Below are 56,195 nucleotides of genomic sequence, written 5' to 3' on the forward strand. Positions count from 1 at the left end.
CCGATCAGGGAGGTCCGCAGGACCCTGCGCAGGTGGGCCTGCAACTCGGCGTTGACCTTGGCGCACTGGTTGACGCTCGGCAGAACGTCGTCGATGGCGTCGCCCTCGCGCAGTTGGCGCAGCGCCTCGGGGAGCTGCTCGTCGGCGAGCCGGGCGACGGCGGCCAGCTGGTGGGCCAGCTGTTCCTGCCAGACCTCGGCCTGGTCGGCGAGCTGGGCTTCGTAGGACTGGGCCTGGGCGGCCATCCGCTCCTCGTAGGAGGCGCTGTCCTCGGCGAGTCGTTCCTCGTACGCCCGGACCTGCTCGGCCAGTTGGGCCTCATAGGCACCGGACTGTTCGGCGAGGCGGCTCTCCAGGGCGGCGCGGTCGGCGCTGAACTTCCGCTCCAGACCTGCCACATGCTGCTGCCACTGCTGCGAGTGCTCGGCCTGCGAGGTGCGGAACTCGCCCTCGGACCTGGTCAACTGCGCCCGGGTACGCAGCAGGAGGCGTACACACACGGCGCTGGCCGCGGTCGCCGCGACACCCGCGACGCCGGCGGTTATTCGGTCGGAGCTCATGAACGTGGCGGCAACCGTCCCACCTCCTAAAGCCAGCGGCATGAGCCACCAGCTGTACCAGGCGACAGGGGGCCGCGCCGCCGGCGGCGGAGTGGCGAGTTCCATCAGCATCCTTCGAGGCAACGATCGATCAAGGGGGGTGTGCAAAGCGATCGCACTCATGAGTACGCACCACGAGACGACCGATCAGGACCGAATCCCGACCGAGTCAACTCGCAGCGCCGAACGGGAGCTTATCGGGTTTGAACACCAAAGGATCAACCGCACGGGTTGACGGAAGTGAGGGTTCCGTCACTGTCCGCCAAGGGAACGTACGTCGACAAATGCCCTTACTGACCTGCACAGTCGGAGAAACCGACGCGGTCGGAGGACCCCTCGGGCATGGGTACGTCGCCGCCGTACGCGGCGTTCAGCCTGCGGGGGTCGAGACGCTGTCCGCAGCCTGGAACGTGCGCCGGTACGCCTGCGGTGAGACGCCGATCGCGGCGTGCAGGTGCTGGCGCAGGGAGGCGCCCGTGGCGAAGCCGACCCGGCCGGCGATCTGGTCGACCGGCAGATCGCTGGACTCCAGCAGATGCCGGGCCCGGCCGACGCGCTGCTGGATGAGCCAGCGGCCGGGGCTGAGGCCGACCTCGTCGTTGAAGCGGCGCGCGAAGGTACGCAGGCTCATGCGGGCGTGGGCGGCGAGGTCGGTCAGGGTGAGGGGCTCGTCCAGGCGCTCCAGGGCCCAGGCGCGGGTGGCGGCGGTGCTCGCGGCTCCGCTCTCCGGCACCGGCTGCTCGATGTACTGGGCCTGGCCGCCGTCCCGGAAGGGGGGCACGACGCAGCGTCGGGCCACCGTGTTGGCCAGCTCGCCGCCGTGGTCGGTGCGGACGATGTGCAGGCAGACGTCGACGCCTGAGGCGGCGCCGGCCGACGTGAGGATCCGTCCGTCGTGGACGAAGAGGACGTCCGGGTCCAGGTCGACGTGCGGGTAGCGGCGCCGGAACAGATCGGTCACCTGCCAGTGCGTGGTGGCCTTCCGGCCGTCGAGGAGGCTCGCCGCGGCGAGGACGAAAGCGGCGGTGCAGATGGACACGATGCGGGCGTCCGGGCGGATCCGCGCGAGTGCGTCGGCGACCTCGGAGGGCAGCTCCGTGGGGATGTACGGGACGGCCACGGAGGCGACCACCACGGTGTCGGCCGTGGCGAGGATCTCCGGGCCGTGCTGGACGCCGATCGTGAAGTCCGCGTTGCTGCGCACCGGGCGGCCGTCGACGCTGCAGGTCAGCACCTCGTACCGGCCGTCGGCCGCGCCGAAGATCCGGCTGGGGATGCCCAGCTCGAAGGGGTAGACACCGTCGAGGGCCAGCACCACGACCCGTTCCACCGGTCGCCCGCCCTGTCGTTGACCTTGTCTCTCACCTTGTCGCTCACCACGCATGGCACGATTCTATCGAAGGTTGGCAATCGTGCCATTTTCCTGTCCGGCGTCGCCGGGCAGGCTGGTTCACCATGAGCACTGTGAACACGATGCGAGCCATCAGCCAGGACGTCCTCGGCGGTCCCGAGGTCCTCAAGGAAGTGGAGCTGGAGCGCCCGACCCCGCGCCCCAACGAGGTACTGGTCCGCGTCCGCGCCGCCGGCGTCAACCCGACCGACTGGAAGCACCGCGCGACCGGCGGTTTCCTGGGCGAGCCGCCCTTCGTCCTGGGCTGGGACGTCTCCGGCGTGGTCGAGGCGGTCGGTATCGGCGTGGCCCGGTTCCAGCCCGGCGACGAGGTCTTCGGGATGCTGTCCTACCCCTTCGGCCACGGCTCGCACGCCGAGTACGTCACCGCGCCGGCCCGCGTCTTCACCCACAAGCCGGCCTCGATCGATCATGTGCAGGCGGGCGCGCTGCCGCTGGTCTCCCTCACCGCCTGGCAGGCCCTGGTCGAGTACGCGGACGTGCAGCCGGGCCATCGGGTGCTGATCCACGCCGCCGCCGGCGGGGTGGGGCACGTGGCCGTGCAGATCGCCAAGGCACGGGGCGCGTATGTGATCGGGACGGCGAGCGCGGGCAAGCACGACTTCCTGCGGGGCATCGGCGTGGACGAGGCGATCGACTACCGGGAGACCGACTTCGCCGAGGCCGTGAAGGACGTGGACGTCGTCCTGGACACGCTCGGCGGCGACACCTCGACGCGTTCGCTGCGCGTGCTGCGCCCCGGCGGGCTCGTCGTGTCGATCCTGCCGGTCGGTTCGGGCGAGTTCCACGAGGAGGCCGAGCGGCTGGGCGTCCGGTCGCTGCGGATGCTCGTCGACGCCTCGCACAGCGGTATGAAGGCGATCGCGGCGCTGGCGGAGGCGGGGAAGCTGCGCGCCACGATCGCCGGTACCTTCCCGTTGGCCGATGCCGCCGAGGCACACGCGCTCGGCGACACCGGCCGGACCACGGGGAAGCTGGTCCTGACGGTCGACTGAGTCAGAACGTCAGCACGGGCTTGATCGCCTTGCCCGCGCCCATGTCCCGTACCGCCTGGTCGATGTCCGCGAACGGATAGGTGCTGATCAGGCGGTCCAGCGGGAGCCGCCCCTCCTTCACCAGCCGGACCAGGGCGGGGATGAACGTCTGGGTCTCGGCGTCGCCGAGGGTGAGGCCGACGACCTGCTTGCCGCCGAGCAGCCCGTTGACGTCCAGGGCGACCTCGGTGCCGAACGGCGGGGCGCCCACGACGACCAGGGTGCCGCGGGCGGCGAGCGCGTCGACGCCCTGGCGCAGGACGCCGACGTTGCCCGTGGTCTCGACGACGCCGTCGGCGCCCTGGCCTCCGGTGATCCCGGCGAGCGCCTCACCGAGGTCGGCCTCGGCGGCGTTGACGGTGTGGGTGGCGCCCAACTCCTTTGCCAGTGACAGGCGTTCGCCGACCCGGTCGACGGCGACGATGTTGGTGGCGGGGGTGAGGGCGGCGGCCATGACCGCGGAGAGGCCGACGGCTCCGGCGCCGAGGACGACGACCGTGCTGCCGGTGACCGGCTTCAGTACGTTCCAGACAGCGCCGACGCCTGTCTGTACCCCGCAGCCCAGCGGGGCGATCGACTCCAGCGGGACGTCGGGGTCGACCTTGACGAGGCTGCGCTCGTCCACGAGCGCCCGCTCGGCGAAGGAGGACTGCCCGAAGAAGTGACCGCCGAGGGCCTCGCCGCCCCGGCTGATCGTGCCGGTGCCGTCGGCGCGGCGCCCGCCGATGAGGTTCAGCGGCAGCCAGGTCGCGCAGTACGCGGGGTGTCCGCCCAGGCAGTTGCGGCAGTCGCCGCACGAGGTGAAGGACAGCACGACGTGGTCGCCCGGCGCGATGCCGGTCACGGCCGAGCCGACGGCCTCCACGACACCCGCGCCTTCGTGGCCGAGGACGCCGGGGAGGGGGAAGGGCAGTCCGCCGCTCGCCACGCCGAGGTCCGTGTGACACAGGCCGGTCGCGACCATGCGGACGACGGCCTCGTGCGGTCCGGGCTCGTCGAGCTCGACGTCGGAGAGGGTGAAGGGTGCTCCGCCGGACTCGACGACGGCGGCACGGGTGGGGATGGTCATGGAACGGGTCTCCTTGGCGGTGCGCTCAGTCGAGCGAGACGACGACGGACTTGGTGGTGGTGTAGGCGTCGAGCGCCTCGGGGCCGTACTCCCGGCCGAACCCGGAGTCCTTGACGCCACCGAAGGGGACCGCGGGGTCGAGCATCGCCCAGTCGTTGACCCAGACGATCCCGGCCGCCAGCCGGTCGGCAACGCGGTGCGCGCGGGCCAGGTTGCCCGTCTGGACACCCGAAGCCAGGCCGTACGGCGTGGAGTTGGCGAGCTCGATCGCCTCGTCCTCGGAGTCGAAGGGCTGGACGGTGAGGACCGGGCCGAAGATCTCCTCCTGGATCACCCGGGAGTCGTTCGGCAGGTCGGCGATCACGGTCGGCTTGTAGTAGTAGCCGCCGTCGAGGTCGAGCCGCTCACCGCCGCAAACGATGCGGCCGCCCTCCTTGCGGGCCAGGTCGACGTACTCCTCGACCTTGCGCAGGTGCCGCTCCCCCGCCATCGGGCCGACGACGGTCTCGGGCTTGCGCGGGTCGCCGAGCGGCACGCCGGGTACGGCGTCGGCGAGGATACCGAGCAGCGTGCCGTAGACCTGGCGCGCGACCAGCAGCCGCGGTCCGCCCATGCAGAACTGCCCGGTGTTGAAGACGAACCCCTTGATGATCGCGCCGACGGCCTTCTCCAGGTCGGCGTCCTCGAAGACGAGGTGGGCCGCGTTGCCGCCGAGCTCCATGGTGACGGGCTTGAGCGACTCACCGGCGATGCCCGCGACCTTCCGGCCGACCGTGGTCGAGCCGGTGAAGGCGACCTTGTCGACACCGGAGTTCCGCAGCAGCGCCTCGCCGGCCGCGGGTCCGCCGGTGACGACGTTGACCACGCCGTCCGGGACACCGGCCCGCTTGAACAGCTCGGCCATGTACAGGGCGCTGAGCGGGGTCTCCTCGGCGGGCTTGTGCACCACCGTGTTGCCCGCCGCCAGCGCCGGGGCGATCTTCGAACCGGCCAGAATGAGCGGGAAGTTGTACGGCGTGATCGCCGCGACCACGCCGAGCGGCCGGCGCCGGACGTAGGCGAGGGCGTTCATGGGTGTGTCCCGGACGGAGCCGTCCAGGGCGTGCGCGAGGGCGGCGAAGTGCTCGTAGTCGTTGGCCGCGTTGGTGACATCCACGGCGTGGGCGAGCGTGATCGGCTTGCCGACGTCGCGGCTCTCCAACTCGGCGATGGTGTCGGCGTTCTCCCGGATGAGCGCGGCGACCCGGTGCAGCACCCGGCCGCGCTCACGGCCGCTCAGCCCGGACCAGGCACCGTCGTCGAAGGCGTCCCGCGCGGCGCGCACCGCCGCGTCCACGTCGGCGGCACCCGCGTCCGCGACGGTCGTGACGACCGCACCCCGCGAGGGGTCGACCACCTCGGTGCGCGCTCCGTCGGCGGCCTCGCGCCACTGGCCCCCGATGAACAACCGACCGGGTTCGATCTCGAAGGTGGTCATCACCACTCCTCAGCCTCATCGCCAAGATTTCAACCAACAGGAATCCTGTGTGTTCCGCAGTCTCATTACAGACAGGTTTCCTGTCAATGCTCTAGGCTGAACTCATGCTCGACACCCAGGCAACCAAGGCACCTCCGTCGCTTCTCTACATGGTGAAGCAGGTGGAGCTGGTCGTGCGCTCCCACCTGGACGAGCTGGTCAAGCCGTCCGGGATCACCGCGCTGCAGTACACCGCGCTCACCGTGCTGCAGCGACACGACGGGCTGTCGGCCGCCCAGCTGGCACGCGACTCGTTCGTCACCGCGCAGTCGATCGCCGACCTGGTGCGCAGCCTGGAGACCCGCGGCCTCGTCCGCCGGGAGCGCAACCCGCGCAATCGCCGGGAGCTGCTGATCCTGCTGACCGACGAAGGCCGCGAACTGCTCGCGCGGCACGAGGGATCCGTACGGGAGCTGGAGGAGCGGATGGCGCGAGACCTCACGCCCCATCAGACCGAGCAGTTCCGCCAGGCACTCTCCAAGGCTTGGCACGCGCTGTCGTAGCCGCGCCCCACACGTCGTCCCTCACGTCTGGCGAAACCTCTGCTGCAATTCGAAGACATATGTCAATCGAACATGCTCAGATTCGCTCGATCGAGGGTAACTTGCAGTGCGGGGACTGGATTTGAGCAGCCGCCGTAAGTGAGCAGGTTGGAGGCGATGTCGTCGTGCAGCAGGTTCCTGCGCCGTTCAGCCGGCATCTGCGTGTCCACCGGCACCAGGACCACACGGTGCTGGAGTTCCTCGGTGAGATCGACATCGCGGCGGCAGTGGAGATAGCCCCGTACCTGGACCGGGTGACGACGCACCCCGACGCCCGGATCGTGATCGACCTCAGGAGCGTCGAGTTCTTCGACTGCTCCGGGCTGCGTCTGCTGTACCGGGCCCGCAGCCGGGTGCTCGACCACGGCGGGCAGCTGCACCTGGTCTGCACCCACCCGCTCACCCTGCGCGTCCTGAGGATCACCGGTCTGTCCCGGCTGCTCCCTCCGCATCCGACGCCGGACGCGGCCCTGGGCCAGCCCGAGGCCACGTCCGGCACGTTATGAGGGCACCCAGTGAGAGCACCTACTTCACGATCTTGGTGACCTGACCGGCCCCCACCGTCCGGCCGCCCTCACGGATGGCGAATTTCAGCCCTTCTTCCATGGCGATGGGCTGGATCAGCTGGACATGCATGCCGGTGTTGTCGCCCGGCATGACCATCTCGGTGCCCTTGGGCAGCGTGACCACGCCCGTCACGTCCGTCGTACGGAAGTAGAACTGCGGGCGGTAGTTCTGGAAGAAGGGCGTGTGCCGGCCGCCCTCGTCCTTCGACAGGATGTACGCCTGCGCCTCGAACTCCGTGTGCGGGGTGACCGAGCCGGGCTTGATGACGACCTGCCCACGCTCGACGTCCTCCCGCTTCACGCCCCGCAGCAGCAGCCCGACGTTCTCCCCCGCCCGGCCCTCGTCGAGGAGTTTGCGGAACATCTCGATGCCGGTGACCGTGGTCTTCGTCTTCTGGTCGTGGATGCCGATGATCTCGACCTCGCTGTGTACGAGCAGCTTGCCGCGCTCGATCCGTCCGGTGACGACCGTGCCGCGCCCGGTGATCGTGAAGACGTCCTCGATCGGCATCAGGAACGGCCTGTCGACATCGCGCTCCGGCTCCGGAACGGCCGTGTCGACGGCGTCCAGCAGATCGAGCACCGACTGTGCCCACTCCGGGTCTCCCTCCAGGGCCTTGAGCGCGGAGACCTTGACCACCGGGACGTCGTCGCCCGGGAACTCGTACTCCGTGAGCAGCTCGCGCACCTCCAGCTCCACGAGCTCCAGGATCTCCTCGTCGTCGACCATGTCGGTCTTGTTGAGCGCCACGACGATGTACGGCACGCCCACCTGGCGCGCCAGCAGCACGTGCTCCTTGGTCTGCGGCATCGGCCCGTCCGTGGCGGCGACGACCAGGATCGCGCCGTCCATCTGGGCCGCGCCGGTGATCATGTTCTTGATGTAGTCCGCGTGCCCCGGGCAGTCGACGTGCGCGTAGTGCCGGCGCTCCGTCTGGTACTCGACGTGCGCGATCGAGATCGTGATGCCGCGCTGCCGCTCCTCGGGCGCCTTGTCGATCTGGTCGAACGGCGTGAACGGGTTCAGGTCGGGATACCGGTCGTGCAGCACCTTCGTGATGGCCGCGGTGAGCGTGGTCTTCCCGTGGTCGATGTGCCCGATGGTCCCGATGTTCACGTGCGGCTTGGTCCGTTCGAACTTCGCCTTCGCCATGGCGAGCCCTCCTGAGCATCCGGGTGATGCCGAGCGCCGAGCATCCGGGTGATGCCGGGCGTTGCTCCGCTCCCTCCTGTCTATTCGGTTCCCGGCGCGTCGAACAGGGCGCTCACGGACTCCCCGTTGTGAATGCGGCGCACGGCCTCGGCGAGCGCCGGGGCGATGGACAGGATCCGCAGCTTCTCGGTGCGCTCCTCCGCCGGGACCGGCACCGTGTTGGTGCACACGATCTCCAGTACGTCGGGCTGCTCGCCGATCCGCTTCAGCGCCCCGGACGCGAACAGACCGTGCGTACAGGCGACCCGGATCGACCGCGGCCCCAACTCCCGAAGCCGATCGAGGAGTTCGAGGACGGTGCTCCCCTTGGCGATCTCGTCGTCCAGGATGATGACGTCCCGCCCGGTCACCTCACCGATGACGGTGTTGATGCTGACCCGGTCGTCGGCGAACCGCTGCTTGGCACCGGCGGCCACCTGGGCGCCGATCAGCCGGGCGAACGCGGCGGCCTCCTTGGCGTTGCCGAGGTCCGGCGAGACGACGGTCGTACGCGAGAGGTCGTACTGCCGGAAGTGCGCGGCGAGCTCCCGCAGCGCGTGCAGGTGGTCGACCGGCACCGTGAAGAAGCCGTGCACCTGAGGCGAGTGGAGGGTCATCGCGAGGACGCGGCTCGCGCCGGCCGCCACCATCAGGTCGGCGACGAGCCGGCCGCCGAGGGAGATGCGGGGTGCGTCCTTCTTGTCGGAGCGGGCGTAGGAGTAGTGCGGCATGACGACGGTGATCCGGCGGGCGGACGCCCCGCGCGCGGCGTCGCACATCAGGAGCAGCTCGACGAGGTGTTCCTGGACCGGGCGGACCAGCGGCTGGATCAGGAAGACGTCCCGTTCCCGGCAGTTCGCCTGGAGCTGCACCTCCAGGCAGTCGTTGGCGAACCGGCTGACCCGGCTGGGACTGAGCGGTACCCCCAGATGAGCGCAGACCTCCGCCGCCAGTTCGGGGTGGGCACTACCGCTGAACACGGCGATCTCGCGCACGCTCGACTCCTCGCATGATCGTTTCTGCTGGCGGGCTCATGCTACGGGGCCCCGAAAATCAGTTGCCGCCCACCTGCGGGGCCGCGCCATGATGACGGCGTCCGTGTCCCCTCACGTCAGGACCCCTCGCATGCGCCGACTCCTCGAAATCACCCAGTGCCCCCACCGGCCCACGGTCTTCGAGGACTCGACCACCCATGCACACCCCGAACATCCCGACCGTCCTGAACATCGGCATCCTGGCGCACGTCGACGCCGGTAAGACCAGCCTCACCGAGCGGCTCCTGTTCGACCACGGAGCCATCGACCGGCTCGGCAGCGTCGACGGCGGCGACACCCGCACGGACGACGGCGAGATCGAGCGGCAGCGCGGCATCACCGTCCGCTCCGCCGTCGCCGCGTTCACCGTCGGCGACACCCACGTCAACCTCATCGACACCCCGGGACACTCCGACTTCATCGCCGAGGTCGAGCGTGCCCTGGAGGTCCTCGACGGCGCGGTGCTGCTGCTCTCCGCCGTGGAAGGCGTACAGGCACAGACACGGGTGCTGATGCGCACGCTGCGGCGTCTGCGGCTGCCCACGGTCGTCTTCGTCAACAAGATCGACCGGGCGGGCGCCCGCTCCGACGACCTGCTCACCGACATCCGCCGCAGACTGACACCGTACGTCGCACCCCTGAACGGTGTGACGGGACTCGGCACCGCCGACGCCCGCGTGCGGCCGAACTCGCTGGACGACCCTCTGGTCCGTGCCGCCGTGGCCGAGGCGCTGGCCGAGGTCGACCCCGACATCCTGGCGGCGGTCGTCGACGGCCCCGAACCCACCGCGGACGACGTGCGCAGGTCCCTCGCCGCCCGAACGGCCGACGGCTCCTTCCACCCGGTCCTCTTCGGCTCGGCCCTCGGCGGCCAGGGCGTACCGGAGCTGACCGAGGGCATCGCCCGGCTCATCCCCCCGGCACCGGCGTCCGGGGGCGGCACGCCGCGCGGCACGGTGTTCGCCGTTCGGCCCGGACCCGGCGGTGAGCGCACGGCGTATCTGCGCCTGTACGACGGTGAGGTGGCGCGGCGTCAACGGCTGACGTTCCTGCGCCGTGAGCCCGACGGCCGTACCACCGAGGTCCCCGGCCGGGCGACGCACCTCGACGTGATCGGCGGAGCCGAACCCCTCACCGCCGGGAACATCGCCGCGCTGACCGGCGTCCCGGGCATCCGTGTCGGCGACCGGCTCGGCGAACTCAGCGACCGCGCGCCGCAGTTCGCGCCACCGACGCTGGAGACTCTGGTCCGGGCCCGCCACCCCGAGCAGGCGGCGCACCTGCGCACGGCCCTGCTGACCCTGGCCGACCAGGACCCGCTGATCCACGCCCGCCCCACGTCCACCGGCGCCACCGCGCTCCTCCTCTACGGCGAGGTCCAGATGGAGGTGCTCGCGGCGACCCTCAGGCAGGACTTCGGTGTGGAGGCCGACTTCGAGCCGGGCCGGGTGCGGTACCTGGAGCGCCCGCGCGGCATCGGCGAGGCCTGCTTCGAGATGCCGTGGCACGACCACACCAAGTACTGGGCGACGATCGGGCTGCGCGTCGAACCGGGACCGCGCGACTCGGGCGGGGCGTTCTCGTACGAGACGGAACTCGGCGCCCTCCCCCGGGCCTTCCACCAGGCCATCGAGGACACGGTCCACGCGACGATGCGGACAGGACTGTCGGGCGCGCCGGTGACCGACTACCGAGTGACACTGATCCGGTCCGGCTACTGCGCGCCGATCAGCACGGCCGCGGACTTCCGGGGGCTCACCCCGATCGTGCTGCACCGTGCGCTGGAGGGGGCGCGGACGCGGTTGTACGAGCCGTACCACGCGTTCGAAGCGGAGGTCCCGCTCGACGCCCTGTCCCCCGTGACGGCCCAACTCGCCTCGTGTGGCGCTGAATTCACCGGCACGACGGGCGGGTCGACTTCATGGCTGATCACCGGCGAGCTGCCGGCCCGGCGGGTACGGGAGGTCGAGCTGCGACTGCCGGGGCTCACGCGCGGCGAGGGGGTGTGGTGGTCTCGGGTGTCGGGGGATCGGGAGCTGAGGGGGCACTGACGGAGCCGCTCCTCGCCGGCGCCGCCGCGCCTCACCACGACACGGGCAACCGGAGTGGGCTCCGCGTCATCTGGCCCTCCCGCCACTCGATCGTCTCGGGGGTGAACTCGGCGCGCAGGTGAGGGAAGCGGGCGGCGAGGCGGTGGAGGGCGAGTTCCAGTTCCAGGCGGGCGAGCCAGGCGCCCAGGCAGTGGTGGGGGCCGGCGCCGAAGGCGATGCCGGGCGAGGTCAGGGGGGCGAAGAGGTCGGGCTCGCCGGGTGGGAAGACGTCGGGGTCGCGGCCGGCGGAGTTGGTCTGGACGGCGACCACGCTGCCCGCCGGGATCGTCACTCCACCGACCTCGGTGTCCTCGACGGCGCGGCGGATCAGGCCGGGCAGGACGCGGCCCTCGCTGAGCGGGATCGTGCGCAGCAGTTGCTCGGCCGCGGTGGTCGCCGCGTCCCCGTCCTCGGCGAGCCCCTTCCAGGCGGCGTGCCCGTCGGTGAGGAGGTAGACGACGGCGTTGCCGAGGGCCGTCATGGTGGTCTCGTGTCCGGCGACGACCAGTCCGCAGACCAGGGTGACCAGCCGGCGCTCTTCGATCCCGAGGTCGTCGCCCGCCTCGACCAGCCCGCTCACCAGGTCGTCGCCGGGTGACCTCCGTCGCTCGGCGACGAGTTCACCGGCGAACTCCCCGAACTCCCGCATGGCCAGGCCGACCTCCTCGGCCGTGTGGGCGCCGCCGGACAGGGCGTGGTCGGCCCAGTGCCGGATGCGCTCGCGGTCCACGTGCTCCAGCCCCATCAGACGGCAGATCACCGAGACGGGCAGGGGACGTGTGTACGCCTCGACGATGTCGGCCGGCCGGTCCTGTGCGGCGAGGTCGTCGAGGAGCGCTTCGACCACCGAGGCCACCCAGGGCCGCCAGCGGGCGACGGCCCGGGGCGTGAACGCCCGCTGCACCGTGCCGCGCAGCCGCTGGTGGGCGGCGCCGTCCTGGTTGAGGAGCCCGTCGGGGGCGTCCAGCAGGTTCGGTACGACCAGCAGGGGCGGGGCGTCCGGGGCGTGCAGCGAACTCCTGTTGAAACGGGGGTCCATGAGCACCTGTCGCGCCTCGCTGTACCGGGTCACGATCCACACCGGGGTGCCCGTGGCGAGGGTGCCGAGCCGGGGCGGTCCGGGCTCGGGAAGGCTGATGCGGTGCATGGGGCGAAGCGGCCGGGACGTGCTGTCTGCGCTCATCCGGGTCTCCAGAAGCGCCGGTACGGACAGTCCCTCACGCTAGTGCGCCGCCCCTGCTCCAGTCAGGGGCGGCAATCGGCCAACGGACAGGTCTGGCAAGGGATTTGGGGGTACTTCGTTGAATAGGGAAGGAGGAACGTCGACATGACGACCCCCATCAAGCGCGTCAACAAGAGCATGCCCGGCTGGGCGAAGGCGGTGAGCGCCCTCGTCCTGGTGCTCGTCGTCTTCTTCGCCGGGATCCGGCTGAGCGTGATCCCCGGCCTCAAGGACCTGTTCGGCACCGAGACCAACGACCGCTCCGGTCCGGCGCTGCTGCAGTCCATCCAGGACATGAGCCGCTACGACGCCGCCACCGGCAACTTCCAGATCGTCGTCGATCTGGAGAAGGACGCCAAGTTCCTGCCCGACGCGATTCGCGGCACCCGCACGCTGTACGTCGGCGCGGGCACCGTGGACGCCTATGTCGACCTCGGAAAGGTCGGCGAGGACGACGTGACGGTCAACGACGACCGTACGTCCGCCACGCTCCGCCTCCCGCACGCCGCCCTCGGCAAACCGTCCCTCGACCCCGACCGCTCCTACGCCGTCTCCAAGGAGCGCGGTCTCCTCGACCGCCTGGGTGATCTCTTCTCGGACAACCCGAACAGCGAACAGGCCGTGCAGAAGCTGGCGGTGCGCCACATCGGCGACGCGGCCAAGCAGAGCGGACTGACGGCCCGCGCCGAGTCCAACACCACCGAGATGCTCGAAGGCCTGCTGCACTCCCTCGGCTTCAAGGAGGTGAAGGTCACGTACGGGGCCTGATCCCGTTACTCCCGCTACGGCAGCGGCGGCGCGGTGGGCATCCTGGCGCGGAACCGGGGTAATCCCTTTCCACAAAAGGAAGTTGAAGACTGGAGGAGATCGCATGGCTCGTGGAATTCCACGTTCGCGTGCCGCGTTACGCCCCGGCACTTCCAAGACCACAGGCGCCGCCAAGTCGGCACGGGGCGCAAAGCCCGCGGACGACACCAAGAAGTCCGAGCGCCGCGCCAAGCCCCAGCGCGGCGGCAAGCCCGGGCGTCGTACCAAGTCCGGGCGTGGGACCAAGCCGCAGCCCACCGCCAAAGCCCAGCGCACCCCGCGATCCGAGCTGCACCCCCTACGCTTCCTGGCCCGCCTCCTGGCGATGCTGTGCGCCTTCGCGCTCATGGTCGCCTTCGCCGTCGTACTGGCGAAGCTCACCCTGCAGCCGTCGCCCGCGTCGGAGGCCCTGACCCATACCAACCTGCACCCGGGCCGTTCCCTGCGGGCCTATCTGGACCAGCCCGAACTGCGTGACGCCGTCCGGCAGATCGGCGGGAATCTGCTGCTCGGCGTCCCGTTCGGAATCCTGGTCCCCGTCGTGGCACCACGGACGCGTGGTGTCCTGCGAGTGTTGCTGCTGACGGCGACCGTCATGCTTCTGGTCGAGTTCGCGCAGGGTGCGCTGGTGACGGGGCGCGCCTTCGACATCGACGACGTCATCCTCAACACCACCGGAGCGCTGATCGGCTACCTGCTGCTGGGGCGGCGACTGAGCCGGACGGTGCATGCCAAGGAGCAGCGTTCCTAGCGCGGAACCAACTGGACGATGGCCACCGTTCCGACCACCACGATGAGGGCACGCAGCACAGCCGGGCGCAACCGGCGGCCCGTCGTCGCTCCGAGATGGCCGCCGAGCGCGGACCCGACCGCGAGGAGGGCGACGGCCGTCCAGTCGAAGTCGGCGACGACGAGGAAGAGCAGCGCGGCGACGGAGTTGACCACGGCGACGAGCACGTTCTTGACGGCGGTGAGGCGTTGCAGGTCGTCGTCGAGGAGCATGCCCATCAAGGCGACGTAGATGATGCCCTGGGCTGCCGAGAAGTAGCCGCCGTAGACGCTGGCCAGGGTCAGTCCGGCGAGCAGCACGGGGCCGCCGTCGGGGCGTGCGGACCTTCCCTTCCGCGCGCGGCGGGCGCGCAGCCTCCTGCTGATCAGCGGCTGGAGGACGACGAGCACGAGGGCGAGCCCCACCAGGGCCGGCACGATCCGTTCGAACGCCGAGGCGGGCAGGGCCAGCAGCAGCGCGGCACCGGTGAGTCCGCCGAGCAGGGCGCCGGCTCCCCACTTCAGGATGCGCCGGCGCTGACCGCTCAGTTCCCGGCGGTACCCGATGGCGCCGCTGATCGAGCCGGGGATCAGGCCGAGCGCGTTGGAGACCGTGGCGGTGACGGGCGGCAGGCCGGTCGCCAGCAGGACCGGGAACGTGATGAGCGTCCCCGAGCCGACGACGGCGTTGACCGCCCCGGCGGCGATGCCCGCGCCCAGGACGGCGAGCAGCTCACCGATGTGTGCGGCGTTCATGGAGGGCAGCCTAGAAACCGAACACTTCGGCGGCGGACGAACCATGCCGGACTGCGCGAGGGGCCCGGTCTTCGAGAGGGCAGGCGCAGGCCCCCGCACCCGCACCCGCACCCGCACCCGCACCCGCACCCGCACCCGCACCCGCACCCGCACCCGGTCCGGTCAACTTCTGGTCCGTACCAAGGTATTGACGCCCCCTTATCTCACTCCTTAAATCAAGTGGCGACACCTTCACCCCCCACCTCGGTCGGCGCACCCGTCCATCGGGCCGCCGTACGGAAGGGAGCACGATGGCCTCCCCACGCCTGCTCCGCACGTGTCTGCTCGCCGCTCTGTCAGCCGCCCTGGTCGCGTCCGCCGCGATCGGCCCCGCGCAGGCGGAACCGCCGGACGTCGCGCCCGCGGCGGTGACGTTCTCCGACAGCTTCGACGGGCCCGCCGGTGCCGCGGTCGACTCGTCGAAGTGGCAGATCGAGACCGGCGACAACGTCAACAACCACGAGCGGCAGTACTACACCTCCGGCAACAAGAACGCGGCGCTGGACGGCCAGGGCCACCTGGTGATCACGGCCCGGCGCGAGAATCCGGCCAACTACCAGTGCTGGTACGGCACTTGTCAGTACACCTCGGCCCGGCTGAACACCGCGGGGAAGTTCACCGCCCAGTACGGGCACATCGAGGCGCGCCTGAAGGTGCCACGCGGGCAGGGCATGTGGCCCGCGTTCTGGATGCTGGGCACGCCGGTCAACTGGCCGGACTCGGGCGAGATCGACATCATGGAGAACGTCGGCTTCGAGCCCTCGACCGTGCACGGCACCCTCCACGGCCCCGGCTACTCCGGGTCGGGCGGCATCGGCGCCGCCTACTCCCTCCCGAACGGGCAGGCCTTCGCGGACGCCTTCCACACCTTCGCCATCGACTGGGCGCCCGACTCCATCACCTGGTCCGTCGACGGCAACGTCTACCAGCGGCGCACACCCGCCGACCTGGGCGGACGGACCTGGGTGTTCAACAAGCCGTTCTTCCTCATCCTGAACCTGGCGGTCGGCGGCTACTGGCCCGGCGACCCGGACGGCTCCACCGTCTTCCCGCAGCAGCTGGTCGTGGACCACGTCTCGGTGACCACCGGCGACTCGCCCGCCGGCGGCGCGGTCAGGGGGCTGGCCGGGAAGTGTGTCGACGTGGCCGGGGCGAACGCCGCCAACGGCACTCCCGTCCAGCTCTACGACTGCAACGGCACCGCCGCCCAGCAGTGGAGCGTGGGCTCGGACGGCACCCTCCGCGCGCTCGGCAAGTGCCTGGACGCCACCGGCAACGGAACCGCGGACGGCACGACCGTCCAGCTGTGGGACTGCACCGGCGGCCCCAACCAGAGATGGACCGTCACCGCGGCGCGCGACATCGTCAATCCGCAGGCCGACAAGTGCCTGGACGTGACCGGCAACAGCTCGGCCAACGGCACCCGGCTGCAGATCTGGACCTGCACGGGCGCGGCCAACCAGAAATGGACGGTCGGCTGACCCTAGTGGTGGTGCCAGGTGAACTTGTCGCCGCCCACCCAGCGGACCACTTCCGGGTCGTCCAGGTCGTGGACCGTGATGCCGAAGGCGGCGGCGGTCTCCAGGACGTCGGTGATGGCCCTCGCCATCCCGACGACCACACCGTCGATCTCCATGATGCGGAACGGAGGCGTGCCCGGCTGAACCCCGAGCACCATGATCCGCGGGTGTGACATGTGCGGGCTCGCGATTTCGGTCATGCATAGAGCGTAGAGCGCAACCCGCGTCAACGAATCCTTCAGGCCATCGACGAATTCTTCAGGCCATCCAGGATTCCCGCAGCCGGGCCGCGCGGACGGCGCCGTCCGCCGCCGTGCGGGGGCGGCGGCTCCGGGGAACCCTGGAGGAGGAGGTGGCGATGGAACCCGTCGACGCGCTGAACCGGATCGCCTTCCTGTTGGAGCGGTCCCTTGCGCCGACGTATCGCGTACGTGCCTTCCGTACGGCGGCCCGGGTACTGGCCGGGCTGCCCGAGGACGAGGTGCGGGCGCGGGCGGAGGCCGGGACGCTGGAGTCGCTGCGGGGCGTCGGCCCGAAGACGGCCCAGGTGGTGCGCGAGGCGCTGGCCGGTGAGGTGCCCGGCTATCTGACGGACCTGGAGGGCAGGCCCGCGGCCGCGCCGCCCGAGGGCGGACGCGAGTTGTGGGAGCTGCTGCGCGGGGACTGCCATCTGCACTCCGACTGGTCGGACGGCGGCAGCCCGATCGAGGAGATGGGCCGGACGGCGGCCGAGCTGGGGCATGAGTGGGCGGTGCTGACCGACCACTCGCCGCGGCTGACCGTCGCCCGCGGACTGTCCGCCGAGCGGCTGCGCGAGCAGCTGGAGGTGGTGGCGGAGCTGAACACGACCTGGGCGCCGTTCCGGCTGCTCACCGGCATCGAGTGCGACATCCTCGAGGACGGCACCCTCGACCAGGAGCCCGAGCTGCTGGAGCGGCTCGACGTCGTGGTGGTGTCCGTGCACTCCAAGCTGCGGATGGACGCGGCCGCGATGACCCGCCGAATGGTCGCCGCCGTACGCGACCCGCACGCGGACGTCCTCGGCCACTGCACCGGCAGGCTGGTCACCGGACGAGGCCGGCCGGAGTCCGAGTTCGACGCGGACGAGGTGTTCGCCGCGTGCGCCGAGTCCGGGACGGCGGTGGAGATCAACAGCCGGCCCGAGCGGCTGGACCCGCCCCGGCGGCTGCTGCGCCAGGCCCTGGCGGCGGGCGTGCTCTTCTCCGTCGACACCGACGCACACGCGCCCGGTCAGCTCGACTGGCAGCGGTACGGCTGCGCGCGGGCCGAGGAGTGCGGGGTGCCCGCCGAGCGGGTGATCACCACCTGGAGCGCCGACGAGCTACTGGCCTGGACGCACGAGCGGTGAGTTCCGGGCGTGACAGAGGTCACCGCGTATCGCGGCAATCCCAGGAACACCCACCGGTAGTTTCCCGTTGAACCAGCCGTGGGTGCGGATGGGACAGTGTCCCCGGGCCTCACCTTTTGCCCACAGGGACGATCGTTCGGCTGAAGCCCTGTGGAGCGTTTCGCCGAGAGGCGACCGCCATCCGCGCCCACGATTGACCGCCCCGATCGGAATCCCCCGTCCGGTCGGGGCTTTCCTTTTGCCCATGGCCTTGTTCGCCTTTGGCTTTGTTTGCCTTTGGCTTTGATCGAGGCGCCGCTTGACTTCGAGAGCGCTCCAATTCGTAGCGTTCCGGGACATGAGCACTGCACAGCACAAGATCGGCTCCGGCTTCGGGGCCACCAGCACCGCCGACGACGTCCTCGCCGGCACCGACCTGACCGGAAAGCTCGCGATCGTCACCGGCGGCTACTCGGGCATCGGCCTGGAGACCACCCGGGCCCTCACCAGGGCCGGCGCCCGCGTCGTCGTCCCCGCACGTCGCCCGGAGGATGCCCGGGAGGCACTGGAGGGCGTGCCGGGCGTCGAGGTGGACGAGCTGGACCTCGCCGACCTGGAGAGCGTCCGCGGCTTCGCGGACCGGTTCCTCACCTCCGGCCGCACCGTCGACTTCGTCATCAACAGCGCCGGTGTCATGGCGTGCCCCGAGACGCGGGTCGGGCCCGGCTGGGAGGCCCAGTTCGCCATCAACCACCTCGGTCACTTCGCCCTGGTCAACCGGCTGTGGCCGGCCCTCGAACCCGGCGGCGCGCGGGTCGTCGCGGTGTCCTCCGGCGGACACCATCTGACCGGCGTGCGCTGGGACGACGTCCACTGGCAGCAGGGATACGACAAGTGGGCGGCCTACGGGCAGGCCAAGACCGCGAACGTGCTGTTCGCCGTCCACCTGGACCGGCTCGCCGAGAGCGTCGGCGTCCGCGCCTTCGCTCTGCACCCCGGCGCCATCCTCACGCCGCTCCAGCGGCACATGGCCCAGGAGGAGATGGTGGAGCGCGGCTGGATCGACGAGAACGGCACCCCGCTCAACCCCGAGGGCTTCAAGAGCCCGCAGCAGGGCGCGGCCACGCAGGTCTGGGCGGCGACCTCGCCCCAGCTGGCCGGTCTCGGCGGCGTCTACCTGGAGGACTGCGAGGTGGCCGAGCCCGCCCCGGCCGACGGTGCGATGCGCGGGGTGAAGGACTGGGCCGTCGACCCCGAGCAGGCGGCGCGTCTGTGGGAGCTGTCGGCGGAGCTGACGGGCGTGAACGCGTTCACCTCGTAGCGCGCCGCGTCGGGAGCGTGCGGGCATCCCCGGACGGGTACTCGGAGGCTCCCGTCCCACCGCCGAGAGGAGCCGCAGGTGAGCAGCGAACCGGCGCACAGGGTCGTCGTCACCGGCGCCACGGGCAATGTCGGTACGAGCGTGGTGCGGCTCCTCTCGGAGGATCCCGAGGTCGGCTCCGTCCTGGGGCTGGCCCGCCGGATTCCCGACTGGTCGCCGCCGAAGACGGACTGGGCAGCGGTCGACCTGGCGCAAGAGCGGGCCGATCCAACGGACCTCTTCGAGGGTGCGACCGCCGTCGTCCATCTGGCCTGGGCGTTCCAGCCCACGCACGATCCGGCGGTGACCTGGCGGACGAACGTGCTGGGCAGCATCCGCGTGTTCGAGGCGGTGGCCGCGGCGCGGGTGCCTACCCTGGTGCACGCGTCGTCGGTCGGCGCGTACTCGCCGGGGCCGAAGGACCACGCCGTGGACGAGTCGTGGCCGACGCACGGCTGGCCCGACGCCGCGTACTGCCGGGAGAAGGCTTATCTGGAGCGGGCGCTGGACGCCTTCGACCGGGCCCACCCCAAGGTCCGGGTGGTGCGGATGCGGCCGGCCTTCCTGTTCAAGCGGGAGTCGGCGAGCGAGCAGCGCCGCATCTTCGGCGGCCGTTTCCTGCCGGGGCCGTCGGTGCGTCCCGACCTGCTGCCGTTCCTGCCTGACATCCCGGGACTGCGGGTACAGGCCCTGCACACCGACGACGCGGCCAGGGCGTATCAGCTCGCCGTGAAGTCCAACGTCCGTGGTGCCTTCAACCTCGCTGCGGAACCACCGGTCGACGCGGAGCTGCTGGGCGGCATGCTCGGCGCCCGCCCGGTCCGGCTGGCGCGCACGGCGGCCCGCTCGGCGATCGCCGCCGCGTGGGGGCTGCATCTGCTGCCCGCTTCTCCGCACCTGTTCGACGCGGTCCTCCGGCTGCCGCTGATGGACTGCACACGCGCCCGTACGGAACTGGGCTGGCGTCCGGACCGCACGGCGACCGAGGTGCTGGAGGAGTTCCTGGAGGGCCTCCGGCACGGCGCGGGCGCGTCGACCGAGCCCATGCGGGGCCGCAAGGTGGGCTGACCCCGCACCGAGCGGACTCTCACCGGGTGGACGTCGCTCAGCCGGACGGCTCCTGAGGTGCCGGATCTTCGGAAGGGGCCGTGCCCGACTGCTGCGGAGCGCCGTGCCGGCCCGTGCCCGCCTCGTCCGTGTCGGGGACGTCGTCGGCTTCGGTGGTGTCGTCCACCGGCTCGACGGGCACCTCCCACGGGTCCTCGCCCGTGTCCGCCTGCTGGTCCGGCAGGTCCCGCGGTACCGGCTCGCCGGTCCGGTCGGGCGCCTCGCGACCGTTGTCGGCCATGGTGCACCTCCCTGGCATCGTCCGAGCGTCCCGCGAGTACCGCCTGGCACACCGGCGAAACGTCAGGGCGCCACCCGCTCGGCGAGGGAGTCGTCCCGAGCGGAGGCCGGGTCCTCGGGCGCCGGCTCGGCACGTCGGCCGCCGCGCGCGAAGAAGTCGGCCAGCGGCAGGATCGCGGCGCCGACGGTGACCGCGTCCGGGCCGAGCCGGCCCAGGTCCACGGTGACCTTCCGGGCCGGATGCCGCAGGGCGTACGCGGCCGCGTGCCGGCGTACGGCGGGCAGGAACCGGGTGCCGAGCTGGAGACCCGCCCAGCCGCCGATCAGGATGCGCTCGGGCTGGAAGAGGTTGATCAGGTCGGACAGGCCGGCGCCCACGTACTCTGCCGTCTCCTCCAGTACGGCGAGCGCCCCCGAGTCGGCCGCCTCGCCCTCGGCCGGATACGCGCCGGCCAGCATCGCCGCCAGCGCGGTCTCCTCGTCGGCATCCTCCGGCACGCTCCCGCCGCCCTCCTCACGCCAGCGTTCCAGCAGCGCCTCCGCGCCCGCGTAGGCCTCCAGGCAGCCGAGCGCACCGCACCGGCAGCGGCGCCCCCTGACCCGTACCGTCAGATGGCCCCACTCGACTGCCCGCCCCTGCTCCACCTCGGGAGCGACCAGACAGGCGCCGACGCCGGAGCCGAAGAGCACGACGATCGCGCTGCGGGCGCCGCGTCCGCCCCCGAACCACATCTCGGCCTGGCCGAGGGTCCTGGCGCCGTTGTCGATGAAGTACGGGACGTCGTCCGGGAGTCGGGAACCGTCGCGCAGGAGCCGCTCCAGCGGCACCGCGTCCCAGCCGATCGTCTGCCCGTGCACCACGGCACCGGTCCGCGGCGTGTGTTCGACTATCCCGGGGACACCGATCCCGACGCCGAGAAGCCGCTCGGGTCCGATGCCGGCGCCCTCGAGGACCTCGGCGACGCCGTCGCGCACATGGCCGACGATGCCGTCCACCTCGTACCGCGCCTGCGCCAAGGGCCGTTCGGCGCGGGCGAGTTCGGTGAGCGTCAGGTCGAACAGCCCGATCCGCACCCGGGTCTCACCGACGTCGACGCCGACCATGTGGCCGCTGCCGGGAGCCACGCGCAGCAGGATGCGCGGGCGGCCGCCGTCGGAGTCGACGCTGCCGGCCTCCTCGACCAGGCCGTCGGCGATCAGCTCGGCGACGACGTTGCTGACGGAGCCGGAGCTGAGCCCGGTCGCCGGGCCGAGTTCGAAACGGCTGAGGGGGCCGTCGAAGTAGAGGCGCTGCAGCACGGCCGTGCGGTTGCCCCGTCTGAGGTCCCGTACCGTGCGCCCGTTCCGCCCCGCCATGCGGCTCCCTTCGGACCAGCCCTGTTCCACCCCGTTCGAACCGTCCCCATTGTGACCTACGACCTGAGGTCCTCGATCTCGGCCAGCCCCGCCACCAGCTGCGGCGCTACCGTCTCCTGCACCCGGCGCTCCTGTGCGGCGTCGGCCGCGCGCGGGACCGTCTCGGTGAGCATGATCAGGTAGAGGTAGCTGCGGTAGAGGGCCAGGCGCAGGCGGGCCGGTGCGTCGAAGTCGGTCCGCCCTCCGGCCTCCCGGTAGCCCGCCAGGAACGCCTCGTCCGTCTTGATGTCCCCGAGCAGCGCCAGGGAGACGAAGTCGGCCAGGGGGTCGCCCCAGAACATGCGCTCCCCGTCGATGAGGCCGCCGATCCGGGCCTGTCCCGACGCACGGTCCACCAGGATGTTGCCCTGCCACAGGTCGAAGTGGACCAGACGCGGAACGGTGACCTCGTCCAGCGCGTCGTAGCCGGTCCGGAGCGTGCGGGCGACGTCGTCCGCGGGGCGTGGCAGCCGGGCGCCGTAGCGGCGGGCGTCGTCCAGGACGGCGTCGAGCATTCCGGTGAACGCCGTGCGCCAGTCGGGGGCGAGCGGGCCGAGGGCGCCGGACGGATAGCCGAAGCCCGGCCCGGTGATGGTGTGCAGGCGGGCGACCTGGCGGCCCAGCTCCGTGCGCAGGGCCGTCTGTTCGCCGGCGGTGAGCGAGCCGTTCCAGGGTTCGCCCGGGCAGGCGGTCATCAGCAGGTGGCCGCCGATGGCCACGACGTGCGGGGTCCGTACGTCCGCCTGCGCAGCCGCGCGGTAGAACTCCGCCTCGGACACCAGGAGATCGCTCTCGTGGGTCAGGCCCGGGACGGTCGACGGGGGCGGCACCTTGAGCACGTACCGGCGGCCGTCGGTGAGGAGCAGTTCCTCGACCGTGTTGTAGGTGCCCCCGGACAGCGGGCGCAGGTGGGCGAGGTGTCCCGGCGCTATGCCCGCCGCGTCCAGGACCTGCCTGGCCCGTTCCCAGGAGTCCACCACCGTGCGCCCACCCCTCCCCTGTCGGTCAGCCGGCCGCGTACACGTCCTCGACGTAGCGCCCGTCCGCGATCAGCCCGTCGAGCCACCGCCCGGCCACCGCTTCGTCGGCGCCCGGCGTGCGCTCCCGGTACAGCGTACGGAACGCCTCCCGCACACCCGGCGCCATTCGCGAGCCGTCCCCGCAGACGTATACGCGGGCGCCCGCGCCGAGCAGTTCCCAGACCTCGTCGGCCTCGGCGGCGATGCGGTGCTGCACGAAGGTCACCCCGTCTTTCGGAGCGGCGCTGAAGGCCGGGCGGAGCGAGACGGCACCGGCGGCCTCGGCGGCGTGCAGTTCCTCGGCGTGCAGGAAGTCGGCGTCGGGGGCGTCGCAGCCGAAGTAGCAGAGGGCGGGGGCGAGTTCGGCGCCGGCCGCGAGGGCGGCCGTACGGTCGGCGATCGCGCCGCGGAAGGGGGCGAGGCCCGTGCCCGCCGCGACCATGACGACCGGGGTCGAGCCGTCGATCCGGAAGACCTCCCGGCACGGCTGGACGCGGGCGTACACCGTGTCGCCGGGCTCGACGGCGGTGAGGTATCCGGATCCGGTGCCCCGGTAGGTGCCCTTGCCGGAGCGTGCGGGGGCCTGGAGCAGGGAGATCATCAGGTCCGCGTGGCCGGGGTCGGCCGCCGGCGAGGAGGAGATCGAGTAGTGGCGGGGGCGCAGCGGGGTGAGCAGGTCGAGAAGCGTCGGCCAGTCCAGGGCGCCGCGCAGCGCCGGGAAGTCCTCGATCACCTCGACCAGGGTGCGCGGGTCGTCGGTCAGGTTCGCCAGCGCCATGCGCTCCGGCGGGCAGGGGTTGGCGGCTGCGAGGACGGAGAGCTGGGCCGCGCTCGGACGCTCCTGCAATTCGACGAGGTGCGTGAGGAGTTGACGTACCGTCAAGGGTCGGTCCACCGCGAGGCCGTCGCGGCGTGGGCGGGTGGCGCGGATGTCCAGGACGGTGTCGAGGTCCACGGCGAGTGCGGCGGCGGCACGGTCGACGAGGTCGGGGGCGTTGGCGGGCAGGACGGTGAGGTGGTCGGCGGTGCGGTAGGTGACGCCGTCGGGCAGGGCGACGCGGACGAGGCGTTTGCGGCGCGGGTAGCCGGGGGCGGTGAGGTCGTGCGCCTCGGCCACCGTCATGGGGACGTGCCCGTGCCGTTCGGCGAGGGCGTCCAGGGGGCCTCCGGTCAGGGTGCGGACCTCGTAGGCCGCCGTGGGCTCGTCGATCCCGTCGACGGCTCGCGCGTCCGGGTCGCCGTACCGCTCCAGGAGGGCCGTGCGGAGCCGGGCCGTGAAGTCCCGTACCGCGCCGGTCAGGTCGCCGGAGGCGTCGGCGGCGGCCCGGTCGAGTAGGCGGGTGGCGCCGAGTTCGGCGAGACGGTCGTCGAAGCGGGTCGGGACGTGCTGGTAGGTGGCGGCCCAGTTGCGGTCGCCGACGCCCAGGACGGCGTAGGTGACGTCCGTCGCGTCGTCCGCCTCCTCCAGCCAGGCGGCGAAGGCGGTGGCGTCGTCGGTGGGGCGGCCGTTGTAGGAGGCGGCGGTGATCACGACCGGGCGGTCGGTGGGCAGGCCGCCGACGTAGGCGTCGAGAGGCGCGACCTGTGTCTCGCAGCCGATCGCGGCGGCCTCGTGGGCGAGCTGGGCGGCGAAGTCGCGGCAGGTTCCGTAGTTGCTGCCGTGCAGGAACAGGGCGCTGGTGCCGGGGCGGACGCGGGCGGGCAGGGCGGCCGTGTCGGTCACGGCTTCCGTGGTCGCGGGGGCGGCGCCGGGCAGCGGGGTGTGCCGCCGGTCGGCGGGGGTGCGCGGGGCCAGGGTGAGGGTGAAGCCGTCGGGCTTGAGGGTGAGGGTCTCCTTGATGCTGAGGCGGTAGTCCGCGTGGTCGCGCAGCCGGTAGCGGTGGACCAGCATCGCCAGCAGCATGGTCGCCTCGTGCAGCGCGAACTGCCGCCCGATGCAGGCGCGTTCACCGGTACCGAAGGGCTTGAAGGCGTGCACCGAGCGGGCCGCCTCGGCCTCCGGCGTGAAGCGGGTGGGGTCGAACAGCTCGGGGTTGTCGCCCCAGACCGGCTGTCGGTGCAGCATCGGCGCGAGCACGGTGACGGACTGCCCGGCGCGCAGCGGGACACGCCCGCCCAGCATGGTGTCCTCCAGGGCGTGGCGGCTGAAGGCGGCGGCCGTGGGCCACAGCCGCAGTGCCTCGTTGAGGACCTGGCGGGTGTAGGTCAGCTTGCCGACCTCGTCGTACGTCGGCTCGGGGTCGGCCTGCTCGCCCCACAGCTCGTCGACCTCTCGCTGGACCAACTGGAGTGCGGTCGGGTGCTTGGCGAGGTAGTACAGCGCGAAGGACATCGCGCCGGAGGTCGTCTCGTGGCCGGCGATCAGGAAGGTGATGACCTGGTTGCGGATGTTGGCGGCGTCGAGGGTGGTGCCGTCGGCAGGGTGCTCGGCGCTGAGCATGAGCCCGAGCAGATCGTCGGCGTCGCGCTGGTCGGTGCCCGCCCGGGAGGCGATGACGTCGTCGACGACCTGGGCGAGGTAGGCGGAGTCGTCCCGGAAGGCCGAGTCGGCCGCCGAGTGGTCCTCGCCCGGGACACGGGCCAGGCGGTACATGCTCCACTCCAGGCAGCGGACCATCGCCTCGACGAAGGGGTGGGGCTCGGCCCGCTCGAAGGAGCCGAAGTCGTAGCCGAAGCCGGCGAGGCCGATGGTGTCGAGGGTCATGCGGGTCATGTCGTCGGGGACGTTGACCGGCTGTCCGGCGCGGGCGTCGCGGTCCCAGGACGCGATGAGCCGCCGGGCCACCTTCAGCATCACGGGGTGGTAGGTGCGCATCGAGCCGAGCGCGAAGGCGGGCATGAGGATGTCGTGCGCCTTGGCCCAGTTCGGTTCGTCGTTGTACGCCGTGAACAGGCCGTCGGCGGCGAACTCGCGCACGTTCTCCAGGGCGGGCCCGACGTGCTTGGCGAACCGCTTCTCGTCGGCGAGGTCGGCCACCAGGTCCAGGTCGGCGGTGAACAGGACGTCCCGCCCGTGCAGCCGCCGCACGAGTACCGGCCCGTGCTCCCGCATCAGCTCCATGACCTGCTGGATCGGGGTGCGGCCGGGGCCGACGGCGGTGATGTCGACGACGGGGACGTCGGGGCGGGTGTCGGTGGTCTGCGGGTGCGGCGCGGTGGGGGGCATGGCGCGACAACTGCCTTTCGCGGTACGGGAGAACTGCGATCCAGCGTGATCGACCTGCCCCGGCCGCCCGCACCCCGGCACTACATGATTGTGTAGTGCATGGAGGTACGTCGCTCTTGCGTCGAGTGACCGGAGGTGCTGGTGGACTGGTCCCGCCCGGAGGCCGTGGTGTGGCGCAACCGCGCCCTGCTGGTCTTCGACCGTGTCTCGGTGCCGGTCGCGGTCTGTGATGTGTACGGCGCGGTCCAGCTGGCCAATCCCGCGATGGCGGCGGAGTGCGGTACGACCCCGGGGCGGTTGCGCGGCCGGGACGTGCTGGAGCTGTTCCGGCCGCAGGAGGCGACCCAGGTGGAGCGGATCGCCGAGGCGCTGCGGCTGCGGCACCGCTCGCGGTACCAGGTGTCGGTGCGCTGGCAGGCGCCCGACGGTGCGGAGCGGTACGGGGAGCTGACGGCGGACCCGGTGAGCGACACCGTGGAGGAGACGCCGGCGCTGCTGGTGATGCTCCGGGTCCTGGGCGAGCGCGAGGCCCGGGAACGCAGGCCCGTGCAGGCCTCGCCGAAGGAGGCGCGCATCCTGGCCCTGCTCGCCGGGGGCGCCACCACCGCGCGGGCCGCCCATGAGGCCGGCCTCACGGTGGACGGCGTGAACTACCACCTGCGGCGCCTGTCGGCCCGGTGGGGCGCGGCGAACCGTACGGAACTGGTCGCCCGTGCCTATGCGCTGGGGGTGCTCGCCCCCGGGGTGTGGCCGCCGACGCCAACGGTTGCGGAAGCGGAGTAGGCCACTCCCTGGCCCACCGGCGCGCCGAACCGGAAGGCCCACGTGTGGCGTTCCCGGCGCCGCGCGGGTCGACAGGCCGGGCGAAGCGCACGCCGGTTCGGCAGCGCCCTGAAGGGGCGCGGGGAACCGCGCGACCAGCCACGATGGTGCCGCAGCCGAATGACGGCACAGGGCACCTCCAGCGCAGCGCCCTGCTCGTCCGCCTCGGCGGCCGCGACGAGACGTATGCCGGCGGCCGCTGGTGCGCGGCAGCGTCGTCGTACGCACCGCCGAAGATCCGGCTGGCCGCCCCTTCGGAAGAGGCCGCGACATGCCGCGGCGCCGCCCGGGCCCGCGGCGCCCCGGCAAGGCCGAAATTCGCTGGCTCCCCCTCAACTGGCTGCCTACCCTAGCTCTTAACCTAGTGCCTCTAGGTTTCACGGATCGACGCCCATCAGCCCCTGGAGACCCCCATGAAGTCGCTCACCGAGCAGGACATCCGCAACTCCTTCATCAACTGCTCGAAGGGGGAGGCCAAGCGCCTGTCCGTACCGCGTGATCTCGACGAACGCCCTTGGGACGACCTCGACTTCCTCGGCTGGCGGGATCCGGGCGCGCCCGACCGCAGCTATCTGGTCACCGAGCGGAAGGGGCGCCCGGTGGGCGTCACCCTCCGCTTCCCGTCCTCGCAGCGCGGCTTCCTGCACCGCAGCATGTGCTCCCTGTGTCTGACGACGCATCCTGGCGGCGGCGTTTCCCTGATGACGGCACGCAAGGCGGGCGTGGCGGGCCGCGAGGGCAACTCGGTCGGCGTGTACATGTGCACCGACCTCGCGTGTTCGCTGTATGTCCGCGGCAAGAAGTCCCTGGAGTCCGGGACCCGCTTCGAGGAGAGCCTGACGCTGGAGGAGCAGATCGCCCGGACCGCGGGCAATCTGGCCGCCTTCGTCGACAAGCTGTACGTCTGAGGGCGGGCGCCCCTCACAGGTCCCGCAGCCCGGACGCCTCCACCTGGTGCAGATGGATCAGGACGTCGTGGCTGCGGGCGAGCGCGATGTCGTGCGGGCCGTCCGGGTAGGCGGTGCCGATACTGCGCGTCGGCCGGGCCTGCCCGGTCATCCGGTCAAGGGGGCGCAGATCGCCGGTGCTGCCGCCCGGCTCGACGGACCGCAGCGGGTGGGCGGCGCGGTCGAGCGCCTCGACGACCGTGGTGGTGCCGGCCGGTGTCGCCGCTGCCGGGATGCTGGTCGTCAGGGCGGCGAGGATGATGAACAGGGTCAGGGCTAATACCGTCTATGCCGTTTCATGATCCAAGACTTGCGCTCCGAGGCGGGCGGGGGCCATCCGGCGGTCCTCCGTCCCCGGAGGCGGACAACCTCGGGGTGGCGGCGGGGGTTTTCCTCAGTCCGGGACCGATCCGACCCGCAGTCCCGGACCGATGAACCACCCGGCCTCGCGCGGGTGTCCACGATCACCAGCCCGCCCCCTTGCCGTACTCCGGCCGCTGCGATCACTCTGGGGTGCCTTGCGGACTGTTACGGTCCGCAAGCGGTGTGTCGGCAGCATCTGTGACAGTGGAAAGGGAACGGCCCGAGGATGCCAGACGTACGTGAGGGGACGGCGTTCCAGGAGCGGCTCGCGAAGCTGCGCCGGGATCCCGTGGTGGTCCAGACGCTGCGGTCGGCGGCCGCGGCGACGATCGCCTACGTCATCGCGCTGCGCCTGAGCCCGGAGGCCGCGCCGCTGACCGCGCCCCTGACCGCGCTGCTGGTCGTCCAGGTCACGCTGTACGCCACGCTCACCAACGGCATCCGCCGGGTGAACTCCGTGGTGGCCGGCGTGCTGGTCGCCATCGCCTTCAGCCTCCTGGTGGGTCTGACCTGGTGGAGCCTGGCGCTGCTGATCGTGGCCTCGCTGGTGGTCGGGCATCTGGTGCGGGTCGACGAGTACGTGCCCGAGGTGGCGATCAGCGCGATGCTGGTCCTCGGCGTCACGACCGTCGGGGACACGGCATGGGCGCGGATCCTGGAGACACTGATCGGCGCGGTGGTCGGGCTCGGCTTCAATCTGCTCCTCGCGCCGCCGGTGTGGGTGGAGGAGGCCGGTGAGTCGCTGGAGGGACTGGCCCGCCGGCTGCGGCAGTTGATGCTGCGTATCGGCGAGGAAGCCGCTGGACGCCAGCCCTTCGAGCAGGCCGCGGCACGGCTGCACGAGGCGCGCCGGCTCGACCACGACATCGTCGAGGTGGACGCGGCGCTCAAGCAGGCCGAGGACAGCCTGCGGCTCAATCCGCGCGTGCGCGACAGCCTGCTGCACCGGGTGGTGCTGCGCACCGGACTGGACACGCTGGAGATCTGCACGGTCGTCCTGCGGGTGCTCGCCCGCACCCTCACCGACCTCGCGAAGGAACGCGAGCCCGAGCCGCTGTTCGCGAAGGAGACGGGCGTCGTCGTGGAGCAGCTGCTGTCCGAGATCGCCGACGCGGTCGTCAGCTTCTCGGTGCTGGTCACCACGCACGTCAGCAGCAACGCCGACGCGGCCGAGTCCCGACTGTCCGCGGAGTTGCGCACGGCCGTGGGCACCCGCGACAAGCTCGCCCTGCTGCTGCGCGAGGAGGCCGAGCGCGAGAGTGGGCACTGGCAGTTGCACGGCGCATTCCTGACCGAGGTGAACCGCATCCTCGACGAGCTCGACACCGAGCACCGCTCGCGTCGCCTGCTGGAGGAGCTGGACCGGGTGTCGCAGGAGCAGCGGGTGCGGATGCCGCGCCTGACCCGGCTGCGCGAGCGCATGGGCGTTCAGGAGCAGCTGTGGCGGAACCGCACCGGCATCACCGAGCGTTCTCGGTAGGGACGCCGGGACGGGGCCGGCGCCTGATGCGAGGGAGCGCGCCGATGGCCGACACGACCGTACGGATCGACGGAAACACGCTGCGGCTGCCGGGCGGTGTGGCGGTGCGGTTCATCCGTACCCTGCGGCTGCCCGAGTCGGGCACGCATCCGCTGCCGCCGGGGCTCGGCGAGTTCCCGGTCCGGCGGGTCGCGGACTACGCGGACACGGTTCCCGAGGCGTGGCGGGCGCGCGGCGGTGTGATGCTGCCGGTGTATCTGCGCGAAGCGATGTGGCTCAGCTTCGGCGGGACCACGGAGCCCGCCGCACTCCAGGTCGGGGTGGGCAAGGTGTGCGCCGTCTCTGGGAAGCCGTGGAGCGACCGGCTGTCCCGCAAGCCGCAGAACTACGTCGTATTGCCCCGCCAGCCCTGGCTGGACGGCATCAACTCCGGGAAGGGCACGGTCCGCCAGTTCGTGGCGGTGCCGCTGGGGCTGGGCGCGACCGTCGAGGGCCAGGTCACGGGCGAGGAGGTCTGGGGCGGCATTCAGCTGCAGTCGTTCCCGCTGGCGGAGCCCCGGCTGGCCGAGTGGCGTGCGCAGGAGCGGCGCCGGGCGGAGCTGGCGCGGGCCGTCGCGCCGTCGGGCGGTTTCGGTGCCGCGATGCCCATGGCGGCACCGGCTCCCCAGGGCGCGGTTCCGGCTCCGGCCGCAGCTCCGGCGGGTCGGCGGTCCCGGGCCGCCGCGGCGATGGGCCTGGGCGTCGGCGGCTCGATGCGGCAGGAGGTCTACGAGGACGACCGCCCGCTCGCGGACTGGGCGGACCGCCCCGCCGGACGGGTCTTCGTCCACCTGGTGACGCCTCCGGAGTGGCGCCGCATCACCGGTGAGGCTCCCCCGCCGTCGCCGGTGGACCGGGCGGCGTACACACGCGCGGGGCTGCCCTGGTTCGACTACTACGACCAGGACGCCGAGGATCTCGCCCCCACGGACACGCTGGAGTCGGTGAAGCCGGTCGGCGACTGGCTCGGCGACGACCACGAGCCCTGGCAGGCGCCTACGCCGGGCCAGGTGCTGCCGCTCAAGGACGCGCAGGGCAAGCCGGTGGAGGACGGCGACTGGTAGTCCTGGGGCATCACCCGCCGAACAACCCCCGCGAACCAAACCACCAGACCGTTGCACCATATGCAATGACCGTTGCTCTTCTTGCGCTCGGCGGGTGATCCACGCCAAGGTTGCTGTCGCGACCACGACGACCGACGACCTGAGGTGTGGACATGGGCAGTGGTGGGCTGAGCAGGCGCCGATTCGTCGGCACCCTGGCGGGATCGGCCGCCGGCGTGACGGTCCCGGCGGCCACAGCGTGCGACGACGCGCCCGCACCGGCGGACACGGCGGACACAGCGACCTCCGGCGCGACGACACCCGAGGCGCGTCCGAGCGCTCAGTCCGAGAGCCGCAAGCCCTCCGGCCCGCGCCCCCTCTACCTCGGCACCTACACCTCCGTCGAGGGCGGCGGCACGGGCATCGGCCTCGCCACCTACGACCCGGTCACGGGCCGCATCACCGGCACCGGGACGATCACCGGCGTCGCCGACCCGTCGTATCTGGCGCTGCACCCCGACGGCCGGACTCTGTACGCGGTCAACGAGCGCGAGGACGGTGCCGTGACCGCCGTCCGCCTCGCCGACCGCAAGGTTCTGGGGAGCCGCGACACCGGCGGTGCGGCGCCCTGCCATCTGTCGGTGCATCCGAGCGGGCGCTGGCTGCTGAGCGCCAACTACGGCGCGGGCAGCGTGGCCGTGCACCCCATCGCTTCCTCGGGCGCGCTCGGGGAGCGCGCCGACCTGGTCACGCACTCCAGTCCGGCGCCGGGACCGGGCCAGGAGGGCCCGCACGCCCACCAGTTCGTCACGAGCCCCGACGGCGGCCACGTCCTCGCCGTCGACCTGGGCACGGACACCGTGTACACCTACCGCCTCGACCAGAAGGCGGGCACGCTGACCGAGGTCGCGCGGGCGCAGACCGAGCCGGGGGCGGGCCCGCGTCATCTCACCTTCCACCCGGGCGGGCGGTACGCCTACCTGGCCAACGAGGTCGACAACACCGTCGCGGTGTGCGCGTACGACGCCGGCACGGGCCGGCTGACGATCGGCGAGAAGCAGTCCACGGGCACGGGACCGGGCACCAGCTATCCCGCGCAGATCGTGGTGACGAAGAACGGCCGGTACGCCTACCTCGCCAACCGGGGCGACAACAGCCTCGCGCGCTACGCGGTGGAGGCGGACGGCGCCCGGCTCCGGCTGCTCGACACGGTGCCGGTGTCCGGGGACTTCCCGCGGCAGCTCGCCCTCTCACCGGAGGGCACGCTGCTGTTCGCGGCCAACCAGCGGTCGAGCACCGTCAGCGTCTTCCAGGTCGACGAGGACAACGGTGAACTGCGGCTCGCGGGCGAGCCGTTCGCGTCACCCGTCGCCGTCTGTGCGCTGCCGCTGTAGAGCGCGGGGGCAGGAGGCGGCGCTAGCCTGGGCGAGCAGGACGTGCATGCGCTCGGTGAGCTGTGCGACGTCGTCGGCGGGCCGGTGGAAGGCCAGTCGTACGTCTGCCTGGGCGCGGGCGCGCTCGATGCGCAGCGTCAGTCCGTGCCGGTCGACGGCGAGGGGCTGAACGCGCACGGCGCCGTGCAGGCTGTCGGACTCGACGAGGCGGGTGAGCCGCTCGACGGCGTCCGGATGGCAGTCGGCGAGGTGGGAGAGCAGCCGGGCCTCGGCGGTGGCGAGCGGGTCGGGCGCGGCGGCGGCGAACTCGTCGAGGTCGACGACCACGGCACCGGACGGCAGGCGCAGCACCGCCCGCGTCGCCTGGAAGGCGAGCCTGCCCTCCTCGGGGGTGAACCAGCCGGACAGCCAGAGCCGGGCGCGGATCCGCCCCCGCACCGGCACGGGCGCGACGTCGGCGAACTCCAGGACGGCGGACGGCTCTCCGCGGGGTGCGCAGATCGCCGCCGTGACGAGCACACTGTCCTCCGGGACGTCCAGCAGGACGCGGCCGTCCTCGGTCACGGTGTGCGCGCCGACGAGTTCTTCGCGGCAGCCCTCCGCGGTCACCGCGCAGGACCACGCGGCGGCAAGCACCGACCGGGCACGTTCCGCCGCGGAAGGCGCGGCCGCCCAGGTTTGGCTGTCACCCATCCCATACCTCCTTAGGTAAGCCTTGCCTAACCTATCGAAGATCGAGCCGCACGCCAACCGGACCAGGCGATCCTGTGCGATCTCTTGGGATGCACTCAGGAAGCGATGACGCCCAGCAGCGCGCGGGCGCACAGGTCGCGCACCTGCTCGCGGGAGAGCTCGCCGTCCCTCAGCCACTCCAGACAGACGGCGGTCGTGAACGCCAGCCAGCCCCGCACGGCGAGCCGGACGTCCGGCCGCTCCTCGAAGACGGGGCCGAACTCGGGGTCCGCCGCCATCGCCGCCAGGATCTGCTTCTCCTGCGCGGCCAGGGCGCGTTGGTAGACCTTGCGCACGGACTGGTCGCCGGCCGCGTCGGCGCGATGGAAGGCGCGGTAGCCGTGGGCGTGGGCCTGGACGTACTCCAGATACGCGTCGAGACCCGCGGCGAGTTGCTCGCGCACCGGGACGCCGGGCACCGCGGCCGTCATCCGCAGCATGCGCTCGCTCTCCCGCTCGACGACGGCCGCGAAGAAGTCCCGCTTGGTCGGGAAGTAGTGGTAGAGCAGCCCGCGTGAGACTCCGGCGATCTCGGCGACCTGCTCGATCCACACGTCGTCGTACGGACTCTCCGAGAACAGCCGCGCCCCGACCGCGAGCAGTTGCTCACGTCGCTCCGCGGTGCTGAGCCTGCGGCGGGTGCGCTCGCCCTGGTTCGCGGCCATGCCCGCACTTTACTTGACGTGGATTCAACGGCGGGACCAGACTGAACGCGTTATTGAACCCACGTACAAATAGCGCTGCGTCGCATGGTGTCGCCGGATCGAGGGAGATCGCGTCATGGCGGAGACGACGACCGGGAACGGGCTCCCGAGGGGGTTCCGCAGCGCGGAGCAGGGCTGGCCGGAGCTGCACCGCATACCGCATCCCCCGCACCGGCTCCCGCTCCTCGGCGACATACTCGGAGCCAGCAGGCGTACGCCGCTGCAGGACTCCCTGCGGTACGCCCGGGAGCTGGGGCCGATCGTCCGGCGCAGGGCGTTCAACAGGGAGTTCGTGTTCCTGTGGGGCGCCGGACTCGCGGCCGACATGGCGGACGAGTCGCGCTTCGCCAAGCATGTGGGGCTCGGCATCGCCAATCTGCGGCCGGTCGTCGGGGACGGCCTGTTCACGGCGTACAACCACGAGCCGAACTGGCAGTTGGCGCACGACGTCCTCGCCCCGGGTTTCAGCCGGGAGGCCATGGCGGGCTACCACCCGATGATGCTGGCCGTGGCCGACCGGCTCATGGACCACTGGGACCGCGAACTGGCGGCGGGCCGGACCGTGGACGTGCCCGGCGACATGACCAAGCTGACCCTGGAGACCATCGCGCGCACCGGTTTCGGGCACGACTTCGGCTCCTTCGAGCGTGCCCGTCCGCATCCCTTCGTGTCGGCGATGGTCGGCACGCTCACCTACGCCCAGCGGCTCAACACCGTGCCGTGGCCGTTCCTGCTCCGGCGTGCCGCGCGCGGCAACCAGGCCGACATCGCCTACCTGAACCGCACGGTCGACGAGCTGGTCCGGGCCCGTACGGCGGGCGGTCCGGGGGACGGCGACCTGCTGGACCGCATGCTGGAGACGGCCCATCCGGAGACGGGCGAGCGGCTCTCCGCACAGAACGTCCGACGCCAGGTGATCACCTTCCTGGTGGCCGGCCACGAGACGACCTCGGGCGCCCTCTCGTTCGCCCTGCACTATCTTTCCCGCCACCCGGAGGTCGCGGCCCGCGCCCGCGCCGAGGTGGACGGCGTCTGGGGCGACACCGCGGTGCCCGGCTACGACCAGGTGGCCCGGCTGCGCTACGTACGCCGCATACTCGACGAGTCACTGCGGCTGTGGCCGACGGCGCCCGCCTTCGCCCGGGAGGCCCGCGAGGAGACCGTGCTCGGCGGGGCCCACCCGATGCGGCGGGGCGCCTGGGCGCTGGTGCTCACGGCGATGCTGCACCGCGATCCCGAGGTGTGGGGCGCGGACGCCGAGCGGTTCGACCCGGACCGCTTCGATCCGAAAGCCGTACGCACCCGTCCGCCGCACACCTTCAAGCCGTTCGGGACCGGGGCGCGGGCCTGCATCGGGCGCCAGTTCGCGCTGCACGAGGCCACGCTGGTGCTGGGTCTGCTGCTGCGCCGCTACGACTTCCGGAGCGACCCGGCCTATCGGCTGCGGGTGACGGAGCGGCTGACGCTGATGCCGGAGGGGTTGCGGCTGCGGCTGGAGCGGCGGGCCACGCCTGTGGCATCCGTCCCCTCCCCCGCCGTCGAGGACGCGCCGTCAGAGCTGCGCTGTCCAGTGCACCGGGCGGCCGACTGACGCCGGCAGCCGGGTGCCCGCGCTGCCGCGGGCCGCGTTCAGCTGGGGCTGGGTCAGGAAGAAGGCGCCCGTCAGATCGGCGTCCGTGAGGTCGGTGTCGCGCAGGTCGGCGCCGATGAGGTCCGCCCCACGCAGGTCGGCACCGGACAGGTCGGCGGCGATGAGATAGGCACCGCGCAGATTCGCGCCGCGCAGGTCGGCGCCCTTCAGCCGGGCGCCGATCAGGTCCGCGCCCCGGCGGTTCTGCTTGCGGCCACCCATTCCGGCCCGGGCCAGCTCGCTGGTCTTGAGCAGGAGCACGTTGACGTCCTGCCGGTGCGCGGCCACATCCAGCGCCGCGAGGTCCTCCGGAGCCTGCCGCGTGAGCTCCTCGGTCTTGTCCAGGAGGGCGCGCAGCTCGGCGTGCAGGGGACGGGCGGCGGGCAGGGTGAGCGCCTCGGTCAGGTACCAGAGCAGTTCGTGGAGCTGGCGGACGACCGGGAAGACGTCGAACATCCGCCGGGCCTGCGCGCGGGAGCCCGTGCGCCAGTCCTGCCCGGCGAAGGTGACCTGCGAGACCTTCTGTCCGGCGCCGAAGCAGTCGTAGACCGTGCAGCCCGTGAAGCCGCTCTGCCGGAGCCGGGCGTGGATGCCGCAGCGGTGGTCGTCCTGGAGGTTCCGGCAGGGCGTCCCGGCGTCCTTGTCGAGCGCGAAGTCCGCCGAGGCGGTGAAGGGCAGCGCGACACAGCACAGCCCGAAGCAGTTCGCGCAGTCTCCGCGCAGGTCGGTGAGGTGGCCGGGGTGATCTTGCATGCCCCCCAGCCTAATGTCCGCCCTGCCACGAAAACTCACCGATGAGTTCTGGGCGCTGTGGGGGTCCTCTCATACAACGGAAAACAAACTCGGCTACCACTGGGATACGACCCGACGAAAGCAGGAGCACCGACCCGCGAACGAACCCCAGGGAGACGTCATGTGCAGCCACCAGCCCCCGTGCCCCACCGCCGACAGCCCGGACCATCAGACCGCCGTGATCACGTCGGCCCACCCCGAACAGGGCTGGAGCCTGCTGTGCAACGGCACCATCGTCTTCGACGACACCGGTGAGCTGCTGCCGGACGGGCGGGTGGTCGGCCCGCACCGCACCGTCGGCGCCCTGGCCGTGGCCGCCTGACTCAGCCGCCGAGGTCCGGCAGCTCGAGTCCGGCCAGCCGCTCGGCGTCGGCCAGGATGTACATCTCGGTGATCCGGCCGTCGGCGATGGCGACGCCCATGACCGACTGCGGCCGTCCTTCGGGGGCGTTGAGCACCCCGACCGTGTCGTTGACAAGCACGAGCTGCATGTACCGCGCGAACTGCCGGAACAGCATCGCCTGTTCGGCCACGGGCTTCGCACCGCGCACCACCTTGGACGCCGCCACACCACGCACCAGCGGCCCGGAGTCGGCCCGCAGCACCACGTCGGGATCGAGGACCGCCAGCAGCGCCTCGAAATCGCCCGCGCGGGCGGCGGCCATGAACGCCTCGAGGACCTGCCGCTGTCTGCCGAGGTCGGGTTCGGTCGACGGCTCGGCGCCCCGTACCCGGCGCCGGGCGCGACTGGCCAGTTGGCGGGTCGCGGCCGAGGAGCGCTCCACGATCGGCGCGATGTCGTCGAACGGCACCGCGAACAGGTCGTGCAGCACGAACGCGATCCGCTCGGCGGGCTCCAGCGTCTCCAGCACCACGAGCAGGGCCAGGCCCACCGAGTCGGCCTGGAGCACCTCCTGCTCCGGGTCGATGTGCGACAGCGGCCGGATCACCGGGTCCGGGACGAAGGCGTCGTCCAGTGACTGCTCGTGGCGCCGGGTGCGTGAGCGCAGCATGTCCAGGCAGACCCTGCCGACCACGGTGGTCAGCCAGCCGCCGAGGTTGTCGATGTCGGCGGCGTCGCTGCGGCTCAGCTTCAGCCAGGCCTCCTGGACGGCGTCCTCCGCCTCGGCCAGTGAGCCGAGCATGCGGTACGCGACCGCCTTTAGGTGACCGCGGTACTCCTCGAAGCGGTCCGCCAGCAGGTCCGTCTCGTTCACGTCTCCCCCTCCGTGCTGTTCTCTTCCGGGCGCTAGCGGCTGAACAGTTCGAACGCCACGGCCGGCTTCCCGCCGAACCGCTCCCCCGTCGACTCGGCGTACCCGGTGAGGAAACCGCGGACGTACGTCTCCGGGTCCTCGTCCGTCAACGCCTCGATGTAGGTGCGGTGTTCGAGCAGGGAGCGCACCCCGCGCTCCAGGCCCGGCGTCGCGTCCGCCGCGTGCGTGGGCGAACTGGAACCGGCGACGGCGACCCAGCGGACGCCGTTCCAGGGCTCCAGGCCCTGCTCGGTGAGCTCCGGGAAGATCCAGCGGTTGCCCGCATCGCCGGCCGCGTCCAGCGTGGCGCGGCCGACGGCCACGTGGTCCGGGGTGTTCCAGGCGGTGCCGCCCCAGGTGTCCCGGTGGTTGAGCGTGATCACCAGCTCGGGCCGGTGCCGGCGGATCGCGGCGGCGATGTCGCGACGCAGGGCGGTGCCGTACTCGATCACGCCGTCCTTGTGGTCGAGGAACTCCACCGCCGTCACGCCGACGACCGCGGCGCTGGCCCGCTGCTCGCGCTCGCGCAGCGGGCCGCACTTCGCGGGTTCGAGCGTGTCGATGCCGGCCTCGCCGCGGGTCGCCAGGACGTAGGTGACCTCACGGCCGGCGTCGGTCCAGGCGGCGACCGCCGCCGAGCAGCCGTACTCGAGGTCGTCCGGATGCGCGACGACGGCGAGCGCGCGCTGCCAGTCGTCGGGCATGGGCTTCAGTTGAGTGATCGTCGGCTCGGTCATGCCCGCACCCTAACGTGTGACCCCGACATCACGCTTCGTCACGGGTGAGCGCCAGCAGCCGGTCCAGGACACGGGGACCGCCGGCCCGCACGCCGTCGTGCTCGAACTCGTCGGTGACCCAGGTCCGCAGGCCGCGGACGGCACGGGCGGTGGCGAGGGAGTGGGCGGTGTCGACGTACATGTCGTCGTGGTAGACGGCCGCCGCGACCGGAACCTCGTTGGCGGCGAGGCGCGCGGAGTCGTACAGAGGCGTCCAGTCGGTGCGGGCGGCGAGGAGTTCGGCGGTCTCGCGCAGCGGGCGCAAGGACGGATCGCAGTCGAACATCCAGGGGTGGATGGTCTCGCCGGTGAACAGCAGCGGCCCGTCGCCCGCGAGCGTCTTGGCCGCGTCGAACTGCGGGAACTCGGCGCGCACACGCTCGGCGGACCAGGCGGTGGGGCGGGTGTCCTGGCCGTAGATCGCCTCGTGGACGAGGGCGTACAGCGGGTGGCTCGCGTACGACAGCAGGCCCTGGGCCTCCTCCTGGAAGGCGTCCGAGAGGGCCGGGCCCTGCGGGGTGCGGACGAAGGCGTGCTCCAGCAGGTAGTGCAGGCGGTGGCTGCCCTCGCTGCCGCCGAGGACGATGCCGAGGGACTGGAAGGCCTCGGCGGTGAGGCGGTAGCCGTTCGGCAGGACCACGTCGTTCGCGAGGAGGTGGTCGGCGATGCTGCGGGCGCGCTCGACGTCCTGCGGGTAGCGGGCGTAGTGCGCGGCGACCTTGCGCTCGATGCGCGGGTAGGCCGCCCGGTAGACGTCGTCGGCGTGGGCGTCGAGGGAGGGCAGGCCGCCGGTGATGACGGCGGCGGTCAGGCCCTCGGGGGCGGTGGAGAGGTAGTTGACCGTGCAGAAGCCGCCGAAGCTCTGGCCGAGGACGGTCCAGGGGGCGCCGCCGGTCACCTCGGGGCGGATCGCCTCGCAGTCCCGGACGATCGCGTCGGCACGGAAGTGCGTGAGGTAGTCGGCCTGGGCGGCCGGGCCACCGCGCAGCGGGAGCGTCTGGCGGTTGGCCGGCGTGGAGTGGCCGGTGCCGCGCTGGTCGAGGAGCAGGACGCGGTACTCCTTGAGCGCGCGGCCGAGCCAGGCGCCCTTGCCGACGAAGCGGTTCGCGCCGAAGCCGGGGCCGCCCTGGAGGTAGACCAGCCACGGCAGGTCCTGGTGTGCCTTGTCGCTCGCGACGACCTCACGGGCGTAGAGCTCGATCGTCTCCCCCGCCGGGGCGTCGTGGTCGAGGGGCACGGTGAAGTGGCGGTCGGTGAGGACGACGCCGGGCTGGCGGTAGGTCGCGGTCAACAGGGCTCCCGGGACGGAGGGTTTTCGGGCCGCGTCCCAGTTCAGCACATGTTCGTCCGTCGACCGAGCCCCAGGATCATGAAATCGTACTGAATGGCGGATCAGTGCCTGCGGATCCCGACCTCCGTGGGATCAGCGGGCCGACAGGCTGGACCGGCGTACCACCAGCTCGGGCTGGAGTACGACCCGCCGGTGCTCGTGCTTCTTCCCCCCGGTCTCCTCCTCCGTCTCCTCCAGCAGCATCTCCGCCGCGAGGGTGCCCATGGTGACCGCGGGCTGCCGTACGGAGGTGAGGGGGACGGCCGCCGCGGCGGCGAACTCGATGTCGTCGTAGCCGACGATCGCGAGGTCGTCGGGGACACCGACGCCCGCGGCGTACATGGCCTGCAGGACGCCGAGGGCGAGCAGGTCGTTGGCGCAGAAGACGGCGGTCGGGCGCTCGGCGAGGCCGAGCAGGCGGGCGCCGGCGTCCCGGCCGGCGGCGACGTCGAGCCGCTCGGTGGGCAGCTCGCGCAGGTGCTCGGGGCCGAGGCCGGCCTCCTCCAGCGCCTTCAGTGCGCCGATGCGGCGGTCGCGGACCTGGTTGAGGCCGGGCGGGCCGCTGACGTACGCGATGGAGCGGTGCCCGGCGTCGACGAGATGGCGTACGGCGAGCGCGCCGCCCGCGACGTCGTCGACGGAGACCGAGCACTCGGTGGTGCCCTCGGCGACCCGGTCGACGAGGACGAAGGGGATGTTGTGGCGCCGGAACGTCTCGATGTTGCGGCCGGTGGCGTCGGCCGGGGTCAGCAGCACGCCGCGCACCCGCTGCTCGGCGAAGAGCGACAGGTAGTCGGCCTCCTCGCTGGCGCTCTGTGCGCTGTTGCAGACCATGACGCCGAGCCCGGCCTGGCGCGCGGCCCGCTCTGCGCCGCGCGCCACGTCCACGAAGAAGGGGTTGCCCATGTCGAGGACGAGCAACCCCATGATCCGGCTGCGGCCCGCGCGCAGTTGGCGCGCGGACTCGCTGCGGACATAGCCCAGCCGGTCTATCGCGGACTGCACGCGTGCCCGGGTCTCCGTCGCGACCGTGTCCGGACGGTTGATGACGTTCGAGACCGTGCCGACGGAGACTCCGGCGGCGCGGGCGACGTCCTTGATACCCACCGACTGGGTCATCGGTCAGGGACCTCCAGAGAGACTCGGTAAGACGCGGGGCGGCGGGAAGGCCTTCACATTACCGTCAAGCCGCCCACAACGGCTGCGATCAGGCAGGCAGGCGGAAGTTGAGGTTACGCAGCGCCGAGGGCGTCGTACCGCTGGACTTCTCCTGGTACATGATCGACAGGAAGTGGTCCTGGCCGACGCGCGTCTCGTCGATCACGACCTCGCCGAAGGCGTTCAGCCCGGCGGTGACACCGTCGTACAGAACCGACCAGTCCGTGTACCCGGAGGCCTTGGAGGCTCCGGCTATGCGACAGAACGGGAAGATCGCGTACGCGTTGTCGTACTTGTCCAGAATCAGCTTGGTGCGCTGGCTGGAGTTCAGCGGAACCGGGATCTCCGTCTTCTGCCATGCCCCCGAGGAGTTCTTGCGCACGTGGAAGGCGCGGCCGTTGGCGGTGCGGTCGGCGACGTAGTTGGTGGTGCACTGACCGAACCGGCCGGGGACGTAGCTGATGATCGCGTGCGGCAGACCGGCGGAGTCGGTGAACTGGCTCTCCTGGTTCATCAGGGAGTGGTCCGGGTTGAGCGCGTCGATCACCAGCCCGCTGTCGGTGACGGCGACCTTGTCGGAGCCGCCGGTGGTGCCGACGACGGTGCCGGCGTTGTTGCGCCAGGTGCGGCCGCGGTCGTCGGAGTAGACGTAGCCGGTGTCGTGGTTGGTGATGCCGCCGCTGGAGCACATCACGGCGCCGTTCTGTTCACGCCAGGTGAAGAACGAGTGCAGGCGCCCGTTCTTGTCGTAGTCGATGCCGTGCAGGTACATGTTGCGGGCGGTCGAGGAGCCGTGCTCGCTGGTGTACGTCCCGGTGGAGCTGCTCCACTCGCCGAGGTTGGTCCAGGTCGAACCGTCGTACTCGGCGAGGGCGTTGCGGCCGTTGCCGGAGACGGCGACCCGGTAGCTGAGCTGCAGCTTGCCCTCGGGCGTCGAGATGAACTGCGGGTAGGTGAACTGCGAGGTGAGCGCGAGCCCGTCCAGGGTGGACTGGGGTGCGCCGAAGCGGCTCGCGGTCCAGCTCAGGCCGGCCGGGTTGTCCATCAGGCCCGCGACCGACTTGACGTAGGTGAAGCCGTCGCTGTGCGAATCCATGTTGAGGTGGAGGCGCCCGTCGACCTTGGAGATCCCCATCGAGATCACGTTGTGGGAGTCGTTGTAGCGCAGGGTGTGGCCGACCTTGACCGTGGACCAGGTGCTGGAGCCGAGCGCGCGACGGCCGACGACGGCGTTGCGGTCGGCGGTGTACCAGACGGCGTACTGGTAGCCCTTGTAGGTCAGCAGGCCGTTCTTCTGGAAGGCGTTGTTGTTGACCAGGCCGTCGTACGACACGAAGAAGATGGCCTGCGTGTCGAGCGTGGTGGTGCCGGTCAGGGTGAGGGACGGGCCGGGGTCGGCGGCCCGGGCGGTGCCGGAGGCGAGGGCGGGGGTCATGACGGCTCCGGCGAGTGCGGCGCCCAGCAGGGTGCGTCTCTTCATCTCGGGGGACTCCATTGTCGGCGAGGAGCGGGGAGAGGGACCACGGGGGGACTGAACGGGGGCAGCACGGGGGTGTGTCAGGCGAGGTGGAAGACCTCGGTCAGCGGCTTCATCGCCTCGTCGGGGCGGGCGCCGTCGAGGGACTCGAAGAACTCGCCCATCTCGGCCTGCCAGCGGGCGTTGACCTCGGTGGCTTCCATACCGGCCTTGGCGGCCTCGAAGTCCTCGGTCTCCAGGTAGCCGACGAGCAGGCCGTCGTCGCGCAGGAAGAGGGAGTAGTTGTGCCAGCCGGTGGCCGAGAGCGCTTCGAGCATCTCCGGCCACACGGTGGCATGGCGGTCGCGGTACTCGGCGATCCGGTCCTCGCGGACCTTGAGGAGGAAACAGACGCGCTGCATGAAGTACCAGCTCCCGAAGGGGAAAGTGGGGCTCAGAAGTTGAAGTCGTCGATGTTCTTGGCGTCGAAGACGGTGGGCTTGCCGAGGCTGATCACGCCGTCCTTGCCGATGGTGTACGTGGTCTCGCCGGCCTTGAAGGTCTCGCCCTCCTTGCCGGTGATCTGGCCGGAGACCAGAGCGACGGCGGCACGGGCGGCCAGGTCGCCGAGCTTCGCCGGGTCCCACAGCTCGAACGCCTCGACGGTGCCGTTCTTGACGTACTTGCGCATGTCGTTGGGTGTGCCGAGGCCGGTCAGCTTGACCTTGCCCTTGTACTTGGAGCCCGACAGGTACTGGGCGGCGGCCTTGATGCCGACGGTGGTCGGGGAGATGATCCCCTTCAGGTTCGGGTACTCCTGGAGCAGGCCCTGGGTCTGCTGGAAGGACTTCTGGGCGTCGTCGTCACCGTAGGCGACCTTGACGAGCTTCACGTCCTTGTACTTCGGGTCCTTCAGCTCCTCCTTCATGAAGTCGATCCAGATGTTCTGGTTCGTCGCGGTCTGCGCGGCGGACAGGATCGCGATCTCGCCCTTGTAGTCGATCTGCTCGGCGAGCAGCTGCACCTCGGTGCGGCCGAGGTCCTCGGCGGACGCCTGCGAGACGAAGGCGTTGCGGCAGTCGGCGGTGGTGTCGGAGTCGTAGGTGACGACCTTGATGCCGTTCTTCATGGCCTGCTTGAGCGCGGTGCACAGGGCGCCCGGGTCCTGCGCGGAGACGGCCATCGCGTCCACCTGCTGCTGGGTGAGCGTGTTGACGTACGACACCTGCCCGGCGGTGTCGGTCGCGCTGGACGGCCCGACCTCCTTGTAGCTGGAGCCCAGCTCCTTCAGCGCCGCCTCGCCGCCCTTGTCGGCGGAGGTGAAGTAGGGGTTGTTGACCTGCTTGGGCAGGAAGCCGACGGTCAGCCCCTTCTTCAGCTCGGCGTTCGGGTCTGCCTTGCCGCCGGTGGCGGCGGAGGCGCCCTCGTTCTTGACGTCCTCCTTGGTGGTGCCGCCGCACGCGGTGGCGGCGAGAGCGAGGGAGGTGACGGCGGCGAGGGCCGCGCAGGTGCGGCGGAGGGATGACTTGCGCATGGTGGGTCCTTTTCGACGGAGGTGAGTGGACGCCCCAAGGGGCGCGGGGAACTGCGCGACCAGCCACATACGGCCCGCAGACTTCGGACGGCCTTTCCAGCGGAGCGTTTACGCGGCTCTACGGCCCGCCCTCGCTACGGAGATCTGCCGTGCGACCCGGGGGCCGAGCACGGAGAGGACGAGCAGGACGCCGGTGACGACGATCTGCGACTGGGCGGAGACGTCCTGGAGGCTCATCACGTTCTGCAGCGCGCCGAGCAGGAAGACTCCCGCGATCGCCCCGCCGAGCGTGCCCTTGCCGCCGTCGAAGTCGATGCCGCCGAGCAACACGGCCGCCACGACGGAGAGTTCCAGGCCCGTGGCGTTGTCGTAGCGGGCACTGGCGTAGTGCAGCGCCCAGAAGATCCCGGTGAGGGAGGCCATCAGGCCCGTCACCGTGAACAGGATCAGCTTCTGCCGCTTGACGCGGATGCCGGCGAACCTCGCGGCCTCCTCGCTCGCGCCGGTGGCGAAGATGGACCGGCCGAACGGGGTGGCGTGCAGGGCGACCACGGCGATCGCGAGCAGCACGAGGAAGGGCAGGAAGGCGTACGGGATGAAGGTGTCGCCGATCCGTCCGGCCGCGAAGTCCAGGTACTGCGTCGGGAAGTCGGTCACCGCGTCCGACCCGAGCACGATCTGCGCGATGCCCCGGTAGGCCGCGAGGGTGCCGATGGTGACGGCGAGGGAGGGCAAGCCCAGCCTGGTCACCAGCAGGCCGTTGATGAGCCCGCAGACCACACCGAGAAGCAGACAGATCGGAATGATCGTCTCGATCGTCATGCCCTGGTTCCACAGGGCGCCCATCACGGCACCGGAGAGGCCGGCGGTGGAGGCGACGGAGAGATCGATCTCGCCCGAGACGACCAGAAGGGTCATCGGAAGGGCGATCAGGGCGATCGGAAGGGTGTTGCCGATCAGGAACGACAGGTTGAGGGCGTTTCCGAAGCCGTCGACCGTCGAGAAGGACAGCAGGAGCACGACGATCAGCAAAGCGCCGACGACCGTGTCCCAGCGGATCGCACGCGTAAGAGACTCAGGCATGGCGGGCGTTCCTCTTCTTCAGGGCCGAGGCCACGCGCAGCGCGACGATCCGGTCGACCGCGATGGCGAGGATGAGCAGGATGCCGTTGATGGCGAGCACCCACACGGAGCTGACGCCGAGGGCGGGCAGCACGCTGTTGATGGAGGTCAGCAGCAGCGCGCCGAGCGCCGCACCGTAGACGCTGCCGGAGCCGCCGGTGAAGACGACGCCGCCGACCACGACCGCGCTGACGACGGTGAGTTCGTAGCCGTTGCCGGTGCCGGAGTCGACGTTGCCGAACCGGGCCAGGTACAGCGCGCCCGCGAGTCCGGCCAGCGCACCGCAGAAGGTGTACGCGGCGAGGATCCGCTTGCGCACCGGGATACCGGCGAGGCGGGCGGCCTCCGGGTTGGAGCCGAGGGCGTACAGCTCGCGGCCGCTGCCGAAGTGCTTGAGGTAGTACGCGGTCGCGATCAGGACGGCGACGGCGATCAGCGCCAGCCACGGCACCGCGGAGAGACCGCCGGAGCCGAAGTCGACGAATCCGTCCGGGAGGTCGGCCGCGGTGATCTGCCGGGAGCCGACCCAGATGGAGTCGATGCCGCGGATGATGTAGAGCGTGCCGAGCGTGACGACGAGCGCGGGCACCTGGCCGAGGCTGACGAGCAGGCCGTTCAGCAGACCGAAGCCGACGCCCATCAGGATCGCCAGGAGCACGGCGACGACCGGGTTGCCGCCGCCCTGGAGATAGGTACCGGCGGCGAAGGCGCTGATGCCGAGCGTGGAGCCGACCGACAGGTCGACGTTCCTCGTGATCACCACCAGGGACTGGCCGGTGGCGACGAGGACGAGGATCGTCGCGTTCAGGAGCAGGTCCTTGATGCCCTGCTCGGTGAGGAACTGGCTGTTGCCCAGCTGGGTGACGACGATCATCACCACGAAGACGGCCAGGATGGCGAGTTCGCGCATCTTGAAGACGCGGTCGACCAAGCGGGTGCCGCTGGACTTCGGTACGTCGGTGACAGGGGCCTCCTTGGGAGTCATCACCGTCATGCGGCGGCCCTCCCGGTTGCTGCGGCCATCACGGTTTCCTCGGTGGCGTCGGAGCGCGGGATCTCAGCGGTCAGGCGGCCCTCGTGCATCACGAGCACACGGTCGGCCATGCCGAGGATCTCGGGCAGGTCGGAGGAGATCATCAGGACGGCCACGCCGTCGGCGGCGAGTTCGCTGAGCAGCCGGTGCACCTCGGCCTTGGTGCCGACGTCGATGCCCCGGGTGGGTTCGTCGACGATCAGCACCTTGGGTCCGGTGGCCAGCCACTTGGCGAGGACGACCTTCTGCTGGTTGCCGCCGGACAGGGTGTTGACCGTGTCGGCGATCCGGGCGTACTTGACCTGGAGCTTGACGGCCCAGTCGAGGGAGCGGCTGCGTTCGGCGCCGCGGTCCATCAACCCCGCCCTGACGGTCGTACGAAGCCCGGTGAGGCCGATGTTGCGCTCGATGGACATGTCCATCACCAGGCCCTGGGCGCGCCGGTCCTCGGGGACGAGGGCGAGCCCGGAGGCCATGGCGGTGGACGGGGCGCCGTTGGTCAGGGCCTTGCCGTCCACGGAGACCTCGCCGGCGTCCCAGCTGTCGATGCCGAACACGGCCCGCGCGACCTCCGTACGGCCCGCTCCGACGAGCCCCGCGAGGCCGACGATCTCACCGCGCCGGACGTCGAAGGAGACGTCGGTGAAGACGCCCTCCCGGGTCAACCGGCGCACGCTCAGGGCGACTTCGCCCGGCTTCACGTCCTGCTTGGGGTACAGCTCGTCGAGGTCGCGGCCGACCATCCGGCGTACGAGGTCGTCCTCGGTCATGCCGTCCAGCGGTTCGCTGGCGATCCAGGCGCCGTCGCGCAGGGTCGTGACCCGCCGGCAGATCTGGAAGATCTCCTCCAGGCGGTGGGAGATGAAGAGGACGGCGGCGCCCTGTTCACGCAGGGCGCGGACCACGCCGAAGAGGCGGGCGACCTCGCTGCCGGTGAGGGCGGCGGTCGGCTCGTCCATGATCAGGACGCGGGCGTCGAAGGAGAGCGCCTTGGCGATCTCGACGATCTGCTGGTCGGCGATGGACAGGCCGCGCGCGGGGCGGTCGGGGTCGAGTTCGACGCCGAGCCGCTGCATCAGGGCCAGCGTCGCGGCGTGCGTGGCCTTGTGGTCGATGCGGCCGAGGGCGCGCCGCGGCTGGCGGCCCATGAAGATGTTCTCGGCGATCGACAGGTCGGGGAAGAGGGTCGGCTCCTGGTAGATCACGGCGATGCCGGCGTCGCGGGCGTCGCCGGGGCCGTGGAAGACGACGGGCGCACCGTCGAGCAGCACCTGGCCCGCGTCGGGCCGGTGCACGCCGGCGAGCGTCTTGATGAGGGTCGACTTGCCCGCGCCGTTCTCGCCCGCGAGGGCGTGCACCTCCCCGGGAAACAGCTCCAGGGAGACGTCCCGCAGGGCGCGGACCGCGCCGAAGGACTTCGAGATGTCCCTGAGCGCGAGAACCGGGGCCGGACCCGTGGTGGACGGGTGGGTCATGGGGGCTCCTCGACGACGCCGGCGGGACGGCCCTCTCGGCGTCGTGAAAGGTTTCAACTTGGTTGCCGGGACGTTAGGCACGGGGCGCATGTCACGTCAATGGGTCCGTGTCGAAAAAATTTCGATGGACGAAGGTCACGGTAGGGCTACGGGAAACAGCCTTGGTCGTGGGGCTTGACACCCCTTCGGGGGGCTCATACGTTCCCGTCTTGAATCGTTTCACAGCGAAGCCGTTCAGCTGACTTTCCGTCCCGACGTCACAGGAGCCCTCAAGTGACCGAGCTCGCCGCGGTGAAGGCCGCACTCAAGACGCAGGCAGTCGAAACGCCGTCGTGGGCGTACGGGAACTCGGGGACGCGGTTCAAGGTGTTCGCGCAGTCCGGTGTTCCGCGGACGCCGCGGGAGAAGTTGGAGGACGCGGCTCAGGTCCACGCGTTCACCGGCGTGGCCCCGACCGTTGCGCTGCACATCCCCTGGGACAAGGTCGAGGACTACGGCGCGCTGGCCAAGTTCGCCGAGGAGCGCGGCGTGCAGCTCGGCGCGATCAACTCCAACACCTTCCAGGACGACGACTACAAGCTGGGCAGCATCTGCCACCCCGAGGCCTCGGTGCGGCGGAAGGCTCTTGATCATCTGCTGGAGTGCGTCGACATCATGGACGCGACGGGCTCCGCCGATCTGAAGCTGTGGTTCGCCGACGGGACCAATTACCCCGGGCAGGACGACATCCGCGCGCGGCAGGACCGGCTGTCCGAGGGGCTGGCCGAGGTGTACGAGCGGCTGGGCGAAGGGCAGCGGATGCTGCTGGAGTACAAGTTTTTCGAGCCGGCCTTCTACACGACCGACGTGCCTGACTGGGGGACGGCTTATGCGCACTGTCTGAAGCTCGGGCCGAAGGCGCAGGTCGTTGTCGACACCGGGCATCACGCGCCCGGTACCAACATCGAGTTCATCGTCGCGACGCTGCTGCGGGAGGGAAAGCTCGGGGGGTTCGACTTCAACTCGCGGTTCTACGCCGACGACGACCTGATGGTCGGGGCCGCCGATCCGTTCCAGCTGTTCCGGATCATGTACGAGGTCGTGCGTGGGGGTGGGTTCACGTCTGACGTGGCGTTCATGCTCGATCAGTGTCACAACATCGAGGCGAAGATTCCGGCGATCATCCGATCGGTGATGAATGTGCAGGAGGCCACGGCGAAGGCGCTGCTGGTCGACCGGGAGGCGTTGGCTGTGGCGCAGGCTTCCGGGGATGTGCTCGGGGCGAATGCCGTGCTGATGGATGCGTACAACACGGATGTGCGGCCGTTGCTGGCGGAGGTGCGGGGCGAGATGGGTCTCGATGCCGATCCGATCGCTGCGTACCGGCGGTCCGGGTGGGCCGAGAAGATTGTGGCTGAGCGGGTTGGTGGGCAGCAGGCCGGTTGGGGGGCGTAAGCGTCTGCCGGGTTCTGTTTCGTTGCGGTCTGCGGGTGCGTTGTGGCTGGTCGCGCCCACGCGGCGGAGCCGCAGATTGATACAGCCCCGCGCCCCTAGGTAAGTGCACTGCCCCTCTCTCAGAAGGACTGAAAGTTCATGGCAACCCATCCTGAAGCCGCCGCCCTCCTCGCCCGTTCCCAGCGGCTCGGCTCCGACCCCCGCAACACCAACTACGCCGGCGGCAACGCCTCCGCCAAGGGCTCCGACACCGATCCCGTCACCGGTGGTGACGTCGAGCTGATGTGGGTCAAGGGATCCGGTGGTGACCTCGGCACGCTCACCGAGGCCGGGCTGGCCGTGTTGCGGCTGGACCGGATGCGGGCGCTCGTCGATGTCTACCCGGGTGTCGAGCGTGAGGACGAGATGGTCGCCGCGTTCGACTACTGCCTGCACGGCAAGGGCGGGGCCGCTCCCTCCATCGACACCGCCATGCACGGGCTCGTCGAGGCGGCGCACGTCGATCATCTGCATCCGGACTCCGGTATCGCGCTGGCCTGTGCCGCCGACGGGGAGAAGCTGACCGCCGAGTGTTTCGGGGACACGGTCGCGTGGGTGCCCTGGCGGCGGCCCGGGTTCCAGCTGGGGCTGGACATCGCCGCCATCAAGGCGGCCAACCCGCAGGCGATCGGCGTCGTCCTCGGCGGGCACGGGATCACCGCGTGGGGTGGCACCGCCGAGGAGTGCGAGCGGAACTCGCTGCACATCATCCGGACCGCCGAGGCGTTCCTGGCGGAGAAGGGGAAGGCGGAGCCCTTCGGGGCCGTCATCGAGGGGTACGAGGCGCTGCCCGAGGACGCGCGGCGGGAGCGGGCCGCGGCGCTGGCACCGTATGTGCGTGCCGTCGCCTCGCAGGACAAGGCCCAGGTCGGGCACTTCGACGATGCCGAGGTCGTACTCGAGTTCCTGGCTCGGGCCGAGCATCCGCGGCTCGCCGCCCTGGGAACCTCGTGCCCCGATCACTTCCTGCGCACCAAGGTCCGGCCCCTGGTCCTGGATCTGCCGCCGACCGCTCCGCTCGACGAGGCCGTCGCCCGGCTCAAGGAGCTGCACGCCGAGTACCGGGAGGAGTACGCCGCCTACTACCAGCGGCACGCCCTGCCCGACTCCCCCGCCATGCGCGGCGCCGACCCGGCGATCGTGCTGGTCCCGGGTGTGGGCATGTTCAGCTTCGGCAAGGACAAGCAGACCGCGCGGGTCGCGGGTGAGTTCTATGTCAACGCCATCAATGTGATGCGGGGGGCCGAGGCCGTCTCCACGTACTCGCCCATCGAGGAGTCCGAGAAGTTCCGTATCGAGTACTGGGCGCTCGAAGAGGCCAAGCTTCAGCGGATGCCGAAGCCCAAGCCGCTCGCGACGCGGGTCGCTCTGGTGACGGGTGCGGGCAGCGGGATCGGGAAGGCCATCGCGCATCGGCTGGTCGCCGAGGGCGCGTGTGTCGTGGTCGCCGATCTCAACGCCGAGAACGCCGCCGCGGTGGCGGCGGAGCTCGGCGGGCCCGACAAGGCCGTCGCCGTGAGCGTCGACGTGACCTCGGAGGAGCAGATCGCCGACGCCTTCAAGGCGGCCGTGCTCGCCTTCGGTGGTGTCGATCTCGTCGTCAACAACGCCGGTATCTCGGTCTCCAAGCCGCTGCTGGAGACCTCGGCCAAGGACTGGGACCTCCAGCACGACATCATGGCGCGCGGTTCCTTCCTCGTGTCGAGGGAGGCGGCGCGCGTGATGATCGCTCAGGAGGTGGGCGGCGACATCGTGTACATCGCCTCGAAGAACGCCGTGTTCGCCGGGCCCAACAACATCGCCTACTCCGCCACCAAGGCCGACCAGGCACACCAGGTCCGGCTGCTGGCCGCCGAGCTCGGGGAGCACGGCATCCGCGTCAACGGGATCAACCCGGACGGTGTCGTGCGCGGGTCGGGGATCTTCGCCGGTGGCTGGGGGGCCAAGCGGGCGGCCGTGTACGGGGTCGAGGAGGAGAAGCTGGGTGAGTTCTACGCCCAGCGGACCATCCTCAAGCGCGAGGTGCTGCCCGAGCATGTCGCGAACGCCGTCTTCGCCCTGACCGGTGGGGACCTGACCCACACCACCGGGCTGCACATCCCGGTCGACGCCGGCGTCGCGGCCGCCTTCCTGCGGTGAGCGCGAACCTGAAGTCGTACGCCGCGGTCGACCTCGGCGCGTCCAGCGGGCGTGTCATGGTCGGCCGCGTCGGGCCGGACAGCCTGGAGCTGGCCGAGGCGCACCGGTTCCCGAACCGGCCCGTGCGGGTGCCCGAGGGGCTGCGCTGGGATGTCCTCGCCCTGTATGCGGGGGTGCTGGAGGGGCTGCGGGCGGCCGGTCAGGTGGACTCCGTAGGGATCGACAGCTGGGCCGTGGACTACGGGCTGCTGGACGCCGACGGCGCGCTGATCGGCAGTCCCGTGCACTACCGGGACTCCCGGACGGAGGACGTCGCGCAGAAGGTGTGGGCGACCGTTCCGGCGGCGGAGCTGTATGCCGCCACCGGCTTGCAGTACGCACCGTTCAACACCCTGTACCAGCTGACGGCCGCGCGGGCCTCGACCCAACTGTCGTACGCCAAGCGCCTGTTGCTCATCCCCGACCTCCTGACGTACTGGCTCACCGGCGAGCAGGGCACGGAGCTCACCAACGCCTCCACCACCCAGCTCATCGACCCCCGCACACGCGACTGGTCCTACGACATCGCCTCCCGGCTCGGCATCGACCTGTCGTTGTTCGCGCCGCTGCGGCAGCCCGGCGATCCGGCGGGGGTCCTGCGATCGGAGGTGCTGGAGGAGACCGGGCTCACCGGTCCGGTGCCGGTGACGGCGGTCGGGTCGCACGACACCGCCTCGGCCGTGGCCGCCGTCCCGGCCGAGGGCGAGCGGTTCGCGTACATCTGCACCGGCACCTGGTCGCTGGCGGGGCTGGAGCTGGACGCGCCCGTGCTGAGCGAGGAGAGCCGGGCCGCCAACTTCACCAACGAGCTGGGGCTGGACGGCACGGTCCGCTATCTGCGGAACATCATGGGGCTGTGGCTGCTCCAGGAGTGCGTGCGGGCCTGGGGGGACCCGGAGCTGGGTGCGTTGCTGCTGGACGCCGCCAAGGTTCCGGCGCTGCGGTCCGTCGTGGACGCGGGGGACGCGGCGTTCCTGGCGCCGGGGCGGATGCCGGAGCGGATCGCCGAGGCGTGCCGGGCCACGGGGCAGCCGGTACCCACCACGCCCGCCGAGGTCACGCGCTGCATCCTCGACTCGCTCGCCCTCGCCCACCGCAGGGCCGTCACGGACGCCCAGCGGCTGGCCGGCCATCCCGTGGACGTCGTCCATGTCGTCGGCGGCGGGACGCGTAATGCCCTGCTGTGCCAGCTGACCGCCGACGCCTGCGGGCTGCCGGTGGTGGCCGGCCCGACCGAGGCCGCCGCGCTCGGGAACGTCCTCGTCCAGGCGCGGGCGCACGGGCTGGTCGGCGATCTCGCGGACGGACGGCGCCTGCTCACCCGAACGCAGCCGTTGACCCGGTACGAGCCACAGGGGGACGCGGCGCGCTGGAGCGAGGCGGAGGCCCGGCTCACCCGGGGGTGAGCGGGGTCTCCCCCGGGCCGCACGCCCGGACTACCCTTCACTCATCCGATGATCGATCACAAGGAGCCGCGATGCGTGTCGCCCTGTTCCTGACCTGTGTCAACGACACGCTCTATCCGGACACCGGGCGCGCCGTGGTGAAACTGCTGACCAGGCTGGGCGTCGAGGCCGACTTCCCGATGGCCCAGACCTGCTGCGGGCAGGCGCACTACAACACCGGCTACCGGCACGAGGCCGAGCCGCTGGCCCGGCATTTCTCCGATGTCTTCGGGGAGTACGAGGCGATCGTCACCCCGTCCGGCTCGTGCGCGGCGATGGTGCGGGAGCTGTATCCGCGGATGGGTGAGCGGGCGCGGGCCGAGGGGCGCGGGGACACCCTGGCCGCGACTCTGGCGCCCGTGGTGCCGAAGACGTACGAACTCACGGAGTTCCTGGTCGACGTGCTGGGGGTGACGGACGTCGGCGCCTACTATCCGCACAAGGTGACCTACCACCCGACCTGTCACGGACTGCGCGGGCTGAGGCTCGGCGACCGGCCCCGGCGGCTGCTCCAGGCCGTCAAGGGGCTGGAGTTGGCCGAGTTGCCCGGGGCCGAGGAGTGCTGCGGGTTCGGCGGCACCTTCGCGCTGAAGAACTCCGATGTCTCGGCGGCGATGGGCGCGGACAAGGTGCGCAACGCCGAGTCGACGGGCGCCGAGGTGCTGTGCGCGGCCGACAATTCCTGTCTGATGCACATCGGCGGCACGATGGCGCGACTGAGCACGGGCATGCGGCCGGTGCACATCGCGGAGATCCTGGCGAGCACGGAGGAGGAACCGGCGGTATGAGCGGGACGTATCTCGGGATGCCGGCGTTTCCGAAGGCCGCGCACGAGGCCGTGCACGACGCCACCCTGCGCGGCAATCTGCGGCACGCCACCCACACCATCCGCGCCAAGCGGGCGAAGGCCGTCGCCGAGGTGTCCGACTGGGACGCCCTGCGGGAGGCGGGCAAACGGATCAAGGACCACACGCTGCGTCATCTCGACCGGTATCTCGTGCGGTTGGAGGAGTCGGTCACGGCGGCGGGCGGTACGGTCCACTGGGCCGCCGACGCCGACGAGGCCAACCGGATCGTGGCGGACCTCGTCAAGGCGACCGGCGAGTCGGAGGTCGTCAAGGTCAAGTCGATGGCCACGCAGGAGATCGGGCTCAACGAGGCGCTGGAGGCCGAGGGCATCCGCGCCTACGAGACCGATCTCGCCGAGCTGATCGTGCAGTTGGGCAAGGACCGCCCCTCGCACATCCTCGTCCCGGCGATCCATCGCAACCGGGGCGAGATCCGGGACATCTTCCGCAAGGAGATGAGCGAGTGGGGCCGCCCGGCGCCCGAGGGTCTGACGGACACGCCCGCCGAACTCGCCGAGGCGGCCCGCCTCCACCTGCGCGAGAAGTTCCTGCGGGCGAAGGTCGGCATCTCCGGCGCCAACTTCATGGTCGCCGAGACCGGCACGCTGGTCGTCGTGGAGTCCGAGGGCAACGGGCGGATGTGCCTGACCCTGCCGGAGACACTGATCTCGGTCGTCGGCATCGAGAAGATCCTGCCGACCTGGCGGGACCTGGAGGTGTTCCTGCAGACACTCCCCCGCTCCTCGACCGCCGAACGCATGAACCCGTACACGACCATGTGGACCGGTACGACGGACGGCGACGGGCCGAGCACCTTCCACCTGGTCCTGCTCGACAACGGCCGTACCGACACGCTCGCCGACGAGGTCGGCCGCCAGGCCCTGCGCTGCATCCGCTGCTCGGCATGTCTCAACGTCTGCCCGGTGTACGAGCGGGCCGGCGGGCACGCGTACGGCTCGGTCTACCCGGGCCCGATCGGCGCCATCCTCAGCCCTCAACTCCGGGGCGTGAACAGCGAGATCGACGCCTCGCTGCCGTACGCGTCGTCGCTGTGCGGCGCCTGCTACGACGTCTGCCCGGTGGCCATCGACATCCCCGAGGTGCTGGTGCATCTGCGGGAGCGGGTCGTGGAGGGCGGCCAGGTGACCGCGAACGGCAACAAAGTGGTGCTGAAGCCCGCGAAGGGACATGCCGCCGAGCGGGCCGCGATGCGGGCGGCGCGCTGGGCGTTCAGCCGGCCGGGAGCCCTGCGGGCCGGTCAGCGGCTCGCGTCGCGCACCCGCCGGCTGCATCCGCGGTCGCTGCCGGGGCCGGGCAAGGCGTGGAGCGGTACCCGGGACCTGCCGACCGTGCCCAAGGAGCCCTTCCGGGACTGGTGGCAGCGGACGAACGGCGGGAACGACGGCAAGGGGGCCGCGAAGTGAGCAGCAGGGAACGGATCCTGGGCCGGGTGCGGCGCGCGCTCGCCGACGTACCCCAGGGCGAGCCGTCGTACGACCAGGCGGTCCCCCGCGACTATCTGCGCGAGCACGGGGACCGGAGCGTCGCGGAGACGGTCGATCTGCTGGCCGAGAACCTGGCGGACTATCGGGCCGTCGTGCATCGCTGCACGGCCGAGGACCTGGCGGCGACGATCGCCGGGATGCTGGCCGCGCGGGGCGCGAAGACCGTGCTCGTGCCGCGCGGCCTGGACCTGGAGTGGCTGGAGGCCACCGACGCCGAGCTGGTTCCGGACCGGGCGGAGAGCACCGCGCGCGAGCTGGACCAGGTCGACAGCGTGGTCACGGCGTGCGCGGTGGCGGTCGCCGAGACCGGCACCATCGTCCTGGACGGCGGCCCCGACCAGGGCCGTCGCCGTATCACGCTCGTCCCCGACCACCACATCTGTGTCGTACGGGTCCCGGACCAGGTCGTCTCCTCCGTCCCGCAGGCCCTCGAACGCCTCGACCCGGCCCGCCCGTTGACATGGATCTCCGGTCCGTCGGCGACCAGCGACATCGAGCTGGACCGGGTCGAGGGGGTGCACGGTCCGCGCACCCTGGAGGTGGTGCTGGTGGGCGATCAGGCGAGCGCGGACGTCACCTCGTAGCGGCCGGACGGGAGCCGGTAGGCGGCGATGCCGTCCGCGAAGCCCAGGTACTCGACTCCCTCGACCCGGGAGAGCGGCGTGCGGCCCTCGCGCACCGTCGACGGGTCGGCGGTGGGGATGCGCAGGGTCGCGGTCGTGTTCGCGGGCACCACGGCCCGGTAGGTCAGCTTCCGGTCGTCCGCCTGCCAGTTGCTGACGATCTCGCCGTACGGCGAGAGATGCGAGCCGGTCACCCGCGTGACCTTGCCGGTCGGGTCGAGGTGGGGCCTGAGGAAGAAGTGCCGGAAGCCGGGGTGTTCCGGGTCCTTGGCGATGCCGGCCATGCCCTCGTACATCCACTCCATGATCGCGCCGTAGGAGTAGTGGTTGAACGAGTTCATGTCGACCGGGCCGAAGCCGTCCTCCTTCGAGTACGAGTTCCAGCGCTCCCAGATGGTGGTGGCGCCGTTGCGCACCGAGTACAGCCAGGACGGCATGGCGTCCTGGTGGAGCAGCCTGTACGCCAGGTCGGCGCGGCCCTCGTCGGTGAGCACGGGGGCGAGGACGTTCACGCCGAGGAAGCCGACGGAGAGGGTGTTCTCGGCGTACTTCACGCGAGTGCTGTCGGGGTGGGCCTCCTTGTAGGCCTCGTCGTTGCCGATGTTCTCGGCGAGTGATTTCACGAGGTGGCGACGCTGGGCCTCGGTGTCGTAGAGGCCGAGCTTGAGGACCCAGAGGAGGGCGGTCTGGCTGTTGTCCTCGGGCTTGCCGCCGGTCCACGGCGGTGCCTCGCCCAGGCTGGAGCGGACCGTGACCTCGCCCGTGGCGGGGTCGGTGACGAGGTACTTGGCGACGAAGGCCCGCTTGATGCGGGAGAAGAGCTCGTCGTAGGCGCGGGCCTCGTCGTCGCGGCCGGTGGCGCGGGCCATGTCGGCCATGAGGCGGGCGCTGTGGCCGTAGTAGGCGTCGCTGATGAGCTGGGTGCTGGTGACCTGGAACGCCAGCCAGTCGCCGAAGATCGCGCCCTGTCCGGCGTAGCTCTCGCCCGTGCGCTGCCGTATCCAGTCCAGGTACTTCTTCATCGCGGCCCAGCTGCGGTCGATGATCGTGGTGTCGCCGGACATCTGCCACACCGTCCACGGCACGACGACCCCGCAGTCCGCCCAACCGCTCGCCGGAATCGGCTGGTTGTAACGGGAGCCGGGAGCGACCCAGGTGAACTGCGCGCCGTCCTGCCCGTACGTCTTCTGCGAATCGATCAGGATGTCCTCGAAGTGGCTGAGGAAATTGACCGTAT

The 56,195-nt window shown here is 71.2% G+C and carries 51 protein-coding genes (2 of these 51 cut by a window edge); 23 read left to right on the forward strand and 28 right to left on the reverse strand.

Annotation, left to right across the window (positions count from 1 at the left end):
• Positions 1–665, reverse strand: the 5' end (the start) of a protein-coding gene (locus ABD932_RS36055; protein ID WP_345019532.1) for an ATP-binding protein. Its footprint begins 1,063 nt before the window's first position; only the first 665 of its 1,728 coding nucleotides appear in the window; the start codon lies at positions 663–665; its stop codon lies beyond the left edge, outside the window.
• A 304-nt stretch (positions 666–969) separates the two neighbouring features.
• Positions 970–1,983: a GlxA family transcriptional regulator gene (locus tag ABD932_RS36060; RefSeq protein ID WP_425587572.1), complete on the reverse strand. Its 1,014-nt coding sequence runs from the start codon at positions 1,981–1,983 to the stop codon at positions 970–972.
• Positions 1,984–2,054: 71 nt separating this feature from the next.
• Here ABD932_RS36060 and ABD932_RS36065 point away from each other — a divergent pair, with 71 nt between their 5' ends.
• Positions 2,055–3,005: an NADP-dependent oxidoreductase gene (locus ABD932_RS36065; RefSeq protein ID WP_345019536.1), complete on the forward strand. Its 951-nt coding sequence runs from the start codon at positions 2,055–2,057 to the stop codon at positions 3,003–3,005.
• Position 3,006: 1 nt separating this feature from the next.
• On the opposite strand, the gene ABD932_RS36070 is transcribed toward ABD932_RS36065, so the two are convergent.
• Entirely contained in the window at positions 3,007–4,113 is a 1,107-nt protein-coding gene (locus ABD932_RS36070; RefSeq protein ID WP_345019538.1) for an NAD(P)-dependent alcohol dehydrogenase, read from the reverse strand.
• Between the two features lie 25 nt (positions 4,114–4,138).
• Positions 4,139–5,590, reverse strand: a complete 1,452-nt coding sequence (locus ABD932_RS36075; protein WP_345019540.1) for an aldehyde dehydrogenase family protein — start codon at positions 5,588–5,590, stop codon at positions 4,139–4,141.
• Positions 5,591–5,694: 104 nt separating this feature from the next.
• On the opposite strand from ABD932_RS36075, the gene ABD932_RS36080 reads away from it, so the two are divergent.
• On the forward strand, positions 5,695–6,132 hold the full coding sequence (locus tag ABD932_RS36080; protein WP_345019542.1) for a MarR family winged helix-turn-helix transcriptional regulator: 438 nt from the start codon (positions 5,695–5,697) through the stop codon (positions 6,130–6,132).
• A gap of 164 nt (positions 6,133–6,296) precedes the next feature.
• Positions 6,297–6,677, forward strand: a complete 381-nt coding sequence (locus ABD932_RS36085) for an anti-sigma factor antagonist (RefSeq protein ID WP_345019544.1) — start codon at positions 6,297–6,299, stop codon at positions 6,675–6,677.
• 19 nt (positions 6,678–6,696) lie between these two features.
• Here ABD932_RS36085 and tuf read toward each other — a convergent pair whose 3' ends face one another.
• Positions 6,697–7,890 carry an elongation factor Tu gene (tuf, locus tag ABD932_RS36090; RefSeq protein ID WP_345019546.1) on the reverse strand — a complete coding sequence of 398 codons (1,194 nt, stop codon included), beginning with the start codon at positions 7,888–7,890 and terminating at the stop codon, positions 6,697–6,699.
• An 80-nt stretch (positions 7,891–7,970) separates the two neighbouring features.
• Entirely contained in the window at positions 7,971–8,924 is a 954-nt protein-coding gene (locus ABD932_RS36095; protein ID WP_345019548.1) for a ribose-phosphate diphosphokinase, read from the reverse strand.
• A gap of 197 nt (positions 8,925–9,121) precedes the next feature.
• On the opposite strand from ABD932_RS36095, the gene otr(A) reads away from it, so the two are divergent.
• Positions 9,122–11,014: a tetracycline resistance ribosomal protection protein Otr(A) gene (gene otr(A) / locus ABD932_RS36100; protein ID WP_345019551.1), complete on the forward strand. Its 1,893-nt coding sequence runs from the start codon at positions 9,122–9,124 to the stop codon at positions 11,012–11,014.
• A gap of 31 nt (positions 11,015–11,045) precedes the next feature.
• On the opposite strand, the gene ABD932_RS36105 is transcribed toward otr(A), so the two are convergent.
• On the reverse strand, positions 11,046–12,236 hold the full coding sequence (locus ABD932_RS36105) for a cytochrome P450 (protein ID WP_345019553.1): 1,191 nt from the start codon (positions 12,234–12,236) through the stop codon (positions 11,046–11,048).
• A gap of 144 nt (positions 12,237–12,380) precedes the next feature.
• On the opposite strand from ABD932_RS36105, the gene ABD932_RS36110 reads away from it, so the two are divergent.
• Both ABD932_RS36110 and ABD932_RS36115 read left to right on the forward strand, forming a co-directional pair.
• A complete protein-coding gene (locus ABD932_RS36110; protein WP_345019555.1) occupies positions 12,381–13,043 on the forward strand; it encodes a DUF4230 domain-containing protein in 663 nt (220 codons plus the stop codon).
• A gap of 103 nt (positions 13,044–13,146) precedes the next feature.
• A complete protein-coding gene (locus tag ABD932_RS36115) occupies positions 13,147–13,833 on the forward strand; it encodes a VanZ family protein (protein ID WP_345019557.1) in 687 nt (228 codons plus the stop codon).
• On the opposite strand, the gene ABD932_RS36120 is transcribed toward ABD932_RS36115, so the two are convergent.
• Positions 13,830–14,606, reverse strand: coding sequence for a sulfite exporter TauE/SafE family protein (locus ABD932_RS36120; RefSeq protein ID WP_345019559.1), 777 nt, complete (start codon positions 14,604–14,606; stop codon positions 13,830–13,832). The genes ABD932_RS36115 and ABD932_RS36120 overlap by 4 nt on opposite strands.
• A gap of 290 nt (positions 14,607–14,896) precedes the next feature.
• Here ABD932_RS36120 and ABD932_RS36125 point away from each other — a divergent pair, with 290 nt between their 5' ends.
• Complete coding sequence (locus tag ABD932_RS36125; protein ID WP_345019561.1) at positions 14,897–16,126, forward strand: ricin-type beta-trefoil lectin domain protein; 1,230 nt, start codon at positions 14,897–14,899, stop codon at positions 16,124–16,126.
• Positions 16,127–16,128: 2 nt separating this feature from the next.
• On the opposite strand, the gene ABD932_RS36130 is transcribed toward ABD932_RS36125, so the two are convergent.
• Positions 16,129–16,365: a hypothetical protein gene (locus ABD932_RS36130; RefSeq protein ID WP_345019563.1), complete on the reverse strand. Its 237-nt coding sequence runs from the start codon at positions 16,363–16,365 to the stop codon at positions 16,129–16,131.
• Between the two features lie 158 nt (positions 16,366–16,523).
• Here ABD932_RS36130 and ABD932_RS36135 point away from each other — a divergent pair, with 158 nt between their 5' ends.
• From ABD932_RS36135 to ABD932_RS36145, 3 genes are all read left to right on the forward strand, one after another.
• Positions 16,524–17,534, forward strand: a complete 1,011-nt coding sequence (locus ABD932_RS36135; RefSeq protein ID WP_345019565.1) for a PHP domain-containing protein — start codon at positions 16,524–16,526, stop codon at positions 17,532–17,534.
• A 337-nt stretch (positions 17,535–17,871) separates the two neighbouring features.
• Entirely contained in the window at positions 17,872–18,834 is a 963-nt protein-coding gene (locus ABD932_RS36140; RefSeq protein ID WP_345019567.1) for an SDR family NAD(P)-dependent oxidoreductase, read from the forward strand.
• Positions 18,835–18,912: 78 nt separating this feature from the next.
• Positions 18,913–19,941 (forward strand): SDR family oxidoreductase, encoded by a 1,029-nt coding sequence (locus tag ABD932_RS36145; protein WP_345019569.1) that lies wholly within the window; start codon positions 18,913–18,915, stop codon positions 19,939–19,941.
• A 37-nt stretch (positions 19,942–19,978) separates the two neighbouring features.
• Here the strand turns inward: ABD932_RS36145 and ABD932_RS36150 are convergent, their stop codons facing one another.
• The 4 genes from ABD932_RS36150 to ABD932_RS36165 form a co-directional block, all read right to left on the reverse strand.
• Positions 19,979–20,221 (reverse strand): hypothetical protein, encoded by a 243-nt coding sequence (locus ABD932_RS36150; protein ID WP_345019571.1) that lies wholly within the window; start codon positions 20,219–20,221, stop codon positions 19,979–19,981.
• A gap of 62 nt (positions 20,222–20,283) precedes the next feature.
• Positions 20,284–21,576 carry an ROK family transcriptional regulator gene (locus ABD932_RS36155; RefSeq protein WP_345019573.1) on the reverse strand — a complete coding sequence of 431 codons (1,293 nt, stop codon included), beginning with the start codon at positions 21,574–21,576 and terminating at the stop codon, positions 20,284–20,286.
• Between the two features lie 56 nt (positions 21,577–21,632).
• Entirely contained in the window at positions 21,633–22,595 is a 963-nt protein-coding gene (locus ABD932_RS36160) for a phosphotransferase family protein (RefSeq protein ID WP_345019575.1), read from the reverse strand.
• A 25-nt stretch (positions 22,596–22,620) separates the two neighbouring features.
• Positions 22,621–25,800, reverse strand: coding sequence for a cytochrome P450 (locus tag ABD932_RS36165; RefSeq protein ID WP_345019577.1), 3,180 nt, complete (start codon positions 25,798–25,800; stop codon positions 22,621–22,623).
• Positions 25,801–25,941: 141 nt separating this feature from the next.
• On the opposite strand from ABD932_RS36165, the gene ABD932_RS36170 reads away from it, so the two are divergent.
• Together ABD932_RS36170 and ABD932_RS36175 are read left to right on the forward strand one after the other, a co-directional pair.
• Positions 25,942–26,583: a PAS domain S-box protein gene (locus ABD932_RS36170; protein WP_345019579.1), complete on the forward strand. Its 642-nt coding sequence runs from the start codon at positions 25,942–25,944 to the stop codon at positions 26,581–26,583.
• Positions 26,584–27,035: 452 nt separating this feature from the next.
• Complete coding sequence (locus ABD932_RS36175; protein ID WP_345019580.1) at positions 27,036–27,530, forward strand: FBP domain-containing protein; 495 nt, start codon at positions 27,036–27,038, stop codon at positions 27,528–27,530.
• 13 nt (positions 27,531–27,543) lie between these two features.
• On the opposite strand, the gene ABD932_RS36180 is transcribed toward ABD932_RS36175, so the two are convergent.
• Positions 27,544–27,681 carry a hypothetical protein gene (locus ABD932_RS36180; RefSeq protein ID WP_345019581.1) on the reverse strand — a complete coding sequence of 46 codons (138 nt, stop codon included), beginning with the start codon at positions 27,679–27,681 and terminating at the stop codon, positions 27,544–27,546.
• A 477-nt stretch (positions 27,682–28,158) separates the two neighbouring features.
• Here ABD932_RS36180 and ABD932_RS36185 point away from each other — a divergent pair, with 477 nt between their 5' ends.
• The 3 genes from ABD932_RS36185 (at position 28,159) to ABD932_RS36195 (ending at position 31,888) form a co-directional block, all read left to right on the forward strand.
• Positions 28,159–29,412: an FUSC family protein gene (locus ABD932_RS36185; protein ID WP_345019583.1), complete on the forward strand. Its 1,254-nt coding sequence runs from the start codon at positions 28,159–28,161 to the stop codon at positions 29,410–29,412.
• Between the two features lie 44 nt (positions 29,413–29,456).
• Positions 29,457–30,515 carry a hypothetical protein gene (locus tag ABD932_RS36190; RefSeq protein WP_345019585.1) on the forward strand — a complete coding sequence of 353 codons (1,059 nt, stop codon included), beginning with the start codon at positions 29,457–29,459 and terminating at the stop codon, positions 30,513–30,515.
• Positions 30,516–30,667: 152 nt separating this feature from the next.
• Positions 30,668–31,888, forward strand: a complete 1,221-nt coding sequence (locus ABD932_RS36195; protein ID WP_345019587.1) for a lactonase family protein — start codon at positions 30,668–30,670, stop codon at positions 31,886–31,888.
• On the opposite strand, the gene ABD932_RS36200 is transcribed toward ABD932_RS36195, so the two are convergent.
• Positions 31,856–32,581, reverse strand: coding sequence for a DUF2470 domain-containing protein (locus ABD932_RS36200; RefSeq protein ID WP_345019589.1), 726 nt, complete (start codon positions 32,579–32,581; stop codon positions 31,856–31,858). The two genes, ABD932_RS36195 and ABD932_RS36200, sit on opposite strands and share 33 nt — an antisense overlap.
• A 95-nt stretch (positions 32,582–32,676) precedes the next feature.
• The gene (locus ABD932_RS36205) at positions 32,677–33,285 is read right to left on the reverse strand and encodes a TetR/AcrR family transcriptional regulator (RefSeq protein WP_345019591.1); all 609 of its coding nucleotides are present in this window, start codon (positions 33,283–33,285) and stop codon (positions 32,677–32,679) included.
• Positions 33,286–33,400: 115 nt separating this feature from the next.
• On the opposite strand from ABD932_RS36205, the gene ABD932_RS36210 reads away from it, so the two are divergent.
• Positions 33,401–34,915 (forward strand): cytochrome P450, encoded by a 1,515-nt coding sequence (locus tag ABD932_RS36210; RefSeq protein ID WP_345019593.1) that lies wholly within the window; start codon positions 33,401–33,403, stop codon positions 34,913–34,915.
• Here the strand turns inward: ABD932_RS36210 and ABD932_RS36215 are convergent.
• Positions 34,877–35,707: a pentapeptide repeat-containing protein gene (locus ABD932_RS36215; RefSeq protein WP_345019595.1), complete on the reverse strand. Its 831-nt coding sequence runs from the start codon at positions 35,705–35,707 to the stop codon at positions 34,877–34,879. The genes ABD932_RS36210 and ABD932_RS36215 overlap by 39 nt on opposite strands.
• Positions 35,708–35,867: 160 nt before the next feature.
• Here ABD932_RS36215 and ABD932_RS36220 point away from each other — a divergent pair, with 160 nt between their 5' ends.
• Complete coding sequence (locus tag ABD932_RS36220; RefSeq protein WP_345019597.1) at positions 35,868–36,068, forward strand: DUF5999 family protein; 201 nt, start codon at positions 35,868–35,870, stop codon at positions 36,066–36,068.
• Position 36,069: 1 nt separating this feature from the next.
• Here ABD932_RS36220 and sigJ read toward each other — a convergent pair whose 3' ends face one another.
• From sigJ to ABD932_RS36270, 10 genes are all read right to left on the reverse strand, one after another.
• A complete protein-coding gene (gene sigJ, locus ABD932_RS36225; protein ID WP_345019599.1) occupies positions 36,070–36,963 on the reverse strand; it encodes an RNA polymerase sigma factor SigJ in 894 nt (297 codons plus the stop codon).
• 32 nt (positions 36,964–36,995) lie between these two features.
• Positions 36,996–37,739, reverse strand: a complete 744-nt coding sequence (locus tag ABD932_RS36230; protein ID WP_345019601.1) for a PIG-L deacetylase family protein — start codon at positions 37,737–37,739, stop codon at positions 36,996–36,998.
• A 28-nt stretch (positions 37,740–37,767) separates the two neighbouring features.
• On the reverse strand, positions 37,768–39,069 hold the full coding sequence (locus ABD932_RS36235; RefSeq protein ID WP_345019602.1) for an alpha/beta fold hydrolase: 1,302 nt from the start codon (positions 39,067–39,069) through the stop codon (positions 37,768–37,770).
• A 132-nt stretch (positions 39,070–39,201) separates the two neighbouring features.
• Positions 39,202–40,227, reverse strand: coding sequence for a LacI family DNA-binding transcriptional regulator (locus tag ABD932_RS36240; protein WP_345019603.1), 1,026 nt, complete (start codon positions 40,225–40,227; stop codon positions 39,202–39,204).
• 88 nt (positions 40,228–40,315) lie between these two features.
• Entirely contained in the window at positions 40,316–41,746 is a 1,431-nt protein-coding gene (locus ABD932_RS36245; protein WP_345019605.1) for a BNR repeat-containing protein, read from the reverse strand.
• A gap of 77 nt (positions 41,747–41,823) precedes the next feature.
• On the reverse strand, positions 41,824–42,144 hold the full coding sequence (locus ABD932_RS36250; RefSeq protein WP_345019607.1) for an L-rhamnose mutarotase: 321 nt from the start codon (positions 42,142–42,144) through the stop codon (positions 41,824–41,826).
• A gap of 32 nt (positions 42,145–42,176) precedes the next feature.
• Positions 42,177–43,256, reverse strand: a complete 1,080-nt coding sequence (gene rhaS, locus ABD932_RS36255) for a rhamnose ABC transporter substrate-binding protein (protein WP_345019609.1) — start codon at positions 43,254–43,256, stop codon at positions 42,177–42,179.
• A gap of 108 nt (positions 43,257–43,364) precedes the next feature.
• Positions 43,365–44,339 (reverse strand): ABC transporter permease, encoded by a 975-nt coding sequence (locus ABD932_RS36260; RefSeq protein ID WP_345019611.1) that lies wholly within the window; start codon positions 44,337–44,339, stop codon positions 43,365–43,367.
• Positions 44,332–45,372 (reverse strand): ABC transporter permease, encoded by a 1,041-nt coding sequence (locus ABD932_RS36265; RefSeq protein ID WP_345019613.1) that lies wholly within the window; start codon positions 45,370–45,372, stop codon positions 44,332–44,334. Before ABD932_RS36265 ends, ABD932_RS36260 begins: the two co-directional genes overlap by 8 nt.
• Positions 45,369–46,886: a sugar ABC transporter ATP-binding protein gene (locus ABD932_RS36270; RefSeq protein WP_345019615.1), complete on the reverse strand. Its 1,518-nt coding sequence runs from the start codon at positions 46,884–46,886 to the stop codon at positions 45,369–45,371. Before ABD932_RS36270 ends, ABD932_RS36265 begins: the two co-directional genes overlap by 4 nt.
• Before the next feature lie 273 nt (positions 46,887–47,159).
• Here ABD932_RS36270 and rhaI point away from each other — a divergent pair, with 273 nt between their 5' ends.
• The 6 genes from rhaI (at position 47,160) to ABD932_RS36300 (ending at position 54,919) form a co-directional block, all read left to right on the forward strand.
• A complete protein-coding gene (gene rhaI / locus ABD932_RS36275) occupies positions 47,160–48,320 on the forward strand; it encodes an L-rhamnose isomerase (RefSeq protein WP_345019617.1) in 1,161 nt (386 codons plus the stop codon).
• 138 nt (positions 48,321–48,458) lie between these two features.
• The gene (locus ABD932_RS36280; protein ID WP_345019619.1) at positions 48,459–50,498 is read left to right on the forward strand and encodes a bifunctional aldolase/short-chain dehydrogenase; all 2,040 of its coding nucleotides are present in this window, start codon (positions 48,459–48,461) and stop codon (positions 50,496–50,498) included.
• A gap of 8 nt (positions 50,499–50,506) precedes the next feature.
• Positions 50,507–51,943, forward strand: coding sequence for a rhamnulokinase (locus ABD932_RS36285; RefSeq protein ID WP_345019834.1), 1,437 nt, complete (start codon positions 50,507–50,509; stop codon positions 51,941–51,943).
• 71 nt (positions 51,944–52,014) lie between these two features.
• Positions 52,015–52,770 (forward strand): (Fe-S)-binding protein, encoded by a 756-nt coding sequence (locus ABD932_RS36290; RefSeq protein WP_345019621.1) that lies wholly within the window; start codon positions 52,015–52,017, stop codon positions 52,768–52,770.
• The gene (locus ABD932_RS36295; protein ID WP_345019623.1) at positions 52,767–54,254 is read left to right on the forward strand and encodes a LutB/LldF family L-lactate oxidation iron-sulfur protein; all 1,488 of its coding nucleotides are present in this window, start codon (positions 52,767–52,769) and stop codon (positions 54,252–54,254) included. The genes ABD932_RS36290 and ABD932_RS36295 overlap by 4 nt, the downstream gene beginning before the upstream one ends.
• Positions 54,251–54,919: a LutC/YkgG family protein gene (locus tag ABD932_RS36300; RefSeq protein ID WP_345019624.1), complete on the forward strand. Its 669-nt coding sequence runs from the start codon at positions 54,251–54,253 to the stop codon at positions 54,917–54,919. The genes ABD932_RS36295 and ABD932_RS36300 overlap by 4 nt, the downstream gene beginning before the upstream one ends.
• Here ABD932_RS36300 and ABD932_RS36305 read toward each other — a convergent pair.
• Positions 54,892–56,195: the final stretch of an alpha-L-rhamnosidase gene (locus ABD932_RS36305; RefSeq protein WP_345019626.1), read on the reverse strand. It continues 1,822 nt past the right edge of the window; only the last 1,304 of its 3,126 coding nucleotides appear in the window; the start codon falls outside the window, past its right edge; it ends in the stop codon at positions 54,892–54,894. The two genes, ABD932_RS36300 and ABD932_RS36305, sit on opposite strands and share 28 nt — an antisense overlap.

The sequence above is a fragment of the Streptomyces shaanxiensis genome (assembly GCF_039537145.1).
Taxonomy (GTDB): Bacteria; Actinomycetota; Actinomycetes; order Streptomycetales; family Streptomycetaceae; genus Streptomyces; species Streptomyces shaanxiensis.

Bases quoted from the DNA above. Each gene is read 5' to 3' on its own strand.
- ABD932_RS36185 (WP_345019583.1), top strand. From the start codon at position 28,159: ATGCCAGACGTACGTGAGGGGACGGCGTTCCAGGAGCGGCTCGCGAAG.
- ABD932_RS36290 (WP_345019621.1), top strand. From the start codon at position 52,015: ATGCGTGTCGCCCTGTTCCTGACCTGTGTCAACGACACGCTCTATCCG.
- ABD932_RS36280 (WP_345019619.1), top strand. From the start codon at position 48,459: ATGGCAACCCATCCTGAAGCCGCCGCCCTCCTCGCCCGTTCCCAGCGG.
- ABD932_RS36250 (WP_345019607.1), bottom strand. From the start codon at position 42,144: ATGCAGCGCGTCTGTTTCCTCCTCAAGGTCCGCGAGGACCGGATCGCC.
- ABD932_RS36065 (WP_345019536.1), top strand. From the start codon at position 2,055: ATGAGCACTGTGAACACGATGCGAGCCATCAGCCAGGACGTCCTCGGC.
- ABD932_RS36175 (WP_345019580.1), top strand. From the start codon at position 27,036: ATGAAGTCGCTCACCGAGCAGGACATCCGCAACTCCTTCATCAACTGC.
- ABD932_RS36180 (WP_345019581.1), bottom strand. From the start codon at position 27,681: ATGACCGGGCAGGCCCGGCCGACGCGCAGTATCGGCACCGCCTACCCG.
- ABD932_RS36265 (WP_345019613.1), bottom strand. From the start codon at position 45,372: ATGACGGTGATGACTCCCAAGGAGGCCCCTGTCACCGACGTACCGAAG.
- ABD932_RS36230 (WP_345019601.1), bottom strand. From the start codon at position 37,739: ATGACCGAGCCGACGATCACTCAACTGAAGCCCATGCCCGACGACTGG.
- ABD932_RS36205 (WP_345019591.1), bottom strand. From the start codon at position 33,285: ATGGCCGCGAACCAGGGCGAGCGCACCCGCCGCAGGCTCAGCACCGCG.
- ABD932_RS36070 (WP_345019538.1), bottom strand. From the start codon at position 4,113: ATGACCATCCCCACCCGTGCCGCCGTCGTCGAGTCCGGCGGAGCACCC.
- ABD932_RS36215 (WP_345019595.1), bottom strand. From the start codon at position 35,707: ATGCAAGATCACCCCGGCCACCTCACCGACCTGCGCGGAGACTGCGCG.
- ABD932_RS36060 (WP_425587572.1), bottom strand. From the start codon at position 1,983: ATGCGTGGTGAGCGACAAGGTGAGAGACAAGGTCAACGACAGGGCGGG.
- ABD932_RS36165 (WP_345019577.1), bottom strand. From the start codon at position 25,800: ATGCCCCCCACCGCGCCGCACCCGCAGACCACCGACACCCGCCCCGAC.
- ABD932_RS36080 (WP_345019542.1), top strand. From the start codon at position 5,695: ATGCTCGACACCCAGGCAACCAAGGCACCTCCGTCGCTTCTCTACATG.
- ABD932_RS36195 (WP_345019587.1), top strand. From the start codon at position 30,668: ATGGGCAGTGGTGGGCTGAGCAGGCGCCGATTCGTCGGCACCCTGGCG.
- ABD932_RS36190 (WP_345019585.1), top strand. From the start codon at position 29,457: ATGGCCGACACGACCGTACGGATCGACGGAAACACGCTGCGGCTGCCG.
- tuf (WP_345019546.1), bottom strand. From the start codon at position 7,890: ATGGCGAAGGCGAAGTTCGAACGGACCAAGCCGCACGTGAACATCGGG.
- ABD932_RS36075 (WP_345019540.1), bottom strand. From the start codon at position 5,590: ATGACCACCTTCGAGATCGAACCCGGTCGGTTGTTCATCGGGGGCCAG.
- ABD932_RS36245 (WP_345019605.1), bottom strand. From the start codon at position 41,746: ATGAAGAGACGCACCCTGCTGGGCGCCGCACTCGCCGGAGCCGTCATG.
- ABD932_RS36120 (WP_345019559.1), bottom strand. From the start codon at position 14,606: ATGAACGCCGCACACATCGGTGAGCTGCTCGCCGTCCTGGGCGCGGGC.
- ABD932_RS36210 (WP_345019593.1), top strand. From the start codon at position 33,401: ATGGCGGAGACGACGACCGGGAACGGGCTCCCGAGGGGGTTCCGCAGC.
- ABD932_RS36200 (WP_345019589.1), bottom strand. From the start codon at position 32,581: ATGGGTGACAGCCAAACCTGGGCGGCCGCGCCTTCCGCGGCGGAACGT.
- ABD932_RS36260 (WP_345019611.1), bottom strand. From the start codon at position 44,339: ATGCCTGAGTCTCTTACGCGTGCGATCCGCTGGGACACGGTCGTCGGC.
- ABD932_RS36105 (WP_345019553.1), bottom strand. From the start codon at position 12,236: ATGAGCGCAGACAGCACGTCCCGGCCGCTTCGCCCCATGCACCGCATC.
- rhaS (WP_345019609.1), bottom strand. From the start codon at position 43,256: ATGCGCAAGTCATCCCTCCGCCGCACCTGCGCGGCCCTCGCCGCCGTC.
- ABD932_RS36110 (WP_345019555.1), top strand. From the start codon at position 12,381: ATGACGACCCCCATCAAGCGCGTCAACAAGAGCATGCCCGGCTGGGCG.
- ABD932_RS36270 (WP_345019615.1), bottom strand. From the start codon at position 46,886: ATGACCCACCCGTCCACCACGGGTCCGGCCCCGGTTCTCGCGCTCAGG.
- ABD932_RS36155 (WP_345019573.1), bottom strand. From the start codon at position 21,576: ATGGCGGGGCGGAACGGGCGCACGGTACGGGACCTCAGACGGGGCAAC.
- ABD932_RS36135 (WP_345019565.1), top strand. From the start codon at position 16,524: ATGGAACCCGTCGACGCGCTGAACCGGATCGCCTTCCTGTTGGAGCGG.
- ABD932_RS36220 (WP_345019597.1), top strand. From the start codon at position 35,868: ATGTGCAGCCACCAGCCCCCGTGCCCCACCGCCGACAGCCCGGACCAT.
- ABD932_RS36240 (WP_345019603.1), bottom strand. From the start codon at position 40,227: ATGACCCAGTCGGTGGGTATCAAGGACGTCGCCCGCGCCGCCGGAGTC.
- ABD932_RS36125 (WP_345019561.1), top strand. From the start codon at position 14,897: ATGGCCTCCCCACGCCTGCTCCGCACGTGTCTGCTCGCCGCTCTGTCA.
- ABD932_RS36295 (WP_345019623.1), top strand. From the start codon at position 52,767: ATGAGCGGGACGTATCTCGGGATGCCGGCGTTTCCGAAGGCCGCGCAC.
- ABD932_RS36150 (WP_345019571.1), bottom strand. From the start codon at position 20,221: ATGGCCGACAACGGTCGCGAGGCGCCCGACCGGACCGGCGAGCCGGTA.
- ABD932_RS36115 (WP_345019557.1), top strand. From the start codon at position 13,147: ATGGCTCGTGGAATTCCACGTTCGCGTGCCGCGTTACGCCCCGGCACT.
- ABD932_RS36130 (WP_345019563.1), bottom strand. From the start codon at position 16,365: ATGACCGAAATCGCGAGCCCGCACATGTCACACCCGCGGATCATGGTG.
- ABD932_RS36140 (WP_345019567.1), top strand. From the start codon at position 17,872: ATGAGCACTGCACAGCACAAGATCGGCTCCGGCTTCGGGGCCACCAGC.